This window comes from Promicromonospora thailandica (assembly GCF_024171955.1).
Classification (GTDB): domain Bacteria; phylum Actinomycetota; class Actinomycetes; order Actinomycetales; family Cellulomonadaceae; genus Promicromonospora; species Promicromonospora thailandica.
In genome coordinates this window covers 1-51205 of sequence record NZ_JAMTCS010000019.1, presented here as the reverse complement: position 1 = coordinate 51205, position 51205 = coordinate 1, and the positions used below count along the sequence as shown (strand labels likewise).

The 51205-nt window shown below is 73.4% G+C and carries 53 protein-coding genes, 3 tRNA genes and 1 riboswitch; of the genes, 25 read left to right on the top strand and 31 right to left on the bottom strand.

The annotated features are described in order from the left end of the window. The coding region (locus APR03_RS24470; RefSeq protein ID WP_253839964.1) for an HNH endonuclease at positions 1 to 1060 on the top strand (1060 nt) is incomplete at its 5' end. Here the strand turns inward: APR03_RS24470 and APR03_RS24465 are convergent. Continuing rightward, entirely contained in the window at positions 949 to 1491 is a 543-nt protein-coding gene (locus APR03_RS24465; RefSeq protein ID WP_253839962.1) for a VOC family protein, read from the bottom strand. The two genes, APR03_RS24470 and APR03_RS24465, sit on opposite strands and share 112 nt — an antisense overlap. An 85-nt stretch (positions 1492 to 1576) precedes the next feature. Here APR03_RS24465 and APR03_RS24460 point away from each other — a divergent pair, with 85 nt between their 5' ends. Further along, entirely contained in the window at positions 1577 to 2164 is a 588-nt protein-coding gene (locus APR03_RS24460) for a TetR/AcrR family transcriptional regulator (protein ID WP_253839960.1), read from the top strand. Between the two features lies 1 nt (position 2165). Here APR03_RS24460 and APR03_RS24455 read toward each other — a convergent pair whose 3' ends face one another. After that, positions 2166 to 3128, bottom strand: coding sequence for a zinc-binding dehydrogenase (locus tag APR03_RS24455; RefSeq protein ID WP_253839958.1), 963 nt, complete (start codon positions 3126 to 3128; stop codon positions 2166 to 2168). Positions 3129 to 3206: 78 nt separating this feature from the next. On the opposite strand from APR03_RS24455, the gene APR03_RS24450 reads away from it, so the two are divergent. From APR03_RS24450 to APR03_RS24440, 3 genes are read left to right on the top strand one after another with little or no spacing between them, the layout of a single operon-like run. Further along, on the top strand, positions 3207 to 3881 hold the full coding sequence (locus APR03_RS24450) for a TetR/AcrR family transcriptional regulator (RefSeq protein WP_253839955.1): 675 nt from the start codon (positions 3207 to 3209) through the stop codon (positions 3879 to 3881). 41 nt (positions 3882 to 3922) lie between these two features. Next, positions 3923 to 4690 (top strand): DUF899 family protein, encoded by a 768-nt coding sequence (locus APR03_RS24445; protein WP_253839952.1) that lies wholly within the window; start codon positions 3923 to 3925, stop codon positions 4688 to 4690. 37 nt (positions 4691 to 4727) lie between these two features. After that, positions 4728 to 5630, top strand: coding sequence for a bifunctional helix-turn-helix transcriptional regulator/GNAT family N-acetyltransferase (locus APR03_RS24440; protein ID WP_253839950.1), 903 nt, complete (start codon positions 4728 to 4730; stop codon positions 5628 to 5630). On the opposite strand, the gene APR03_RS24435 is transcribed toward APR03_RS24440, so the two are convergent. Then, entirely contained in the window at positions 5615 to 6775 is a 1161-nt protein-coding gene (locus APR03_RS24435; RefSeq protein WP_253839948.1) for an ROK family transcriptional regulator, read from the bottom strand. The genes APR03_RS24440 and APR03_RS24435 overlap by 16 nt on opposite strands. Positions 6776 to 6867: 92 nt before the next feature. On the opposite strand from APR03_RS24435, the gene APR03_RS24430 reads away from it, so the two are divergent. The 4 genes from APR03_RS24430 to APR03_RS24415 are packed head-to-tail and all read left to right on the top strand — an operon-like array spanning position 6868 to position 12732. After that, complete coding sequence (locus APR03_RS24430) at positions 6868 to 9600, top strand: hypothetical protein (RefSeq protein WP_253839946.1); 2733 nt, start codon at positions 6868 to 6870, stop codon at positions 9598 to 9600. Continuing rightward, positions 9597 to 10490, top strand: coding sequence for a carbohydrate ABC transporter permease (locus tag APR03_RS24425; protein WP_253839944.1), 894 nt, complete (start codon positions 9597 to 9599; stop codon positions 10488 to 10490). The genes APR03_RS24430 and APR03_RS24425 overlap by 4 nt, the downstream gene beginning before the upstream one ends. Positions 10491 to 10507: 17 nt before the next feature. Beyond that, entirely contained in the window at positions 10508 to 11383 is an 876-nt protein-coding gene (locus APR03_RS24420) for a carbohydrate ABC transporter permease (protein WP_253839942.1), read from the top strand. Positions 11384 to 11403: 20 nt separating this feature from the next. Further along, the gene (locus tag APR03_RS24415) at positions 11404 to 12732 is read left to right on the top strand and encodes an ABC transporter substrate-binding protein (RefSeq protein ID WP_253839940.1); all 1329 of its coding nucleotides are present in this window, start codon (positions 11404 to 11406) and stop codon (positions 12730 to 12732) included. On the opposite strand, the gene APR03_RS24410 is transcribed toward APR03_RS24415, so the two are convergent. Then, positions 12713 to 13927: an MFS transporter gene (locus tag APR03_RS24410; RefSeq protein WP_253839939.1), complete on the bottom strand. Its 1215-nt coding sequence runs from the start codon at positions 13925 to 13927 to the stop codon at positions 12713 to 12715. The two genes, APR03_RS24415 and APR03_RS24410, sit on opposite strands and share 20 nt — an antisense overlap. Before the next feature lie 58 nt (positions 13928 to 13985). Here APR03_RS24410 and APR03_RS24405 point away from each other — a divergent pair, with 58 nt between their 5' ends. From APR03_RS24405 to APR03_RS24390, 4 genes are all read left to right on the top strand, one after another. Beyond that, positions 13986 to 14531 (top strand): TetR/AcrR family transcriptional regulator, encoded by a 546-nt coding sequence (locus APR03_RS24405; RefSeq protein WP_253839938.1) that lies wholly within the window; start codon positions 13986 to 13988, stop codon positions 14529 to 14531. A 36-nt stretch (positions 14532 to 14567) separates the two neighbouring features. Beyond that, positions 14568 to 15692 carry an NAD(P)-binding domain-containing protein gene (locus tag APR03_RS24400; protein WP_253839937.1) on the top strand — a complete coding sequence of 375 codons (1125 nt, stop codon included), beginning with the start codon at positions 14568 to 14570 and terminating at the stop codon, positions 15690 to 15692. A 10-nt stretch (positions 15693 to 15702) separates the two neighbouring features. Continuing rightward, positions 15703 to 15766, top strand: a riboswitch (guanidine-III (ykkC-III) riboswitch). 10 nt (positions 15767 to 15776) lie between these two features. Beyond that, positions 15777 to 16091 (top strand): DMT family transporter, encoded by a 315-nt coding sequence (locus APR03_RS24395; protein ID WP_253839936.1) that lies wholly within the window; start codon positions 15777 to 15779, stop codon positions 16089 to 16091. Between the two features lie 37 nt (positions 16092 to 16128). Then, positions 16129 to 17025 (top strand): alpha/beta fold hydrolase, encoded by an 897-nt coding sequence (locus APR03_RS24390; protein ID WP_253839935.1) that lies wholly within the window; start codon positions 16129 to 16131, stop codon positions 17023 to 17025. Positions 17026 to 17034: 9 nt separating this feature from the next. Here APR03_RS24390 and APR03_RS24385 read toward each other — a convergent pair whose 3' ends face one another. The 13 genes from APR03_RS24385 to APR03_RS24325 all read right to left on the bottom strand — a co-directional run bounded on the left by APR03_RS24385 (position 17035) and on the right by APR03_RS24325 (position 28520). Then, complete coding sequence (locus APR03_RS24385) at positions 17035 to 17883, bottom strand: GntR family transcriptional regulator (RefSeq protein ID WP_253839934.1); 849 nt, start codon at positions 17881 to 17883, stop codon at positions 17035 to 17037. Beyond that, entirely contained in the window at positions 17880 to 18917 is a 1038-nt protein-coding gene (pdxA, locus tag APR03_RS24380) for a 4-hydroxythreonine-4-phosphate dehydrogenase PdxA (RefSeq protein WP_253839933.1), read from the bottom strand. Before pdxA ends, APR03_RS24385 begins: the two co-directional genes overlap by 4 nt. Before the next feature lie 4 nt (positions 18918 to 18921). Continuing rightward, a complete protein-coding gene (locus APR03_RS25400) occupies positions 18922 to 20091 on the bottom strand; it encodes a four-carbon acid sugar kinase family protein (protein ID WP_253839931.1) in 1170 nt (389 codons plus the stop codon). After that, positions 20088 to 21062 (bottom strand): 2-keto-3-deoxygluconate permease, encoded by a 975-nt coding sequence (locus APR03_RS24370; RefSeq protein ID WP_253839929.1) that lies wholly within the window; start codon positions 21060 to 21062, stop codon positions 20088 to 20090. The genes APR03_RS25400 and APR03_RS24370 overlap by 4 nt, the downstream gene beginning before the upstream one ends. Before the next feature lie 186 nt (positions 21063 to 21248). Then, positions 21249 to 22589: a TIGR01777 family oxidoreductase gene (locus tag APR03_RS24365; RefSeq protein ID WP_253839927.1), complete on the bottom strand. Its 1341-nt coding sequence runs from the start codon at positions 22587 to 22589 to the stop codon at positions 21249 to 21251. Beyond that, the gene (locus APR03_RS24360) at positions 22586 to 23455 is read right to left on the bottom strand and encodes a prenyltransferase (protein ID WP_253839925.1); all 870 of its coding nucleotides are present in this window, start codon (positions 23453 to 23455) and stop codon (positions 22586 to 22588) included. The genes APR03_RS24365 and APR03_RS24360 overlap by 4 nt, the downstream gene beginning before the upstream one ends. Continuing rightward, entirely contained in the window at positions 23445 to 23759 is a 315-nt protein-coding gene (locus APR03_RS24355) for a lycopene cyclase domain-containing protein (RefSeq protein WP_253839924.1), read from the bottom strand. Before APR03_RS24355 ends, APR03_RS24360 begins: the two co-directional genes overlap by 11 nt. Then, positions 23756 to 24082: a lycopene cyclase domain-containing protein gene (locus APR03_RS24350; RefSeq protein ID WP_253839923.1), complete on the bottom strand. Its 327-nt coding sequence runs from the start codon at positions 24080 to 24082 to the stop codon at positions 23756 to 23758. Before APR03_RS24350 ends, APR03_RS24355 begins: the two co-directional genes overlap by 4 nt. A gap of 2 nt (positions 24083 to 24084) precedes the next feature. Continuing rightward, positions 24085 to 25626, bottom strand: coding sequence for a phytoene desaturase family protein (gene crtI, locus APR03_RS24345; protein ID WP_253839922.1), 1542 nt, complete (start codon positions 25624 to 25626; stop codon positions 24085 to 24087). Continuing rightward, positions 25623 to 26507 carry a phytoene/squalene synthase family protein gene (locus APR03_RS24340; RefSeq protein WP_253839921.1) on the bottom strand — a complete coding sequence of 295 codons (885 nt, stop codon included), beginning with the start codon at positions 26505 to 26507 and terminating at the stop codon, positions 25623 to 25625. Before APR03_RS24340 ends, crtI begins: the two co-directional genes overlap by 4 nt. Continuing rightward, entirely contained in the window at positions 26504 to 27547 is a 1044-nt protein-coding gene (locus tag APR03_RS24335) for a polyprenyl synthetase family protein (protein WP_253839920.1), read from the bottom strand. The genes APR03_RS24340 and APR03_RS24335 overlap by 4 nt, the downstream gene beginning before the upstream one ends. Next, entirely contained in the window at positions 27544 to 28089 is a 546-nt protein-coding gene (gene idi, locus APR03_RS24330; protein ID WP_253839919.1) for an isopentenyl-diphosphate Delta-isomerase, read from the bottom strand. Before idi ends, APR03_RS24335 begins: the two co-directional genes overlap by 4 nt. Positions 28090 to 28142: 53 nt before the next feature. Next, a complete protein-coding gene (locus APR03_RS24325) occupies positions 28143 to 28520 on the bottom strand; it encodes a VOC family protein (RefSeq protein WP_253839918.1) in 378 nt (125 codons plus the stop codon). Positions 28521 to 28609: 89 nt separating this feature from the next. Between APR03_RS24325 and APR03_RS24320 the strand changes: the two genes are divergently transcribed. Next, on the top strand, positions 28610 to 29188 hold the full coding sequence (locus tag APR03_RS24320) for a DapH/DapD/GlmU-related protein (protein WP_253839917.1): 579 nt from the start codon (positions 28610 to 28612) through the stop codon (positions 29186 to 29188). A gap of 34 nt (positions 29189 to 29222) precedes the next feature. Here APR03_RS24320 and APR03_RS24315 read toward each other — a convergent pair whose 3' ends face one another. The 3 genes from APR03_RS24315 to APR03_RS24305 all read right to left on the bottom strand — a co-directional run bounded on the left by APR03_RS24315 (position 29223) and on the right by APR03_RS24305 (position 31711). Further along, on the bottom strand, positions 29223 to 30290 hold the full coding sequence (locus tag APR03_RS24315; protein WP_253839916.1) for a BUD32 family EKC/KEOPS complex subunit: 1068 nt from the start codon (positions 30288 to 30290) through the stop codon (positions 29223 to 29225). A 43-nt stretch (positions 30291 to 30333) separates the two neighbouring features. Next, positions 30334 to 31548, bottom strand: coding sequence for an MFS transporter (locus APR03_RS24310; protein ID WP_253839915.1), 1215 nt, complete (start codon positions 31546 to 31548; stop codon positions 30334 to 30336). 90 nt (positions 31549 to 31638) lie between these two features. Next, a tRNA-Asn gene (locus tag APR03_RS24305) sits at positions 31639 to 31711 on the bottom strand. 165 nt (positions 31712 to 31876) lie between these two features. Here APR03_RS24305 and APR03_RS24300 point away from each other — a divergent pair. After that, on the top strand, positions 31877 to 32542 hold the full coding sequence (locus APR03_RS24300) for a GAP family protein (RefSeq protein ID WP_253839914.1): 666 nt from the start codon (positions 31877 to 31879) through the stop codon (positions 32540 to 32542). Between the two features lie 2 nt (positions 32543 to 32544). Here APR03_RS24300 and APR03_RS24295 read toward each other — a convergent pair whose 3' ends face one another. Next, the gene (locus tag APR03_RS24295; protein WP_253839913.1) at positions 32545 to 33531 is read right to left on the bottom strand and encodes an aldo/keto reductase; all 987 of its coding nucleotides are present in this window, start codon (positions 33529 to 33531) and stop codon (positions 32545 to 32547) included. A 10-nt stretch (positions 33532 to 33541) separates the two neighbouring features. Beyond that, the gene (locus APR03_RS24290) at positions 33542 to 34099 is read right to left on the bottom strand and encodes a hypothetical protein (RefSeq protein WP_253839912.1); all 558 of its coding nucleotides are present in this window, start codon (positions 34097 to 34099) and stop codon (positions 33542 to 33544) included. Between the two features lie 124 nt (positions 34100 to 34223). Here APR03_RS24290 and APR03_RS25395 point away from each other — a divergent pair, with 124 nt between their 5' ends. Continuing rightward, entirely contained in the window at positions 34224 to 35348 is a 1125-nt protein-coding gene (locus APR03_RS25395; protein WP_253839911.1) for a M15 family metallopeptidase, read from the top strand. Between the two features lie 54 nt (positions 35349 to 35402). On the opposite strand, the gene APR03_RS24280 is transcribed toward APR03_RS25395, so the two are convergent. After that, positions 35403 to 35476: transfer RNA gene (locus tag APR03_RS24280), tRNA-Ile, on the bottom strand. A gap of 472 nt (positions 35477 to 35948) precedes the next feature. On the opposite strand from APR03_RS24280, the gene APR03_RS24275 reads away from it, so the two are divergent. Both APR03_RS24275 and APR03_RS24270 read left to right on the top strand, forming a co-directional pair. Next, the gene (locus tag APR03_RS24275; RefSeq protein WP_253839910.1) at positions 35949 to 36740 is read left to right on the top strand and encodes a DUF5819 family protein; all 792 of its coding nucleotides are present in this window, start codon (positions 35949 to 35951) and stop codon (positions 36738 to 36740) included. Further along, entirely contained in the window at positions 36737 to 37630 is an 894-nt protein-coding gene (locus tag APR03_RS24270) for an HTTM domain-containing protein (protein ID WP_253839909.1), read from the top strand. Before APR03_RS24275 ends, APR03_RS24270 begins: the two co-directional genes overlap by 4 nt. Here the strand turns inward: APR03_RS24270 and APR03_RS24265 are convergent. The 7 genes from APR03_RS24265 to APR03_RS24235 all read right to left on the bottom strand — a co-directional run bounded on the left by APR03_RS24265 (position 37582) and on the right by APR03_RS24235 (position 43899). Further along, positions 37582 to 38079 carry a DUF3145 domain-containing protein gene (locus tag APR03_RS24265; protein ID WP_253839908.1) on the bottom strand — a complete coding sequence of 166 codons (498 nt, stop codon included), beginning with the start codon at positions 38077 to 38079 and terminating at the stop codon, positions 37582 to 37584. The two genes, APR03_RS24270 and APR03_RS24265, sit on opposite strands and share 49 nt — an antisense overlap. A gap of 288 nt (positions 38080 to 38367) precedes the next feature. After that, complete coding sequence (gene def, locus APR03_RS24260) at positions 38368 to 38853, bottom strand: peptide deformylase (protein ID WP_253839906.1); 486 nt, start codon at positions 38851 to 38853, stop codon at positions 38368 to 38370. Positions 38854 to 38961: 108 nt separating this feature from the next. Continuing rightward, entirely contained in the window at positions 38962 to 40206 is a 1245-nt protein-coding gene (gene fabF / locus APR03_RS24255) for a beta-ketoacyl-ACP synthase II (protein WP_253839904.1), read from the bottom strand. A gap of 124 nt (positions 40207 to 40330) precedes the next feature. After that, positions 40331 to 40579, bottom strand: a complete 249-nt coding sequence (locus APR03_RS24250) for an acyl carrier protein (RefSeq protein WP_119143615.1) — start codon at positions 40577 to 40579, stop codon at positions 40331 to 40333. Positions 40580 to 40686: 107 nt separating this feature from the next. Beyond that, entirely contained in the window at positions 40687 to 41688 is a 1002-nt protein-coding gene (locus APR03_RS24245) for a beta-ketoacyl-ACP synthase III (protein ID WP_253839902.1), read from the bottom strand. Further along, positions 41688 to 42647, bottom strand: coding sequence for an ACP S-malonyltransferase (locus APR03_RS24240; protein ID WP_253839900.1), 960 nt, complete (start codon positions 42645 to 42647; stop codon positions 41688 to 41690). Before APR03_RS24240 ends, APR03_RS24245 begins: the two co-directional genes overlap by 1 nt. 118 nt (positions 42648 to 42765) lie before the next feature. Then, entirely contained in the window at positions 42766 to 43899 is a 1134-nt protein-coding gene (locus tag APR03_RS24235) for a PucR family transcriptional regulator (protein WP_253839966.1), read from the bottom strand. Positions 43900 to 44130: 231 nt separating this feature from the next. Here APR03_RS24235 and APR03_RS24230 point away from each other — a divergent pair, with 231 nt between their 5' ends. Then, positions 44131 to 44811 (top strand): hypothetical protein, encoded by a 681-nt coding sequence (locus APR03_RS24230; RefSeq protein ID WP_253839898.1) that lies wholly within the window; start codon positions 44131 to 44133, stop codon positions 44809 to 44811. 142 nt (positions 44812 to 44953) lie between these two features. On the opposite strand, the gene aceE is transcribed toward APR03_RS24230, so the two are convergent. Further along, a complete protein-coding gene (aceE, locus tag APR03_RS24225) occupies positions 44954 to 47704 on the bottom strand; it encodes a pyruvate dehydrogenase (acetyl-transferring), homodimeric type (RefSeq protein ID WP_253839896.1) in 2751 nt (916 codons plus the stop codon). A 436-nt stretch (positions 47705 to 48140) separates the two neighbouring features. On the opposite strand from aceE, the gene APR03_RS24220 reads away from it, so the two are divergent. From APR03_RS24220 to APR03_RS24195, 6 genes are all read left to right on the top strand, one after another. Then, complete coding sequence (locus APR03_RS24220) at positions 48141 to 48548, top strand: DUF3052 domain-containing protein (protein WP_253839894.1); 408 nt, start codon at positions 48141 to 48143, stop codon at positions 48546 to 48548. Beyond that, the gene (locus APR03_RS24215) at positions 48545 to 49003 is read left to right on the top strand and encodes a peroxiredoxin (RefSeq protein ID WP_253839892.1); all 459 of its coding nucleotides are present in this window, start codon (positions 48545 to 48547) and stop codon (positions 49001 to 49003) included. Before APR03_RS24220 ends, APR03_RS24215 begins: the two co-directional genes overlap by 4 nt. A gap of 64 nt (positions 49004 to 49067) precedes the next feature. Beyond that, a tRNA-Val gene (locus APR03_RS24210) sits at positions 49068 to 49141 on the top strand. A 157-nt stretch (positions 49142 to 49298) separates the two neighbouring features. Then, positions 49299 to 50579: a tyrosine-type recombinase/integrase gene (locus tag APR03_RS24205; protein ID WP_253839891.1), complete on the top strand. Its 1281-nt coding sequence runs from the start codon at positions 49299 to 49301 to the stop codon at positions 50577 to 50579. A gap of 33 nt (positions 50580 to 50612) precedes the next feature. Further along, positions 50613 to 50855, top strand: coding sequence for an excisionase family DNA-binding protein (locus tag APR03_RS24200; RefSeq protein WP_308216542.1), 243 nt, complete (start codon positions 50613 to 50615; stop codon positions 50853 to 50855). 112 nt (positions 50856 to 50967) lie between these two features. Further along, positions 50968 to 51205 (top strand): transposase (locus APR03_RS24195; protein WP_253839889.1); only part of this gene is annotated, 238 nt, incomplete at its 3' end.

Below are 51205 nucleotides of genomic sequence, written 5' to 3'. Positions count from 1 at the left end.
CCCGGACCTGATGGTGTACCTGACCGCTCTGGTGCCGATGGCTCAGGGTGTGCAGGCCTACGCCCAGCTGGACGCGCACGCCCGGGCGGCTAAGGCCGCGGGGGATGGGCGGGGTGTGGGGCAGATCATGGCCGACACCCTGGTGGAGCGGGTCACCGGGCGGGGCGAGGGTGGGGCGGGGGAGGTGCCGGTGACGGTGAACCTGCTGGTCTCGGACCAGACCCTGCTGGCCAGTGGTGCCGCGCCGGGGGTGCTGGTCGAGGGTGGCCCGCTGGGGGCGGGTGTGGTTCCGGGTCCGGTGGTGCGCAACCTGGTCGCGCACGGGATGGATGCGGGCGCGGCGTGGTTGCGGGGCATCTACGTCGACCCGCGGGGTCGGTTGGTGGCCACGACGTCCGCCGCCCGGTTCCATCCGCCGGGGTTGAGTGCGTTGTTGCGGGCCCGGGAGCAGGGCGTGTGTGCCACGGCGTGGTGTGACGCGCCGGTACGGCACCTGGATCATGTGACCCCGCACGCCCAGGGTGGCCCGACCGGTCTGGACAACGGGCAGGGCCTGTGTCAGCGGTGCAACCACGTCAAGCAGGCACCGGGCTGGTCCCAGAAGAGCGTCACGGTGCACGGGCGGCACGGGGTGGAGACCCTGGCCCCGACCGGGCACCGGTACCTGGCCGTGGCACCCCGACCACCCCAACCATTGCGGGCAGTAGACCTTGATGCTGCCACCGTCCCGACCCGGGCCGAGGGGGACACCGGCATGCCCGCTGGCGACGTCCAGGTGGATGGGGCATCGAGCACCGGCGCGGCGGCCGACGGTGAGGTGCCTGCGGTCGGTGAGCGGGTCCCGGGCTGGACGCCGGCGGTGGGGGTCACTGGTCCAGTGGTGGGCAGGGTGCCGCGTAGCCGGTACCAGATCGGGTGCCACACCCGGTCCGAGCGGGCCACGGTCGCCTACCGCCCCAGCCCGACACCCCGGAACACCGGACCGGCACCCCGGCCGCCCGGCCGGGCGCCCCGGCGCGCCCGCCGCGCCGACCTCACCTGGGCCCACCCCACCGGCTGACCCGGCAGGCGCCCGGCCGCGTACTGGTCTGCGTACTCCGCCCCGGGCGGGACCACGGTGATGACGTCGATCAGCACGCCGTCCGGCGCGCCCACGATGAAGTGCCGCTGACCGAACGCCTCCGTACGCAGCGACAACAGCTCGGGCAGGCCCGCCTCGCCGACGAGCCGGCGGTGCTCGGCGTCGACGTCGTCGACCTCGAAGTTCAGCAGCAACCCGCCCGTCATCGGGGTGCGGTAGCCCTCGGGGACGGTCGGGTGGGCGTGGTCGAGCAGGGCGAGCTCGTACTGCGGGGCGTCGCTCCGGCGCAGGCTCACGTACCAGTCGGCCTCGAACGTGACCTCGAATCCGAGGTGCGCCTGGTAGAAGGCGCGTGCGGCCGCGACGTCGCGCGTCGCGATCACGGGATAGAAGCTTCCGAGCGTCGTCATGGATCTCTCCCTCTCCGATGAGTTTCACATACCCAAGGTATGTGAACTAACATACCCCAGGTATGTGAGACCCGGGAGGGGCGTCGTGACCAGAGAAGAACAGCGAGCAGCGACCCGACGTGCGCTGCTGGCCGAGGGGCGGCGGAGGTTTGCCGCCGACGGCTATCACGACGTCGTCCTCGCCGACGTCGCCCGGGCGGTGGGCGTGACCAAGGGTGCCGCCTACCACCACTTCGAGGGCAAGGGCGGTCTCTTCCGCGCCGTGGTCGCCCAGGTGCAGCAGGAGCTGGGGGAGCGGGTCGCCCGGGCCGCCGACGCGCACCGCGACCCGTGGGACCAGCTGCGCGCCGGCTGCCACGCGTTCCTCGCCGCCGGACGCGATCCCGACGTGCGCCGCATCCTCCTGGTGGACGCGCCCGCCGTGCTCGGCTGGGACGAGTGGCGCGCCATGGACGAGGACTCCTCCGCCCGCCACCTGTCCGAGGTGCTCACGACGCTGGTCGAGGCCGGCGTCGTCCCCGACCAGCCCGTCGAACCGCTGGCCCGGCTGCTCTCCGGCGCGATGAACGAGGCGGCCCTGTGGCTCGCGCGCGACCCGGACCCGCAGGCGTCGGAACAGGCCGAGCGGGCGCTCGACGGCCTGCTCGACGGCCTGCGGGTCCGGGAGCGCTGAGTCAGGGCACCAGCACGATGCGGCCGAACACCTCGCCGTCGTCCATCCGCTGGTGCGCCTCGGCGGCCTTGTCCAGCGGCATCACGTCGTGGACGACCGCGTGGAGCTCGCCGCGCACCACGGCGGCCAGGTGGTCCGCGCGGACGGCGTTCCGGTCCGGCACGGGGACGGTGTCGAGGCTGAACGTCGCCAGCGACCGCGACTTCTGGAAGGACCGCAGCAGGCGCTCCCCGATGTCGGCGGTCGGCATCCCGGCCACGGCGCCGATGATGACCATGCGTCCGTTCGGTGCCAGCCGGTCGACGAACTCGGGCGTGTCCGGCCCGCCCACGACGTCGACGACCACGTCGTAGGCCGCCGGGGCGTCCGCGTCGCCCCGCCCGGCGCGGTCGAGCACGTGCGTGGCGCCCAGCGCGCGCAGACGCTCGCCCCGCTCGGCGGACGACGTCGTCACCGCCACCGCGCTCGCCCCGCCGCGGGCCGCCAGCTCCACCGCCGCGATGCCGAGGCTCCCCGCCGCGCCGCGCACCAGCACCGACTCCCCGGCGGCGAAGTGGGCGTGCGCCAGGCCGAAGTGCGACACCGGACCCGCGCTGCCGATCGTCGCCGCGTCGACCGGCGACAACCCCTCGGGCAGCGGCGTCACGTGGTGGGCGAGCGCGAGCACCTGTTCGGCGTACCCGCCGGTGCCGCCCGTGAACGCCCAGACCTGCCGGCCCACCCAGGAGCCGGCGACGCCCGCGCCGACCGCTGTCACCGTTCCCGCGACCTCGCTGCCGGGCACGAGGCCGACCTCGAATCCGTAGCCGGCGACCGTTCCCCGCCGGATCACGGCGTCGACCCCGGCCACGCCGATCGCCTCGGTGGTGATCAACAGCTGGCCCGGTCCGGGCTCGAGGTCGGGGAGGTCGGTCTGCGTCATGCCGCTGGGGTCGCCGAACTCTGTGATGGTCACTGCTCGCATGTCTGTCTCCGTGGTCGTTCCTGCCGTACGGTGGGGACGTTAACGGACGCATGCGTCCACTTCCCGGAAGTGAGAGAGATGACCGAGACGTTGCCCCAGAAGCTGCGCTCCGACGCGCAGGACAACCGCGACCGCATCGTGGAGGCGGCCCGCGAGCTCTTCGCCGAGCGCGGCCTCGAGGTCACGATGCGGCAGGTGGCGCGGCGTGCCGGCGTCGGGCCCGCGACGCTGTACCGCCGGTTCCCGGCGCGGCAGGTGCTGCTCGAGGCGGTCTTCGCGGACGAGGCGCGCGCCTGCCGGGCCATCGTCGAGGACGGCTGCGCGGACCCGGACCCGTGGCGCGGGTTCTGCTCGGTGATCGAGGGCGTGACCGTGCTCAACGTCGGCAACCAGGGGTTCGTGGACGCGTTCCTGGCGGGCGGCGTCGCGGGCGGCGACTACTTCGTCCGCCACCGCGCGGCGCTCATCACCCAGATGGCGGGCCTGGTGCGCCGCGCGCAGGCCGCCGGGAAGCTCCGCGCCGACTTCGTGATCGACGACCTGCTGCTCGTGCTCCTGGCCGGGCGCGGTCTCGCGGCGACGCCGGCGGCCCGGGGGATCGCCGCGGCCCGCCGCTTCGCCGCGCTGGCTGTCGAGGCGTTCCGGGCCTCCGGCGACAACGGGCCTCTGCCGGCCCGGGCCTCGGTCGCGGCCGCGCTGCTGGGTGAGGGGGCGCCCGCACCGATGAGTACGGCACCACCCCGGCGTCGGTAGGGGGAGGCGCCGACCGCGGTGCCCCGGACCTGGAGGAGCCGATGACCGAGACATCCGTGCCGAGGGGCCGCCCCGCCGTCGTCGACCGCGAGGCCTGGGAGGCTGCGCGCGACGAGCTGCTCGTGCGGGAGAAGGCGCACACGCGCGCCGGCGACGCGCTGGCGGCGGCCCGCCGCCGCCTGCCGATGGTGGAGGTCGACGGCGCCGCCGAGGTGGTGGGCGCCGACGGCCCCGTCCCGTTCCGGGACCTGTTCCAGGGGCGTGACGAGCTCGTGGTCTACCAGCACATGTGGCACGACGGCGAGCCCGCGAGCGGGCAGTGCCCGGGCTGCACCATCAACGCGTGGCACGTACAGCAGTCGGCTCCGTACCTCGCGGTGCGCGGTGTGTCGTTCGCGATGCTGACCGAGGGTCCGTGGCCGGAGGTCGAGCCGTTCCTGGACTTCATGGGCTACACGCAGCCCTGGTACTCGGTGCGCGGGCTGGACTGGCCGATCGGCGTCGACATGGGCCACCTTGCCTGCTTCCTGCGCGACGGTGACCGCGTCTACCTCACGTACCGCACCACGGGGCGCGGCAACGAGCCGGCCGCGGGCGTCTTCGGCCTGCTCGACCTGACGCCGTACGGCCGAGGTGAGGCGTGGGAGGACGTGCCGGCGGGCTGGCCGGAGGGCCGGGAGTCGTGCTGGTACTGGGCCTCGGACGCCGAGGGCAACGCCACCTGGGGTCCGACGCGCCGGCCCGTGCCGCAGTGGGGCCGGCCGGGCGCGACCCCGGTGGAGCCCGGAGCGCACCGGCACCACCACTGACTACCGCGCGGCCATATCTCTGACTAGAGTCAGAGATATGAGCCTCGTCGACACGGTTCGCCGCTTCAACCGCAGCTACACCCAGCGCATCGGCGCCCTCGAGGAGTCGTTCCTCGGCACGGGGCGTCCGCTCGGCGCCTCGCGCCTCTTGTTCGAGGTCGGACCGGGCGGCGCCACCGTCCGGGACCTGCGCGAACGGCTCGACCTGGACTCGGGCTACCTCACGCGGCTCCTGTCCCGGCTGGCCGACGACGGGCTCGTCGAGGTGCTGACCGACCCGGCCGACCGGCGTCGGCGGACCGTCACGCTCACCGCTGGCGGGCAGGCCGCGTACCAGGAGCTCGACGACCGGTCGGAGCGCACGGCGCGCGACCTCCTGGAGCCGCTGACAGAGCGGCAGCGCGCCCGTCTGGACGAGGCGCTCCGCACCGCCGACCTGCTGATCCGGGCGGCGACCGTGCACCTGCGCGTCGTCGATCCTCTCGACCGGGCGGCCACGGCGGCGCTCGGCGAGTACTACGCCGAGCTGGGCCGGCGCTTCCCCGGCGGCTTCGACCCCGGCGCCCCGGAGGGCGGCGCCGACGCCCTGCGTGCACCGCGTGGTGCGTTCCTGGTGGCCACCAGCGACGGCGTCCCGGTCGCGTGCGGGGGCGTGCGCCTGCTCGGCGACGCGACCGGGGAGATCAAGCGGATGTGGGTGCACCCGGGCTGGCGTGGTGCAGGGCTGGGTACCCGGCTGCTGCGCGCCCTGGAGGACGAGGCGCGCCGGCTCGGCTGCACCCGCGCGGTGCTGGACAGCAACCGGGTGCTGACCGAGGCCCTGGCGATGTACGGCCGGGCCGGCTACCGCGAGATCGAGCCGTACAGCCTGGACAACCCGTACGCGGACGCGTTCTTCGAGAAGCCGCTGCGCGGCGAGGGCGGCTACGACCGCCCGTAGTGGGTCACGAAGTCCTCGACGGCGCACGCCGCCGCCCCGCGCGCCCAGTCCACGAACCGCAGCGGGCGCAGCTCGATGGCGGAGCGCGCCGCCGAGCCGAAGGCGCGCTCCTCGAAGGCCTCGCGCACGTGGGGGTCCATGACGTCGTAGTCGCTGCCGATGGCCTCGCCGGTGATGAGGATGTGCTGGGCGCCGAGCAGGTTCGCGATGGTCGCGATGCCGGTGCCGATGGCGCTGCCGGCGTCGGCCAGCACGCGCACGGCGTCGGCCTGGCCGGAGCGGGCGAGCTCGGCGACCTCGCCGACGCTCCCGGCGTCCAGCCCCGCCGCCGCCACGCCGTCCAGGATGGCGGCGGACCCGGCGATCGCCTCGACGCACCCGCGGTTGCCGCAGTGGCACAGGGGCCCGTCCGGGTCGACTAGCACGTGCCCCACCTCGCCCGCGACGCCGAAGCTGCCGTGCACCACCTGGCCGTTGACCAGCAGCGCGCAGCCGATGCCGGTGCCGACGGTGACGAGCGCGAGGGAGCTCAGGCCCCGGCCCACGCCGTACCAGCGCTCGCCCGTGAGCAGCGCGCGCACGTCGTTCTCGACGGTGGTGGGTAGGCCGGTACGCCGGGCGACGAGCTCGCCGAGGGGCAGGTCGCGCCAGCCCAGGAACGGTGAGTAGGCGACGTGCCCGGTCGCGGCGTCGACGTCGCCGGACACCGCCAGGCCGACGCCGCCCACCTCGGGCCGGCCCGCCCGCAGGTGGTCCACCAGCTCCGCGACCTGCGCGACGACGGCGTCCGGCCGGAGGTCGGTCACCGGCAGGGTGAGCTCGTCGAGCACCTGGCAGCGCAGGTCGGCGACGACGCCGAACATCTGGTCGGCGGTGATCTTCACGCCGACCACCTGGTGCGCCCGCGCCCGGACGGTCACCATCGTCGCCGGCCGCCCGAGGGCGCCCTCGCTGGACGCCCGGTCGCCGGTCTCGTCCAGCAGTCCCGCCTCCAGCAGCGGCCGCACGGCGCGGGTGATCGCGCCCGGCGTCAGGCCGGTGTCGTTGGCCAGCGCGGTCCGTGAGGCGTCGCCGGACATGACGAGTCGCTGGAAGACGCGCGTGGCGGCCGGGCTGAGCGTCGGCGCCTGTGGTCTGGCGGGCATGGGCACGACCTTAGCCCGCGTAGTTAATTGACAGCAACAAGAAATGCCTGTTGAGTGTGCGGCAGCCAGAGCAACGTCGCCGAGGAGCCGCTATGTCAGTGCCTGTCCCGTCCGTCCCGCCGACCCGCAGGGCCCCGTGGCTCGCCGTCGGCCTGGTGCTCGCCCTCGCGGCCGGGGTGGGAGGGCCGGCGGCCCAGGCCGCGCCCGCCGCGCCCGCCATGCCCGCTCAGCCCGCTCTGCCCGCCGCCACCGTCGAGGCCGAGGCACCCCAGGTGGTGCTCGACGGCGCGAGCCGCTCCGGCTGCTCGTCCTGCTCCGGTGACGGCAAGGTGGGCAGCGTCAGCCCGACGGCGACGATCCTGCTGCCCGGCGTGCTCGCCCCCGAGGCGGGCACGTACGACGTGACGCTGCACTACCTGAGCGGCGACGACTCCCGCGCGCTGACGGTCACACCCGACGGCGGCGACACCGTGACGGTGCCCGTCGCCTCGACCGGCGGGTGGGACCGCGTCGGCACGACGACGGTAGCCCTGCCCCTGCACGCCGGCGAGAACCGGCTGACGTTCAGCGCGCCCGCCGGGTCCCTCGGGCCCGACCTGGACCTGGTCGAGGTGGCCGGCGCGACCGCGAAGGACTACACGCTCACCGACCCGCGCGCCGCCGACCCCGTGCCCGTGGACCCCACCCCGGCGCGGCCGGGTGGCGCGCGCGCCACGCTCCGCGGCGGGGACGTCGTGATCGACTACGCGCTCGGCAGCGGCACCGCCGACGCCCGCTGGGGCGGGCAGCGCGCCGTCACGGGCTTCTACAGCGGGGTGCGGCTGGGCGACCGGTTCGTCACCACCAAGCAGTACGACGGCGCCTGCCGGCTCACCGCCCGCGACACCGTCACCTGCGCCCGGCCGGGCCTGCCCACGCTGCGGCAGGTCTTCGCGTTCGACGGCGACCGCTCGTTCTCGGTGCGGCTCGACGTGACGGGCACGGACGGCCCGGTCACCACCTCGATGACGGTGCCGATCATGACCGACCGGCCCGGTTCGGTGGACCTCGGGCGCCGCGGCGACAACCGCATGGTGCTCGTCCCCGTCGACAACGACCACTGGGTGCGCTACGAGACCCCGGCGGTCGAGGACGTCACCCCCGCCCGGCGCAGCTTCGAGGTCAGCGCCTTCATCGACGACACCTCGCGCCGCGGGCTCGTCGTCGGCTCGCTGGACCGGGACACGTGGAAGTCGGGTGTCGTGGCCGACGGGAACCCGCGCGGCGGCCTGGACCGGCTGCAGGTCGCGGCCGGCCTGACCGACTGGGGCTACGACTACGGCGACGGCATGAACCGGTACCAGTTCAACCGTGAGCTGCGGCCCCACGCCGAGGTCAGCGGCGGCACGGTCCGCTCCCCGCGCGTGTTCGTGGGCCTGTACCCGGACTGGCGCGCGGGCATGGAGACCTTCGGCCGCGCGGCCGCGCAGGCCGCGGGCTCCCGCACCTGGGACGAGGGCACGCCGTTCGGCTTCAACAGCTGGGGCGGCCTGGGCGCCCGGGGCGGCGACGCCGACGTCATGGACGAGGTCTCGGAGTTCCTCGCCGAGGAGACGCCCGCGTTCCGCAACACCGAGTCGGCCAAGGGCCCCTACGTGGGCGTCGACTCCTACTGGGACAAGATGCTCGCGCCCGAGTACGCGTTCGAGGACCCGGACACCTCGTGGGCCGAGCTCGAGCGGTACGTCGCGGACGTCAAGGCCCGCGGCCAGGAGCCCGCGCTCTACTTCCAGCCGTTCGCCAACTTCTGGCGCGAGGGCCTGGACGAGCGCATCGGCGGCACCGCGCTGTGCGACACCTGCGAGAACCAGACCTACCGCGAGATGGCGCTGAAGGTGAACGGCGTGCCCGTCAACATCGACGGCGCCTGGGCCCTCGACCCGACCAACCCCGGCGTGCAGAACCGCGCCCGGATCGCGCTCGGCAAGTTCCGCGAGCTCGGCGTCCGCTACGTGAAGCTCGACTTCCTCACCCACGGCTACGTCGAGGCCGACGACTGGTACGACACGGGAGTCCACACCGGCCAGCAGGCCTTCCGCCAGGGCATGGCGCAGGTCATCGACGTCGCGGGCGAGGACATGTTCGTCGACCTGGCGATCTCGCCCCTGTTCGCCTCGGAGTTCGCGCACGCCCGCCGCATCTCGTGCGACGTGCACGGCGCCCTCAACAACTGGCACCCCGAGCAGCCCGACCGCTACCAGAAGAGCACCGAGTACCTGCTCAACTCCCTGACCTACGGCTGGTGGCTCGACGAGGTCTACGCCTTCAACGACGGCGACCACGTCCAGCTCGGCAACTACGAGTACGACGGCGACGCCAACGCCTACCTGCTGGACGACCCCTACCCGAGCATCTGGCCCGAGGGGCAGAACCGCGCACGGATCACCTCGGCCGCCATCACGGGCGTCTACCAGGTCAGCGAGGACCTCACCGCGACCGGCCACCCCGTCATCAAGCAGCGCGCCCGCGACCTGCTGCAGAACCCCGGCATCAACCACCTCGCCGAGATCGGGCGCTCCTTCGCGCCCGTGCAGGCCGGCCCGGACGCCTTCACCGCGTCCGACACGTTCGTGCTGCACGACGACGGGACCACCTACGTCGCGCTGTTCAACTACGGGTCCGCCCCGCGCCGCGCCGACCTCGCCCTGCGGGACCTCGGCCTGGGCGGCGGGCGGCACGACGTCACCGAGCTGTGGACCGGCCAGGAGAACCGGGCCGCCGGGCGGCTGCGCGCCGTCGTCCCGGGCGAGGACGTGCGCGTCTACGCGATCGGGAGCGGCCGATGAGTACCGCGGCCGTCGCCCGGCGACCCCGGAGCCAGCTCGGCCCCGCGCTGGTCATGATCGCCCCCGCTGCCCTCGGGTTCCTGGTCTTCTATCTCTACCCGACGCTGCGCGGCGCCTACCTGTCGCTCACCGAGTACAACGTGCTCGGCAGCCCCGTCTTCGTGGGCCTGCGGAACTACGTCGACATGGTGCAGGACGACGTCTTCTGGAACGCGGTCCGCGTGACGCTCCTGTACGTGGTGCTGAACATCGGGTTCCAGACCGTGCTCGCCGTCGGGCTCGCGGTGCTCATGCACCGCCTCACGAAGTCGGTGCTGATCCGCGGCAGCCTGCTGCTGCCGTACCTCATCGCCAACGTCGTCGTGGCCCTGCTCTGGTACTGGATGCTCGACTACAGCATCGGCATCGTCAACGCGGTGATCGACGCCGTCGGGCTGCCCCAGGTCGCCTTCTTCGGCGACGAGACCTGGACCGTCGCCACCATCGCCGGCGTCAACACCTGGCGCCACCTCGGCTACACCGCGCTCCTCGTGTTCGCCGGCCTGCAGATGATCCCCGCGAGCGTCTACGAGGCGGCCGCCGTCGACGGCGCGGGGGAGTGGCGCACCTTCTGGCGCATCACCCTGCCCCTGCTGCGACCCGTGCTCGTGCTGGTGCTGGTCATCACCGTCACCGGGGCCTTCCAGGTCTTCGACACGGTGGCCGTGACCACCGGCGGCGGGCCCGGCAACGCGTCGCGCGTGCTCCAGCTCTACATCTACGAGCAGGCCTTCGCCCGCGGCCACTTCGGCTACGCGTCCGCCATGTCCGTGGTCCTCTTCCTCATCCTCGCCGGGGCGGCGTTCGCGCAGATGCGGCTGCTGCGCGCCGGCGAGTCCGACCTCACCTGAACCGGACAGGAGACCTCATGAGACTCACCTGGGGCAGGGTGCTCGCCTGGGCCGTGCTGTGGTTCTTCGTGCTGGCCACCGTGCTGCCCTTCTACTGGATGCTGCGCACCGCCCTCTCGGACAACCACGCCCTCGCCGCGCAGTCCTTCTCGCTGCTGCCCGCCGACCTGACGCTCGGCCCGTTCGAGCGGGTGTTCGGCCTGGCCACACCCGAGGAGGCGCTCGCGGAGGGCGGGTCGGGTGCCTCGCTCGACTTCTGGCTCTACCTGCGCAACTCGCTCGTGGTCGCCACGGCCGTGACGGTGGGCCAGGTGCTCTTCTCGTCGATGGCGGCGTACGCCTTCGCGCGGCTGCGCTGGCCGGGGCGTGACGCCTGGTTCGCCGTCTTCCTCGGCGCCCTGCTGGTGCCGCCGATCTTCACGTCGCTGCCGAACTTCCTGACGGTGAAGTCGCTGGGCCTGCTCAACACGCTGCCCGGGATCATGCTGCCGAGCCTGTTCATGACCCCGTTCGCGATCTTCTTCATGCGGCAGTTCTTCCTCGGCATCCCCCGGGAGATCGACGAGGCGGCGATGATCGACGGCGCGAAGCCGTGGCGCATCTTCTTCCGCATCGTGCTGCCCATCTCGGCAGCGCCGGTCACGACGCTCGGGATCCTGACCTTCGTCACCACCTGGAACGACTACTTCTGGCCGCTGCTCGTGGGCCAGACGGAGCAGTCCAAGGTGCTCACCGTGGCCCTGGGCGTGTTCCGGTCACAGACCCCGCAGGGTGCGCCCGACTGGGCCGGGCTCATGGCCGCGTCCCTCGTCGCCGCCCTGCCCGTGATGGTCCTCTACGCCGTCTTCGGGCGCCGCGTCATCAACTCCATCGGTTTCTCCGGCATCAAGTAGCCGGGACAGAAAGGAACACCATGAAGCGCAGCATGCTCGCGGGCGCCGTCGCCCTCGCATCCCTGTCCCTGACCGCGTGCGCGGGCGGCTCGTCCGGCGCCGAGCCGGACGGGCAGATCGACTACTGGCTGTGGGACGCCAACCAGCAGCCCGCCTACCAGCAGTGCGCCGACGCCTTCCACGAGGCCAACCCGGACCTCACCGTGAAGATCACCCAGCGCGGCTGGGACGACTACTGGTCGGCGCTCACCACCGCGTTCTCGTCGGGCACCGGGCCCGACGTGTTCACCGACCACGTGTCCAAGTACCCCGAGCTCGTCGCGAACGGCCAGCTGCTGCCGCTGGACGAGCACGTGGCCGACGTCGACCTGGACCAGTACTCGCCCGGGCTCGCCGACCTGTGGGTGGCCCAGGACGGCAAGCGGTACGGCCTGCCCAAGGACTGGGACACCGTCGCCATCTTCTACAACCAGCAGATGGTCGAGGACGCCGGGCTCACCGCCGAGGACATGGAGCAGCTCGACTGGAACCCGGACGACGGCGGCAGCTACGAGGCGGCCATCGCCCGGCTCACCGTCGACGCGAACGGCGTGCGGGGCGACGAGCCCGGCTTCGACAAGGACGACGTGGCCGTCTACGGCCTGGGCATCCCCGGCGCCGGGTACGAGAACGGCCAGACCGAGTGGAGCATGTACACGGCCACCACCGGCTGGACGCACACCGACACGAACCCCTGGGGCACGCACTACAACTACGACGACCCCCGCTTCCAGGAGACGATCGCGTGGTGGTACTCCCTGGTCGAGAAGGGGTACATGCCGCCGCTGGAGACCACCGTCGGCGCCTCGGTGAACGACAACTTCGGCGCGGGCAAGGCCGCTCTCAACATCAGCGGCGACTGGATGCTCTCGACCTACTTCGGGTACGAGGGCGTGGACGTGGGCCTGGCGCCCACGCCGACCGGCCCGAACGGTCAGCGCGCGAGCATGTTCAACGGCCTGGCCGACTCCGTCTGGGCCGGCACGGACGACCCGGAGGCGGCGGCGCAGTGGGTCGAGTTCCTCGGGTCGACCGACTGCCAGGACCTGGTGGGCGCGGCCGGCGTCGTGTTCCCGGCGATCACCAGCTCGGCCGAGATCGCGACCGAGGCGTTCGCCGCGAAGGGCATCGACGTCACGCCCTTCACGACGCACGTCGAGGAGGGCACCACGTTCCTGTTCCCGGTGACCGACCACGCCTCGGACGTGCACGCGATCATGACCCCCGCGATGGACGAGGTGCTCGGCGGCAAGGCCGACGTCTCCTCCCTCACGGAGGCGAACGATCAGGTCAACGCTCTGTTCGAGTGACGGCGGTCCCGCGGCCCCGGAGCGCCGGCGACAGGAGCACGACCAGCAGGCCCGCGATCGGCACCACCAGCAGGCCCGTGCGCAGGCCGACCGAGTCGGCGACCAGCCCCACCAGCGGCGGGGAGAACAGGAACCCGAGCCGCAGGAGCCAGGACACCACGGTCAGTCCGGTGCCGGGGCGCAGGCCCGGCAGCTCGTCGGCCTCGTGCATCGCGGCGGGGATCAGCGTCGCGCTGCCGAGGCCGGCGGCGGCGAACCCGGCGATCGTGCCCGGCACCGTCGGCCAGGCGAGCGCGAGCCCCATGCCGAGCGCGATGACGACGCCGCCCGCGCAGGCCACCGCCCGCTGGCCGAACCGGTCCACGAGGCGGTCGCCGAGCAGGCGCCCCACGGTCTGCGAGCCGACGAGCGCCACGTAGGCCGTGGCGGCCAGGGCCGCGGGGGCGCCGAGGGAGCCGTGCAGGTAGAGGGTGGCCCAGGAGCTGCCGGCGTCCTCGACCAGGGCGCCGCCGATGGCGATGAGCACGAGCGACGCGAGGACCACGACGGTGCGGGTGCCGACCACGCCGAGGCGGGCACCGGTGGTGGCGGGGGCGCCGTCGTCGGCCTCGTCGTCGGGGCCGCGCAGGCGGAACCGGAAGGCGACCACCGCGACGACGGCGAAGATCGCGAGGGCGACGCCCAGGTGCACCTCGAGCGGCACCCGGAACGCGATGGCCGCCGCCGCCATGGAGCCGCCGAGCACGGCGCCGATGGACCACACGGCGTGGAAGCCGTTGATGATCGAGCGTCCGTAGCGGCGCTGGACGCGCAGGCCATGGGTGTTCTGGGCGACGTCGGTGATCGAGTCGGACACGCCGCCGAGGAACAGTGCCGCCACCAGGAGCGCGAACGTCGGGGACAGGCCCGCGCCCAGCGTGCCGAGACCGGTCAGGACCGTGCCGATCGCGGCCACGCGCGCCGACCCGAACCGGCGCACCACGAGGCCCGCCGCCAGGCCGGAGACGACCGCGCCCGTGGGGAACGCGGCGATGGCCAGGCCGTAGGACGCGTTGCCCAGGTCGAGCGCGGACTTGATCTCGGGCAGGCGCGGCACCAGGTTCGCGTAGAGGGCGCCGTTGGTGAGGAACATCGCGCCGACGGCGCCGCGGGCGCGCCGCACCGCGAGGTCCGGGCGGGAGGGGGGAAGAGCCATGTGTACGAGCGTACCCATGGAACGTACGAACGTACACATCGCCCGCTAGAGTGTGCGCATGACGGGACGCCGGTACGACCCCGACCGCAGGGACCGGATCATCGACGCCTGCCTCGACCTCGTCGCGGACGTCGGCGTGGCCGGCATCTCGCACCGCAAGGTCGCCGCGCGCGCCGACGTGCCGCTCGGGTCGATGACCTACCACTTCGCCGGCATGGACGAGCTGCTGCGCGAGGCGTTCGGCCGGTTCGCGCGGACCATCAGCGACGGGTTCGAGCAGCGCATGAGCGAGGCGACCGACCTGGAGGGCGCGCGAGCCGCCGTCGTCGCGATCATCACGCAGGACCTGTTCGGCACCCAGCGCGACCTGGTGCTCACCCACGAGCTGTACACGCTCGCCGCCCGCGAGCCCGCCTACCGCGAGCTGACCAACGCGTGGATGAGGCGGTCCAGGGACGCCCTGGAACGCCACTTCGACCCGGTCACCGCGCGGCTGCTCGACGCCCTCATCGAGGGGCTGACGATCCACCGCGCGCTGGACACCGAGGCTCCGCTGCCCGGCAGCGTCACCGAGGCTGTGCGGCGGATCACGATGCCCCGGTAGGCGGAACATCTGCCCGGCGCGGGCGTTGTGGCTGGTGTGAGCGATGTGCTGAACCGGGCCACCGTCGTCGTGATCGGCGCGGGGCAGGCCGGGCTGTCCGCGGCGTACCACCTCCAGCGGCGTGGGTTCGTGAGCGCGGTCGAGCAGCCCGACGCCGACCGCACCTACGTCGTGCTCGACGCCAACCCCGCGCCCGGCGGCGCCTGGCAGCACCGCTGGGAGTCGCTGCGCATGGCCACCGTCAACGGCATCTTCGACCTGCCCGGCCTCACGCAGCCCGCGGTCGACGCGTCCGAGGCCAGCCGCGACGCCGTACCCCGGTACTTCGCGGGGTACGAGCGGGCGTTCGACCTGCCCGTCCTGCGGCCCGTCCACGTCGTCGCGGTGCGTAAGGCGGACGACGACCCCGACGGCGACCTCGTCGTCACCACCGACCGCGGGTCATGGACCACGCGGTTCGTGATCAACGCGACGGGGACCTGGACCAACCCGGTGCTGCCCCGCTACCCGGGGCACGGCACGTTCGTCGGCCGCCAGCTGCACACGCACGACTACGTGCGCGCCGAGGACTTCGCCGGGCGGCGCGTCGCCGTCGTCGGCGGTGGCATCTCGGCCGTCCAGCTCCTGGAGGAGATCTCGCGCGTCGCGACCACGCGCTGGTACACGCGCCGCGAGCCGGTGTTCCGCGACGGCGAGTTCACGCCCGAGACGGCAGGGCGCGAGACCATCGCCAAGGTGCTGGCCGACGTCGCCGCGGGGCGGCCCACCGGCAGCGTGGTCTCCTACACCGGCCTGATCTGGACGCCCTACGCGCTCGCTGCCAAGGCCCGTGGCGCCCTGGACCGGCGGCCCATGTTCACCGCGATCGAGCCGATGGGGGTGCGCGAGGCGGACGGGTCGTTCACGCCCGTCGACGTCATCCTCTGGGCGACCGGCTTCAAGGCCGACCTGGCGCACCTGGACCCGCTGGGCCTGCGCAACGACCTGGGTGGCATCGCCATGGAGGGCACGCAGGTGGCCGCCGAGCCGCGCGTGCACCTCGTCGGCATCGGCCCGTCACAGTCCACGGTCGGCGCCAACCGCGCGGGACGCGAGGCCGTGACGGCGCTGCTGCGCCGGCTCCGCGCCGGGGGTGAACTTCTCGCCGGGGCCGACGCGTGACACCATGGCGGCAGAGCCCGACGGGGCTCCCGGACGAGGGGTGCCGTACCCGGTGCGCGACAAGACGGCATCGAAGGAGCTGTCATGTCCTGGATCATCCTCGTCCTGTCCGGTCTGCTGGAGGCCGTGTGGGCCACCGCGCTGAGCCGCTCGGAGGGCCTGAGCAACCTCTGGCCCAGCGTGACCTTCGGCGTCGCCCTCGTGGCCAGCATGGGCGGGCTCGCGTTCGCCATGCGTGACCTGCCGGTGGGCACCGCCTACGCGGTGTGGGTCGGCATCGGCGCGGCCGCGACCGTCGTCTGGGCGATGGCGACCGGCGCCGAGCCGTTCTCCGTCGTCCGCCTGCTGCTCATCGCAGGCCTGGTGGGCTGCGTGATCGGGCTCAAGCTGACCCACTGACGGGCGACCGACGCGCACCGCCGCGAGAATGGGTGGGATGACCCACCTCGACACCTGGACGCCCACCACCATCGCCCGCAACGGCGACGTCGAGCTCGCCTACGACCGCATCGGCCACGGCGGGGACGTGCCCCTGCTGCTCATGATGGGCCTGGCCATCTCACGCTTCTGGTGGCCGGACGGCCTCTGCCGGGCGCTCGCGGACGAGGGGTTCGACGTCGTGCGGTACGACCAGCGGGACACGGGGGAGTCGACCCGCTTCGGCGTGCCCCGCCGGCGCGGGCCGTGGAGCGGCCTGGTCAGCGGCGAGCCCGTGCCCTACACGGCCGAGGACGTCGTGGACGACGCCGCCGCCGTGCTCGACGCCGCCGGGATCGACCGCGCGGTGGTGCTCGGGCACTCGCTCGGCGGCGTCGTGGCCCAGCGGTTCGCGCTGCGCCACCCGCGGCGCACGCTCGGGCTGGTGTCGTGCGACTCCCTGCCCAGCGACGCGCTGGGGCCCGCGGCCGTGCGCTACCTGCGGCCCGGCCTGGGCCTGCGGCTGGCGACGCGGCGGTACCCCGGTGACCGCGAGGGTGACGTCGCCGCGTCCCTCGCCGTCGCCAAGGGCATGGCCTCCCCGGCCACCCCGTGCGACGAGGACGCGGCCCGGGCGCGGATCGAGCGGGGTCTCGACCGGGGTCCGCGGGACACGCGGGGCCTCGGTCGGCAGGTCCGCGCCCGGTGGCACGGGCCGCGGCTGCGGCACGTCACCGCGCCGACCCTGGTGCTGCACGGCGCGGACGACCCGCTGATCCGCACGTCGGCGGCCCGGGCGACCGCCCGCCAGGTGCGGGGCGCCACGCTGATGATCCTGCCGGACGTCGGCCACGACCTCCCGCCCGTGACCTGGCGGACCCTGGCCCGCGAGGCCCGGCGGCTCGTCCCGGCCTGACCGGCCGCCTCAGTCCGCGTCGCCGAGCTCCCGGGCCAGGTCCAGCATCTCGCGGCCCAGTGCGTCGAGGCGGGCGCGGAGCCCGGCGGTGCCGGCGGGCGTGGGCGGTGCCGCCGGTCCTGGCTCGTCCGGCTCCCGGAGCACCGCGATGTCGAACACCACGCGGTCGGCGCGGTGCCAGGTGCGGAACACCTCGACGGGCCGTCCCGCCCCGTCGGTGCTGGTGCCCTCGAGCAGGAGCACGGGCGCCCCGACGGCGACCCGGAGCAGCTCGGCGGTCTCGGTGTCGGCGCCGACGGCGCGGACCTGCCGCTGGCCCGCCACGATCCGGGTGCCGAACCGGTGCCGGATCGTGGCGTGCAGGGAGGTGTCGGTGAGCTCGTCGGCGGTGAGGTCCGCGAGGTCGGCGGGCAGCCAGGTCTCGATGACGGCGAGCGGCTCGCCCCCGGTGCCGCGCAGCCGGCGCAGCCGGAGCACGGTGTCGGTGCCGAGCGCCCGGGTCGCCTCGGACGCCGGCTCGGGGCCGAGCTCGAGCACCTGGGTGTCGACGTGCACGCCGCCGTCCTCGACCTGGGTGGACAGGCCCGGGACGCGCTGCACGAGGCGGTGCAGCTCGCCGCGCTCGCGCACCGTGGTGCCGCGCCCGCGGCGCCGCTCCACGAGGCCCTCCTGCTCCAGCGCGGCCAGCGCCTGCCGCACCACCGAGCGGGAGACGCCGTAGCGCTCCTGCAGCTCGGCCTCGGTGGGCACCTGGGCGCCGGGCGCGAGCGCGCGGCCCAGGATCTGGGCGCGCAGCTCGCTCGCGAGGCGCCGGTGCAGGGGCGTGCCGTCGGGGCCGGGCAGCGTCGCGGGGCTCACGGCCGGCTCGCGGCCTTCTGCGCCGTCTGCCAGACGTGGTCCCAGCCGGGGGCGAGCTCGGCGGCCCGCTCGATCGCGAGCACCAGGCTCGCCTCGCGGGCGATGCCCTGCCCGGCGATGTCGAAGGCCGTGCCGTGGTCCACGGACACGCGGACCACGGGCAGGCCCACGGTGATGTTCACGCCGTCGTCGCCGTAGACCGCCTTGAACGGGGCGTGGCCCTGGTCGTGGTAGCAGGCGACGACCATGTTCCACTTCCCCTTGACCGCGGCGGGGATCAGCGCGTCGGCCGGCAGCGGGCCGTGCGCGTTGATGCCCCGGGCCCGGGCGGCCTCGACCGCGGGGGCCAGGACGTCGGCGTCCTCGTCGCCGAACAGCCGGTTCTCGCCGGCGTGCGGGTTGAGCCCGGCCAGGCCGATGGGCTCGTCGGGGCGGCCGAGCGCGGCGGTGAAGGCGCCCGCCAGGTCGAGCACGTCGCGCGTGCGCTCGGGCGTGACGTCGTCGATGGCCTGCCGCAGCGAGACGTGCGTGGTGAGGTGGAAGAAGTACAGGTCGCCGGCGGACAGCACGAGGCTGAAGTTCTGCACCCCGAACTCGTGCGCGAGCAGCTCGGTGTGCCCGGGCCACCGGTGGCCGCCCGCGTGCATCGCGGCCTTGTTCAGCGGCGGGGTGACGATGCCGTCCACGAGGCCCTCGCGCGCCAGCCGGCAGGCCTCGACGACGAACCGGTACGCGCCGTCGCCGGCCGCGGGGCTGATCTCCCCGAGCGGGACGTCGCCGAGCGACGGGCCGTCCTGGATCAGCTCGATGGTGCCCGGCGTGTTGGTGGCCTCGGCCGGCGACGCGATCACCCGGACGGCGGCCGGGTCGCCGCCGGTCGCGGAGACGGCGCGGCGCATCGCGTCCGCGTCGCCCACGACCACGGGCACGCAGCGCTGTCGCAGGTCGTCGTGGCCGAGCAGCGCCTTGGCGGTGATCTCGGGCCCGATGCCTGCGACGTCGCCGAGGGTCACGGCGAGGGTGGGGATGCTCAAGGGTCTACCTCCTGGTGGGAACAGTACGACGTAGGTGGGCGAGGACGTCGACGACGGTCCGGTCGGTGCCGAAGCCGCCGGCCTTGGTCACGACGACGGTGCCGTCGGCCGGTCCGCCGACGAGCCGGCCCAGCGGCACGCCCTCGGCGACGGATCCGGTGACCCGCACGCTGCGGGCGCCGAGCCGGGCCAGGACGGCGCGTGCGCCGTCGCCGCCCAGGAGGACGAGGGCGTCGGGGCGGGTCCGCGCGACGACGTCGGCCACGGTGTCCGCGAGGGTGCTCGCCGCGCGCTCGGCCTGCTCCCGGCCGGTGGCGCCGGGTACGGGCGCCGGGGTGCGGGCGAGGGTGGTGCGCGCGTCCGGCCCGGCGCGCACCAGCTCGTCCACCTGCCGCAGCGAGACCTCGTGGAGCGAGCTGAGCACCACGACCACGCGCTCGGCCACGGCGTCGTCCGGCTCGGGTCGCTCGGTGGTGCCGCCCCAGCGCGGGGCGAGCGCCGCCGCGAGCCCGGCCGAGCCGACGGGCACGGCCAGCGGTCCGAGCAGCGCGAGCGCCTCGGCCAGGTGGTCCAGGTCCGCGTCGTCGACGGCGTCCACGACCACCACGTCGCTGTCGCGTCCGGCGTCGGCGAGGCGCACGGCGAGCTCCTTGGCGCCGTCCGCGCCGTCGATGCGGTCCGGGACGCGGACGGCGCCGGGCAGGAGCCGGGTCAGGTCGCTGTCGCGCACGGGTGTGACGGGGTCGCGCCCGGCCGCCGACTCCGCGACGGGCGTGCCGTCGACGCGGAGCACGCCGTCGCGCACGGTCCGGCCGAGCGCGGGGTAGCCCGGGCAGACGACGGCGAACGCCGCCGGGTGCTCGGTGCGCCAGGCGTCGAGCGCCCCGGCGACCTGTCCCGGCACGCTGCCGCGCATCGTCGAGTCGATCTTGAGGTAGAGCCGTCCGGCTCCGGCGTCGGCCAGCGTGCGGACGGCGGCCGCGGTGGCGTGTGCGGCGGCGGCGTCGTCCTGCGGGCGGGCGTCGGTGACGAGCGCGAGCGCGGCGCGCTCGCCCGCGGGCGGCTCGCTGCCGAGCACGAGGTGGCTGGGCCACCCGGCGCGAGCGAACTGCACCACGCAGTCGCCCGCGCCGGTGAGGTCGTCGGCGACGACGCCGACGGTGTCGCCGCTCACGCGGTACCGCGGGCCGGCGCCGGCTGCGGCTCGGCGTCCTCGGCCGGGGTGAGGCCGCCCTGCCGCTTGAGCACGAACGTGGCCAGGAGCGGCGCGAGGATCGCGCTGACCAGCACGGCGGAGGCGACCTGGGCCGTCGCGACCGCGACGTACGGCTCGAAGGTCGGGTCCACGCCGCCGATGATGGCCGGGGTGGCCACGGCGTTGCCCGCCGTGGTCGCGGCGGCGATCGCGATGCCGGACCGGGCGCCGCGGCGCAGGATGAGCCGGTAGCCCGACCAGGTCAGGGCGGCGGTCAGCAGCACGGCGACGATGCCGACCAGGATGCCGCTCGCGCCGCCGGTCACGACGTCGCGCAGGTCGATGCCGGTGCCGAGCGCGAACGCGAAGAACGGGATGACGATGTTCGGTACGGGGCGCATGACCTCGGTCCAGCGCGGGTCGAGGTTGCCGACCACGAAGCCCAGCACGAGCGGGACGACGGCGGCCAGGAACGCCGTCAGGGGGATGTCGGCCAGCCCGGACGCGCCGAGGAACAGCATCGAGATGAAGGGACCGTCGTTGAGCGCCGAGGCCATGTAGGCGCCCCGGTCGCGCTCGTCGCCGTACTTGCCGGTGAAGGCCAGCCAGAGGCCGCCGTTGCTGTTGTCGATGGTGGCCATGAGCGCCAGGATCGACACGCCGAGGAAGCCCTCGATGCCGAACAGGTGGCCCGCGAGCGCGACGAGCGCCGCCGGGACCAGGGACTTGGTGAGCAGCAGCGTGCCGGTCGTGGCCAGCACCGGGCCGGAGGTGCGGGCGGTGATCTGCATGCCCGTGGCGAAGATCAGCACCGCGATCAGGGGCAGGGCGGAATCCTTGAACAGGGCGGTCGTGAAGGAGCCCAGCTCCAGGAAGCCCGGGAAGAACGTGCCGACGACGGAGCCGAGCACGAGGGGCACGAGCATGAGCCCGCCCGGGATCCTGTTCATCCAGTCGTACAGGGGGACGGCTGACCTGGGTGAGTGCCCGGCATCCATGGCGAACCTCTCGTTCGGGGACTGCGCGACGACCGCGCATTTGTCATGACAAGAAAGTACGGACGAAGTTACGCCAGTGTGCGGGCACGGGCAAGCCCCGCCCGGGCGGTCCCGAGGCGGTGCGGGTGATGATCCAGGTCAGGAAGGTTCCGGGCGGCCCAGCAGATGACGCAGCGCGGGCTCCAGCATGGGGTGGCGGAACCGGTGGCCGGCCGCGAGCAGCGCCGCGGGGTAGACACGCTGGCTGGCGCGCGCGAGCTCGTCGGCGCCCTCCTGGCCCAGCAGCAGGCGCGGCCCGAGGTCCGGGACCGGCAGCAGGGCGGGCCGCCGCAGCACGCGGGCGAGGGTCGCGGCGTAGGCGTCGTTGCGCACGGGGTGGGGCGCGACGGCGGCCACGGGCCCCGACAGGGTCGGGTCGTAGAGCGCGCGGTGGTAGACGTCGACCAGGTCGTCGATGCCGATCCAGGACTGCCAGGCCCGCCCGGACCCGAGCCGCCCGCCGAGGCCGGCCGCGAACAGGGGCCGGAACAGGCGCAGCGTGCCGCCCCGCGGGGACTGCACGAGGCCGGTGCGCACGCTGACGACGCGCAGCCCGGCGTCCGCGGCGCGGGCGGCGGCAGCCTCCCAGTCGGCCACCACGTCGGCGAGGAAACCGTCTCCCCGGGGGCTGGCCTCGGTGAGCTCCTCGTCGCCGCGCTCGGGCCCGTAGAACCCGATCGCCGAGGCGCTCACGAACACCCGGGGCCCGTCCGGGGTGCGGCCGGCGAGCTCGGCGAGCGCCCGGGTGGGGCCGATCCGGGAGTCGCGGACGGCGGCCCGGTGGGCGGGCGTGAACCGGCCCGCGATCGGCTCACCCGCCAGGTGCACCACCGCGTCGACGCCGCGCAGCAGGTCCTCCGCGGGCGACCTCGGGTCCCAGCGGCGCTCGTCCGGTCCGTGCGGGGTGCCGCGCACGAGGCGGACCACGCGGTGGCCGGCCGTGGTCAGGAAGGGCGCCAGGGCGCTGCCCACCAGGCCGCGGCTGCCGGTCATCGCGACCACCAGGGGGCGGTCGCCCGCGGCCCGGGCCGTGGCCTGCGCGGCGAGGTCGAGGCAGAGCTGCCGGTGCCGGTAGGCGAACATCGGGCGGACCAGCGCCTCGGGCACGGTGGTGTCGAGCGTGTCGGTGACGCGGGTGCGCACGCCCTCGTCGAACAGCTCGTGGGTGTGGTGCCAGCGCACACCCCAGCGCAGGGGTGCGGAGACGAGCTCGTCCGCGAACCGCTCGGGCGGCTGCGCGCCGGTGTGCCGGGCCACCCAGCGCAGGCCGAGCGGGAAGCCGAGCACGGCGTCGCCGTGGTCGAGCGACGGCGACTCCCGCAGCACGCGCACCGGGAGCCAGGGCGGTGTGAGCCGCACGATCGCGCCGGGGCGCTCGTGCCAGGCGAACACCTCGGGCCGGGGGTGGCCCACCACGCCGGAGAAGGTCAGCCGGGTCATGCGAAGATCCCCTCGCGCATCGCGTGCAGGATGAGGATCAGCGTCACGGCCGTGCCCACCGCGTAGTTGACCCACAGGAAGTGCCGCCAGCCGCCGTTCGCGCGCGCCGAGTCCTCGTCGGACACCCGGGCGTAGGGCAGCGCGAGCGCCAGGTAGGGCAGCACGAGCAGGCCGGCGAACCCCTCCGGGGCGCCGAGGGTCGCGACCAGCACCCCCGCGGCGCACCAGGCCAGCAGCGCGAGGCGCACCGTGCGGGCCGCGCCGAGCGCCGTCGCCACCGACGCGATGCCCGCGGCACGGTCGGGCACCACGTCCTGCACCGCCCCGAAGGCGTGGCTCGCCATGCCCCACAGCAGGAACGCGCCGAGCACGGCCCAGGTGCGGGCGGACGGCGCGGCCTGGGCCAGCGCGAGCCCGTAGACCGCCGGGCTCACGAAGTGCACGCTGGAGGTCAGCGAGTCGAGCACCGGCACCTCCTTGAACCGGAACGGCGGCGCCGAGTAGGCCAGCACCGCGAACAGGCTCACGGCCAGCACCGCCCAGGACCACGGCGGGCCGAGCGCCACGAGGGCGACGACGAACGGCACGCACGCCACCAGCGACGCGACCAGCACGGTGCGGTGCCGGCGCGGCGGCAGCAGCGCGCCCTCCACGCCGCCCTTGCGGGGGTTGGCCAGGTCGGACGCGTAGTCGAAGACGTCGTTCACGCCGTACAGCGCGAGGTTGTACGGCACGAGGAAGAACACCGTACCGACCACGAGGGTGACGTCGACCCGCCCCGTCGTCAGCAGGTACGCCGCGGCGAACGGGTAGGCCGTGTTGATCCAGCTCAGCGGGCGTGAGGCACGCGCGAGGTCAGCGAGCACGCTCACCCCCGAGCAGCGACCAGAGCGCGGGCAGCAGCAGCACCGCGGCCAGCGGGTAGGAGAAGTCCTCGACGGGGGCCAGGCCGACGCGCAGGCCCGACACGTGCGCGTCGGCGTAGGAGAACAGGCCGGCGGCGATCATCACGTTGTCGAACACGGCGGTCAGCACCAGCAGCGCACCCGTGGCGAGCGCGAGCGCCCGCCACCCGACGGCGGGGGCCGCGCCCCGGCGGGTGGCCGCGACGGCCACGGCGACAGCGGCCGCCACGGCGAGGAACACCGCGGCGAGCAGCAGGTAGGTCATCGGACACGCTCCGTCCGGGTCAGCAGGCGCTGGGCGCCCAGGGCGAGCACCATCGTCAGCTCGCACAGGAACAGCAGGAACACGAGCTCCTCCAGGGGCAGCTCCGGGGCCAGCATGACGCCCGTCTGGTACGGCCCCGTACCGTGCAGGAACACGCCCAGCGCGATCCCGGTCAGGTCCCACGCCAGGAAGAAGGCGGTGCCCAGGGCCAGCACCACGGCCGCGCGGGCAGGGGAGTGCCAGCAGAACAGGCGGAACCGGCGGTCCACGGCCAGCACGCAGACCGCCGACACCAGCAGCACCGCGAGATAGACGACGCTCACGCTCACGAGGCCTCCCGCAGCGGGCCCGCGCTCACGTCGCCACGCAGCCGCTTGACCACCAGCTCGGCGCTGATCAGGCACATCGGCAACCCGATACCCGGGATCGTCGTCGCCCCCGCGTACAGCAGACCCGCCACGCGCGAGGACGCGTTCGGACCCCGGAACATCGCGCTCTGCCGCAGCGTGTGCCCCGGGCCGAGCGCGCCACCACGGAACGCCCCGAAGTCACGCTCGAAGTCGGCCGGGCCGATCGTGCGCCGCAGCACCACGCGCTCGGCGAGGTCCGGCGTGCCCGTCCAGGCCGCGATCTGGTCGATCGCCTGGTCGACGACACGCTCCACGCCCGCGTCCCCCGACCCGTTCAGGCCACCCGAGCCGATCCCGGTGTCCGCCGGGGCGGGCACCAGCACGAACAGGTTCTCGTGCCCCGGCGGCGCGACGTCGTCCGTCGCGCTCGGGCGGCACACGTACAGCGACGCCGGCGACGGCACCGTCGGCTCGTCGCCGAAGATCGCCTCGAACCCCTCCTGCCAGTCGCGGGCGAACAGCAGCGTGTGGTGCGCCAGCGCGGGCAGCTCGCCCCGCACCCCGAGCAGCGCCAGCACCGCCCCCGGGCCCGGGTCGCGTCGCCGCCACCAGCGCTCGCTGCGGCTGCGGTGGGCGGGGCCGAGCAGCTGCTGCTCGGTGACGTGCAGGTCGGCGGTCGACACGACGACGTCGGCCGCCAGGTGGTACGTCCCGCCCGTCGCGTCGGTGACGTCCACACCGGTGGCGGCGCCGTCGGCCACCGTGATCCGCCGCACCCGCTGCCCCGTGAGCAGCTTGGCGCCCTCGCGCTCCGCGAGGCGCGCCACGGCGTCGATCACCGCGCCGAACCCGCCGCGCGGGTACAGCACACCCTGCGTCACGTCGAGATGGCTCATCAGGTGGTACATGCTGGGCGCCGCGCTCGGCGACGTGCCCAGGAACACCGCCGGGTAGCCCAGCACACGGCGCACCCGGTCGTCCGTGGTGTGCCGCCCGATGAAGTGGTCCAGCGACTCCGCGAGCAGCCGCGCCAGGCGCGGCGCCCGGCCCACCACGTCCCGGTCGAGCAGCGGCCGCAGCGACGCGTACGTCGCGTACAGGAACCGCTCGGTCGCGATGCGGTACGTCTCGCCCGCCGAGTCGAGATAGGCCCCCAGCCGCGGCGCCGACGCCGGGTCGAGCGCCAGCAGCGCCTCGCGCGCGCCGTCCGCGGGCAGGTCGAACGGCTCGCCGTCGCCCTCGAAGAAGACGCGGTAGGACGGGTCCAGGCGCACCAGGTCCAGCTCGTCCCGCGCCGTCGTGCCCAGCAGCGCGAAGAAGTGCTCGAAGACCTCCGGCATGAGGTACCACGACGGCCCCGTGTCGAACCGGAAACCGTTCCGCTCCCACCGGCCCGCCCGGCCGCCGAGCTCGTCCCGCGCCTCCAGCAACGTCACCGAGTCGCCCTCCCGCGCCAGCAGGGCCGCGGTCGCCAGACCCGAGATGCCGCCACCCACGACGACCACCCGGCGGCTCACGCGCGCACCCCCCGCGGGGCGCCGGCCAGCGCCGTCGCCACGATCCGCAGCTTGACCGCCGTCGGCACCGAGACCCGCTGCGCGCGCAACCGCTCCGCGGGCGTCCGCCGCAGCCGCTCGTTCAGCGCACCGAACAGGCCCGCGGCGAGCGCCGTCGCCCGCCGCGGTCCCGGGGGCAGCAGCGGCAGGACGGCGCGCGCCGCTGCGAGGTCGGCGTCGATCTCGGCCACCACGTCCGCCTTGCACCGCTCGTCGAACCCGCCCGGCCGCGCGCCCGGGAAGTACGTACGGCCCAGCCGGCTCTCGTCGTCACCCAGGTCCCGCAGGAAGTTGATCTTCTGGAAGGCGGCACCGAGCCGCCGGGCGCCCTCCTCGAGGCGCTCGCGGTCGGCGGCTGCCACGACGGTGCCGTGCAGGAACGCCTTGAGGCACATGAGGCCCACGACCTCGGCCGAGCCGTGCACGTAGGCGCGGTACTCGCCGTCGGTGAGCCCGGTCAGGGGTTCGAGGTCGCGGCGCATCGAGGCGAAGAAGGGCCGCACCAGGGTCTCGTCGATGCCGACGGTCCGGGCGGTGGCGGCGAAGGCGTGCACCACGATGTTGGCGCTGAACCCGCACCGCAGGGCCGCGTAGGTCTCGGTCTCGAGCGCGTCGAGGGCGCCGCGGCAGTCGGCCACGGCGAGCCCGGCCTCCTGCGCGGGGCCGTCGACCACCTCGTCGGCCACCCGGACCAGGGCGTAGACGTCCTTGATCATGCCCCGGGCGGTGGGCGGCAGCAGGCGGGTGGCCAGGCTGAACGACGTCGAGTACGCGGTCAGCACGTGGGCGGACGCGGTGTGGGCCGTGTCCGAGTAGAGGGCGAGCGACGACGACGGCCTCATGACTCACGCTCCGTGAGCCGGCGGGCCAGGTCCGTGAGGTGCGCGCGGAGCGCCGGGGGCAGGGTGGTCCGCTCGATGAGGGCGCTGACCTCGCGCCGCCGGGTGCCGATGGTCTCCACCATGGCGTCCAGGGCACCGCTCGCGACGAGGGCGGCCCGCAGGGCTCCGGCGTCGTCGTCGTCGAGGTCGGGGGCGCCCCACAGGTGGCGGACGGCGGTCCACGCCGGGTGGCCCTCCGCGAAGGCGACGAGCAGGGTCCGCTTGCCCTCGCGCAGGTCGCCGGTGGTGCTCTTGCCGGTGCGGGCGGGGTCGCCGAAGACGCCGAGCACGTCGTCCCGGAGCTGGTACAGGACGCCCAGCGCCGTGCCGACCCGTTCGAGGTCGGCGGCGGCGTCGGGGCCCGCGCCCGCGAGCGCCGCGCCGGCGCGCAGCGGGGCGGCGAACGAGTAGCCGCCCGTCTTGTCCTCCATCATGCGCAGCAGCCGTTCGGGTGACGCGGGGGCGGTGCCCAGCCCGAAGGCGACGTCGGCGTGCTCGCCGGCCGCCGCGCGGTACAGGCACTCGTCGACGAGCTCGACGAGCTGGCCGTGCGCGTCGCTGCGGACCCGGGCGAGCAGCGTGTACGTGGCGCTGAGCAGCAGGTCGCCGCCGAGCACGCCGGAGGCCTCGCCCCAGGCGGTGGCCGCGCGCCGCGGCAGGCCCGCCGCCCGGGCGTCCTGGGCGAACTCGCCGGTGAGGTTGGGGCGGCCGCGCCGGCTGAGGTCGCGGTCGATCACGTCGTCGTGCAGCAGGAGGGCCGTGTGCAGCAGCTCGAACGCGGCCGCGGCGAGGGTGGCGTCCTCGGGGTGGGGGTCGCCGAACGCGCGGTGCGCGTCGAGCAGCAGGCGGGGTCGCAGGCGTTTGCCGCCCTCGATGGACCGCGCGAGGCGCCGCCAGAGCAGCGCGTAGTGGTCCGCGGACGCCGCGGCGCGCCGGATCCTGTCCTCGAACAGCTCGGACAGGACGACGTCGACGGCGTCGCGGGCAAGTGTCTCGGTCATCGGGGCGCCTCCTCGCGTGCCGATGCGTACAGGGGCATCTGGGGTGCCTGCTCCACGAACCAGGGCGAGAAGGCCCAGGGCGTGGCGCGCAGGGCGCGGCCGAGGTCGGCGGGGTCCGCCCAGCGGACGTCCATGACCTCGTCCGGGTTGGGCCGTGGCTCGTGGTCGGTGACCGCGAGGTAGACGGGGCACACCTCGTTCTCCACGATGCCGGAGGCGTCGGTGGCCCGGTACCGGAAGTCCGGCAGCACGACCCGGACCTCGCGGACGGTCAGGCCGAGCTCGTCCTGCGCGCGCCGGTCGATGGCCTGCTCGAACGGCTCGTCGGGCTGCGGGTGTCCGCAGAACGAGTTGGTCCAGACCCCCGGCCAGGTGAGCTTGCCCAGGGCGCGCCGGGTGACCAGCACGCGGCCGGCGGCGTCGAGCACGTGGCACGAGAAGGCCAGGTGCAGGGGTGTATGGGCGGAGTGCACGAGGTGCTTGGGCTCCGCCCCGATGGGATTGCGGTCCTCGTCCAGCAGGACGGCCCGTTCGGTGACCACGTGTTCTCCTCTGTCGATTTACTAGCCAGGCTATATTCAAGCACAGGAAGTTACTAGAGTGGTTCGAGGCGGCGGCGCAGCAGGCAGAACTCGTTGCCCTCGGGGTCGGCCAGCACGTGCCAGGACTCCTTGCCCGTCTGGCCGACGTCCACCGGGCGCGCCCCGAGCGCCAGGAGCCGGTCGAGCTCGGCGTCCTGGTCGCGGTCGACGGCGTTCACGTCGATGTGCAGCCGCAGCAGGCCGCTGCGCGGCAGGTCGTCGCGGCTCAGGACCAGCGTCGGCTGCGCGCCACCGAACCCCTCGCGCGGCCCGATCTCGATGTCGTCGCCCTCGCGACCGAGCTCGGTGTAGTCCAGGACCTCGCACCAGAACCGCGCCAGCGTCTCGGGGTCGCGGCACTTGAGGATGAGCTCGCTGATCCGGCTCGCCATCTCGACCTGCTCTCGGTGGTGCCGAGCGGGTCTCCGTCGACCCGCGGGGGACCTCTGCGACGTTACCGAGGGTGTGGCACAGTCGCCCGGTGACCGACGACCGCTACCTGCGCATTCATGACCCGGAGCTCCTGGCGAACGGCGAGCGCGTGCTCGGGCCCGAGTTCCGCGCGATGCACGAGCGCGTGCTCCGCGTGACGGAGCTGACCTCGCGCCTCAACGTCCTGCCGTTCGACGACGAGGCAGGAAAGGCCGCCCTGTTCGAGCAGATCCTCGGTCGGCCCCTGCCGGCGGGCGTCACCATCTACCCACCCTTCTACACCGACCACGGCCTGCGGCTGGAACTGGCCGAACGGGTCTTCGTCAATCAGGGATGCACGTTCCTCGACCACGCGGGCATCCGGCTGGGCCGCGGTGTCATGGTGGGTCCGAGGGCCACATTCGTCACGACGGGCCACCCGGTCGACCCCGAGGAGCGCAGGCACTACCTCACGGGTGCGCCGATCGACGTCGGCGAGAACGCCTGGATCGGCGCGGGAGCCACGATCCTGCCCGGCGTCAGCATCGGTCGCGACGCCGTCGTCGCAGCAGGGGCGGTCGTGGCGGACGACGTGCCGCCCGCGAGCCTGGTCGCCGGGCCCAAGGCGACGGTGCTACGCCGCTGGTGACGTCACCGGCGTCGCGCGCGGGGCCGGGCCGGGGTCAGGCCGGGCGGGTGGCGAGCCGGCGAATCGCCCCGGCCGGGTACGGCGTGGTCCGCGACTCCCGCTGGAACCGGCGGTAGAAGTCGCCCGTGGCCGCGGCGACCAGGGCGTGGCGGAGCAGGAGGTCCGCGACACCGGCCGGCACGCCCGCCGGTGAGACGCCCTGGGCGCACTTCTGCACGAACTCGCGGCGCGCCTCCGGGTCGTACCCGCGCAGGGCGACCGTCAGCCAGGTGACCAGGTGCGTGGCCGCGTAGGCGCGGTCGTAGTCCCGGTGCTCGTCGAGGAACCTCACCTCGTCCGGCGCGAGCTCGAAGCGGTCGGAGACCGCGAGGCCGTAGTCCGCGAGGTAGAGCCGGGAGCCGTCCGTGAGGATGTTCTCGAAGTGCGCGTCGAGGTGCAGCAGGCCGCGGGCGTTCATGGCGTCGATGCCCGCACCGAGCTCGGCGTCCACCATGGCGCAGGCGCTCTCGGCTTTCCCGGCCTCGACCTGCCGCCACAACCAGTCGTGCAGGGTGTGCGGGATGTACTCGAGGAACAGCACGAGGCTCGCCGAGGATCGCTCGACCGCCTCGATCCGCCGGCGGACCGCCTCCCCGCCGCCCCAGTACGCGACGGCACGGTCCACGTCGGCCAGCTCCTCGGGCAGGGGGTGACCCGCGTCGGGCAGGACGCGCCAGTGGTAGGTCAGCGGGAAGCCCTCGTGGTCGCCCGCGAGCACCCAGTCCGTGGTCATGGTGTGCACCGCCAGCTCCCGCCAGGCGCCGAACCCCGGCCCGCCGATGAGCCCGACGCCGTAGTGGCAGAACATGGGCAGCCCGAACAGGTTGGCCGTCGAGAGCCAGTTCTCCGGCCGCCGCTCAAGATCGGTGAGGCGCACCTGCTTGACGAAGACGGCCGTGCCCCCGACGTCGAGCAGGCGAGTGGCCCCGCCGATGCCGGCGCCGAGGGGCGCACCCGTGGCCAGCAGCTCCTGCAGGGCGTCGTCGCTGTACCCACCGAGCGCCGTGGAGACGGCGCCGTGGGCGGCCACGCGGGCACCGTGGGACATGTCGGGGCTCTGCACTGCTGTCTCCTGACGTGGTGGGATCTGCAGCATGCCTGAGGCCCTAGCGATCGAGCTCGTCCTCGACGAACGCAGGCCTCGCCAGGGTGATCGCCGGCACGGTAGCCACGAGGGCGACCGCGACCAGGAACAGCAGCGGCGAGGTCCACCCGCCGGTCACGTCGTGCAGCAGCCCGACGAGCAGCGGACCGAGCGCGCCGAGCGCGTACGCAACGCCCTGGGCGAAGCCGCTGAGCGAGACCGTGCCGCCGGGGGTGCGCGTGCGCGAGTTGATGAGCACGAGGCTGGCGGGGAACAGGATCGACCCCGAGCCGATGAGCAGGACCCACAGCAGGGTGAGCGGTTCGGGGGCGAGCAGCAGCCCGAGGTAGCCGAGCACGAAGCTCGCGATACCGACGGCGATCAGCCCCCCGACGTTGCGCAACCGCTCGGCGAGCAGGGGTGCGACGAGGGCGCCGGGCACGCTGATGAGACCGGTCACCGCGAGCAGCACCCCGGCCTCGGTCGGCGTCGATCCTGCGACGTCGCCGAGGATCTCGGGCAGCCAGGCGAAGACCGCGTAGGTGCAGATCGTGCTGGTCGAGAACACGGCGGTGATCGACAACGCCGCGCGGGACCGCCACAGGCGCGTGGCGCGGGCAGGCCGTGGTGGCTCGACGGCGTCGGCGAGCCGTCGGCGGCGCTCCCGCGCGATGACCAGGAGCCACGGGACGAGCGCGACGACCGAGGTCACGGACCAGATCCCGAGCGAGAACCGCCAGCCGACCTGCTCGGCCAGCGGCGCCGCGAGGGCGGCCGGCACGGCGGTGCTCACACCGACGATGCAGGAGTACACCGCGGTCAGCAGAGCGATCCTGTCCGGGAAGTAGCGCCGGACGATGGACGGCAGCAGTACGTTGCCGATGCCCGTGCCGGCGAACGCGACGACGCTGCCGACGAGCAGCACGACGACTCCCGGCGCGAACGAGCGAACGAGGTGACCGGCGGTCATGAGCACCAGTGCGAGCACGATGCCGCCGTCGAGACCGGTGCCGCGGGCGATGCGCGGCGCAACGAACCCGGATGTCGCGAACAGGATGGGTGGCAAGGTACCGAGCAACCCGACGCCGATGTTCGAGATGGGGATGTCCGTGCGGATGGCATCAAGGATCGGCGAAATGGCCGCAACAGCCTGGCGGAGGGTGAAGGCGACGAGAACGATGCCGAGCAGCGCGGCCGTGCGCCCAGCCCAGATCGGAAGGTGCAGACCGTCGGGCATCCGGCGACTCTAGTGCAGGCACACCTGCGCTGAGCACACAGCAAGGCCCTGAACTCCCAGGTGGACTGGGTGTTCAGGGCCTCATTCCGGCTCCCGCGGTTGGACTTGAACCAACGACCGTCCGATTAACAGTCGGATGCTCTGCCAGCTGAGCTACGCGGGATCGCGTTCGCCCGTCCCGTGCACCGGGTGGGCGACCGGTGAAAACTCTAACAGGTTCTGGCGGGTTGTCCTGACGCTTATGCGAGGTCAGCCGCAGCGGCGTCGATCACACCCGCGAACGGCTCCCGCCGGGTGCGCCGGGCCGCCTGCTGCGATGATCGGCAGCATGACCGACGTCGTCGGCGACCTGCTCCCGTACGCCGTGGGCGTCGCGCTCAGCCCGGTGCCGCTGATCGCGGTCTTCCTGCTGCTGGGCGCACCCGCAGGGCGCGCGGCCGGCGCGCTGTTCGTGCTGGCGCGGGTGGTCACGCTCGCCGTGGTGGTGGTGCTCGCCGCCGCGCTGGCCGACCTGCTGCCGGAGTCGCGCGGGCCGTCGCTCGCCGGGGCGGTGCTGCGCATCCTGCTGGGTGCCGCGCTCATGGTCTGGGCCGTGGTGCAGGTGGTCCGGCCGGACGGAGCGCGGGCGGACAGCGACAAGCCGGGGTGGATGGCGTCCATGGGCAAGGCATCGCCCGCGGGCGCCGCCCGGATCGGGGTTCTCCTGTCCGCCGCCAACCTCAAGGAGCTGGCGCTCGGGCTCGGCGCGGGCCTCACCGTGGCGAGCGAGGACCTCGCGCCCGGCGCCGTCGTGGGGGTCGCCGTCGCCTACGCGGTGCTGGCCTGCCTGGGCACGATCGTCGCCGTGGCCGCGTTCTGGCTCGCGGAGGACCGGGTCAGCCGCCCCCTGGACCGGGCGCGGGTCTGGCTCGTGCGCAACAGCGCCGTGCTCGTCGCGATCGTGCTGCTCGTGATCGGCGCCGTGCTGGCCGGGGGCGGCGTCCGCGACCTGTGAGCTCAGCGCCCCACGAGCCCCATCCCGTGCTCGTTGTAGCGGGCGCCCTGGACACCCACCCGCGCGGCGAGGCCGTTCAGGTCGGCGACGTCGTCCGCGGAGAGCGCGACCGCCGTCGACCCGAGGTTCTCCTCGACGCGCTCGAGGCGACGCGTGCCCGGGATCGGCACGATCCACGGTCGCTGCGCCAGCGGCCACGCGAGCGCCACCTGTCCCGGCGTCGCACCCTGCCGCTCGGCGAGGGCGCGCACGTGGTCCACGAGTGCCTGGTTGGCGGCGCGGTTCTGGGCCTCGAACCGGGGCATGGTGGCGCGCAGGTCGCCGTCGGCGAACGTCGCCGACGCGTCGAGCGCACCGGTCAGGAAGCCGCGCCCCAGCGGGCTGAACGGCACGAACCCGATGCCGAGCTCCGCGAGCGTGGGCAGCACCTCGGGTTCGGGGTCGCGCGTCCACAGCGAGTACTCGCTCTGCACGGCCGTGACGGGGTGCACCGCGTGGGCACGGCGGATGGTCTCGGCGCCCGCCTCCGAGAGGCCGAGGTGGCGTACCTTCCCGGCCTCCACGAGCTCCTTCACGGCGCCGGCGACGTCCTCGACGGGCACCTCCGGGTCCACGCGGTGCTGGTAGAACAGGTCGATGACGTCGGTGCGCAGCCGGCGCAGGGCGGCGTCGGCCACCTCGCGGATGTGCTCCGGCCGGCTGTCCAGGCCCACGGACGTGCCGCCCTCGATGCGCCAGCCGAACTTGGTGGCGATCACCACCTGGTCGCGCACCGGCTCCAGGGCCTCGCCCACGAGCTCCTCGTTGACGTACGGGCCGTAGACCTCCGCAGTGTCGACGAGCGTGACCCCGCGCTCGACCGCGCCCCGCAGCACCGCGATCATCTCCTCGCGCGTGCCGGGGTTGGGGCCGTAGCCCTGGGACATGCCCATGGCGCCGAGCCCGACGGCAGAGACCTCGAGACCCTGGCCGAGCGTACGAGTGTGCATGGCAGCCTCCTCAGGGCAGACCGGCCGCGTTGCGCACCCGCGCCTCGGCGGCGTCGACGGCGTTCGCGACCTCGGGGTCGGTGAGGTCGACGTCGCTGCCGCCGATCACCTGGGAGAAGAGCTCGCCGTCCACCCGGCGCCGCACGGCGACGCGCGCGGACCGGCCGCCGGGCAGCCGCACGGGCTCGGCGAGCACCACGGACCACTGCACACGCTCGCGCAGCACCTGCGGCAGCGCGGAGCGGCGCCCGTCGAGCATCAGCGGCGTCGGCTCGTCGCCGTCGACCCAGTGCACGCGCACCACGTTGGACTCGGTGTCGTAGGTCGCGCGGTCCACGTCGGCCCACTCCCGCTGCACGACGACGGACGGCGCGCCTCGCGACTCCACCTCGCCTCGGGCGGCGGCCGCCTCGGGCGCGGACACCAGGAGCAGCTCCGCGCGCGTCGCGAACGCCCAGGCCTCACCCGAGGACGAGACCAGCGGTGCCTGGGCCAGCACCGTGTCCGTGCGGTGCGCGCGAACGGTGCGCCGGACGGCCGTCGTCGGCCGCTGCGAGAAGAAACCCATGGCCCCCACGGTAGCGGCCGCGCCGGAGCCCGGCCGCGCCGGGGCCGGGCCCGCCCGAAAGGTGCCAGAGTTCACCCTCTGGCGGCTCGGCGCCGGGGGGCTCGGTGCCGTAGGTTCTGGCCGTGTGACCTCGACTGAGACCGCTCCGCCCGTCGGCCCCTCCGCACCAGGAACAGGCAGCACGGCCCGGGAGCGGCGCGAGGCCAAGGCCCGCCGCCGGCGCACGGTGCGGCTGAGCGTGGCGGTCACGGTCGTGGCCGTCCTGACGCTCGGCGGGGGAGCGTCCGCCTGGTACGTCCTGTCCTCCGCCGACGACCTCGCCGACCAGACCGCGGCGGCCAGGCAGCTGCTGACGGCGTCCGACGGCAAGGTGGAGGACTCGTCCACCCGTGTGGCGCTCACGGCGCAGATCGACGCCGCCGACGCGTTCCTGGCCGAACCGCTCCTGACCCGTGTGCTCACCGGGAACGAGGAGACGGCGGAGGCGCTGACGGCGGCCACCGACGACGTGCGCACCGCGATGGTGGAGTTCGCGCGCACGCAGGTGGAGCAGGCCCGCGCGGGGCTCGGTGCGGCCGAGGCACGTGCGCTCAAGTACTACGAGGCCACGGAGGGCCTGGGCGCCGACGAGGGGGTCCGCGCGCGGCTGCAGGGCGCCATCGACTCGACCGCGAACGCCGGCACGGCGGCCGACCAGAGCCTGGCCGGCACGGACCTCGCCGCGCTGGAGCGGGCCGCACGCGACCTGAGCACGAGCCGTTCGGTGATCACGCTGGCGACCGACACGCTCGCGGAGGCGCAGGACGCGGTCACATGCCCCGAGGACGACCAGACCTGGCACCCGGACAGCGGCAAGGTGCCCGAGTCCGACCTGGCCCCGATCCCGTGGGACCCCGGGTTCCGCATCCGTGCGGACGTCCTCGAGAGCTTCGTCGCGCTCGACGCCGCCTACCAGGCCGAGTTCGGCGTGCACCTCACCATCAACTCGGCCTACCGCACGTACGAGGAGCAGACGGAGCTGTACGACCCGTCGTCGCCGATCGCCGCGGCCCCCGGCTGCTCGAACCACGGCCTCGGCCTGGCCGTCGACATCGGCGGCGGCGTGCAGACCTTCGACACCCCGCAGTACACCTGGCTCAAGCAGAACGCGGGCGCGCACGGCTGGACGCACCCGGACTTCGCCGAGCCGGACGGCCGCGTGCCCGAGCCGTGGCACTGGGAGTCGGAGCTCGCCCGCCCGGAGTCCTGACCGGGGCCGTGACAGCGCGGAGGCCCGGAATCCAGCGGATTCCGGGCCTTCGTGTGCCCCGTGCAGGACTTGAACCCGCGACCGAGAGATTATGAGTCTCCTGCTCTGACCAGCTGAGCTAACGGGGCCCGCGGCAGCGCGCCGCTGGAGGATCTTACTGCGTGCGCGGGCCGATCCCCGTGCGTGACGGGGACGCGCCGGTCGGGAGTCGCTGGAGGTTGTGCGCACAGGCCGGCCGTGCAAGCTCACGGGGACGGCGTCGGCGGCAGCGGAACATGCCGCGGCTGCACCCGGATCCCGAGCCGCCATCTCCGCATGGCGACCGACTGCAGCGTCCGGCCGAGGATCCGTGCCGCATCGTCTGCGCTGTGACTTCTGACGACCGCGTCATCGTCGGGCGTCCAGGCCTGACGGCGTACGCCGTACCTGGAGCTCGGCGCCTCCCAGGCGACGATCTTCGAAGCCGCGGCCGCCTTGCGTGGGAGTGCAAGCGCGCCCTCGTAGTAGCACCAGCTAGCCAGGGCTTGTGCCGACTCTCCGGGGTCGCGGCGAGCGATGCTTTCTGGCCCGGGCGCCCCGGCGTCTGGCACCCTGTGCGCGGTGAGCACTGCGCGCGAGGGGCCGGACTCCGGGGCGCCCGCCGTCTCCCGGCGCCTGCGGGCCGCCGGGCTCGTGGCCTGGGCGGTCCTTGCCGCTCACCTCGTCGCGACCGTGCTGTGGACGGCGCCCGGACGGCTCACGGGGCACGACGAGCCGCTGTCCGACCAGCCCGTCACCACGCCCGCCCACCGCGTGCTGCGAGCCTGGATGACGCCCGTCTTCGACCAGGGCTGGTCGCTCTTCGCGCCGGAACCTCTGCACGTCGACTACGTGCTGCGGGTGCGCGGGGTCTGGGCGAGCGGACCCGGCGGCGCCCTGGAGCCGGGACCGTGGACCGACGCGACGGCCGTCGAGACCCGCGCCCTGATGGGCCACGTGCTCCCGGCCGCCACCGAACGGCCCGCCCGCCGCCTGGCCGCGGAGGTGCGCGCGGCGTACCTCGCGCTGCCCGACGACGCCCGCGTCCTGGCGCTGGGCTCCACGGGGGGCAGTCGTGCGGACCTGACCGACGCAGGGGCGCCGGCCGCCGTCGTCGACCGCTACCTGGCCGCGGACCGTGCACTGACCGCCTACGCGACCCAGGTGGTCAGCGCGGAGCGGGCCGCGCCGGACGACGGCGATCCCGTCTACGTCCAGGCCGCCGTGGTGCGCCGCGAGGTCGCGCCGCCCGGCGCGCCGGCCCCGCCGCCCGACGAGCTGACCCTCGGCGCCCGCGCCCCCCTGCGGCTGCCCGGGCAGGACGACGCGGCCTTCGCCGCCACCTGGGCGCGGCTCGGGGGCCGGGCGCCGTGACCCGTCTGCTCGACGCCGGCGTGCGCTGGATGACCCGGGAGCGGCACGCGACCTACGGCCTCGCGCTGACGCGCATCCTGCTGGGCCTGGGCACCGGCGCCTACGTGGCGGCGAACCTCGCGGACCGCGCGGCCCTGTGGGGCGACGGCGCCCGCTGGACGACGCCGGCCGGCGGGCAGCCGCTCCCCGACCTCCCGCTCACCGTGCTCTGCCTCGGCGTGCTGGTGGTCGCCGCGCTGGTCACGGTGGGCTGGCGGGCGCGGTGGACGGTGCCCCTGCTCCTGCTCGGCTGGTCCGTGCTGACGGCGGTCAACCCCCTGGTGGCCGACCAGGGGCTGAACCTCGCCCGGATCCTGCTGCTGTACCTCTGCCTCGCCGACACGTCCGCGCGCTGGTCGCTCGACGCCCGCCGACGGGGGAGGGGTGTGCCGGGGCCGGTGCGCACCCTCGCGCACAACACCGCCGTGCTCGCGGTGGGCGCCCAGGTCTGCCTGGTGTACGTGCTGTCGGGCCTGTTCAAGCTCGAGGGGGCCGCCTGGCGCGACGGCACGGCGGTGCACTACCCCCTGGCGCTGCCGCAGTTCCGGCCGTGGCCGCTCCTGGCCGACCTCGTCGTGGGCCAGGGCTGGCTGGTGGCCACGGCCACGTGGGGCACGCTGGCGCTGCAGGTCGCGTTCCCGATCCTGGTGCTGCACCGGCGGCTGCGCACGGCCGCGGTCGGCGGGGCGCTGCTCATGCACGCGGCCATCGCCGTGGTCCTGGGCCTGCCGTTCTTCTCGCTGTTCATGATGGCGGGCGACTGCGTGTTCCTGCGGGACACGGCGGTCGCCCGCCGGGTGGCTCAGCCGACCTGGTGGAGCCAGCGCACCGGGGCGCCCAGGCCGGCGTAGCGGAAGGGCTCCAGCTCGTCGTCCCACGCCGCGCCCAGGGCGAGGTCGAGGGCCTCGCGCATGGCGCGCGGGTCGGCGAGCTCCAGGGCGGCGCGGACACGGTCCTCGGGGACCACCACGTTGCCGTGCACGTCGGTCATGGCGTGGAAGATGCCGAGGTCGGGGGTGTGCGACCAGCGGGCGCCGTCGGCCCCGTTGCTCGCGTCCTCGGTGACCTCGTAGCGCAGGTGCGCCCAACCGCGCAGGGCGGACGCGAGCTTGGCGCCCGTGCCCTGCGGCCCCTGCCACGAGTACTCGGCGCGGTACAGGCCACGCCCTGCGGGCTGCGCGGTCCAGTCCATGGATACGCGCACGCCAAGGACGTTCCCTGCGGCCCACTCGATGTGGGGGCACAGGGCACGTGGCGCGGAGTGCACGAACAGCACACCCCGCGTGATGACACCGGCCATGTCTTCCTCCCTGGATCGAGGTACGTCTTCCCCTACGTCCTCACCAGGGCGGTGACGCTGTGGCCGGTTGCACAGCAGTGCTTCGGACCACATCCTGCCCGATCCCTCGGTGACATGCGAGGCGAACTGACACGCATGTCGCCGAAAAGATCACTTCGTACGACGAGTTCGTGCGGCACATTCTTGCCTAAAGGGACGTATCGCCACTAGTGGTCGTACGAATCTGGGCATGATTCATCCCACAGGGGGTGAACGTACGAAATCGCCCGCTGATCCCTCACGGGCCGGTCAGAGCCGGGCGCGCAGCTCCCGCATCGCGGCCCGGCGCGTCTCCTTCTGCAGCCGGTCGAGGTAGACCATGCCGTCGAGGTGGTCGCACTCGTGCTGCAGGCAGCGCGCCATGAGGCCGGTGCCCTCCACGGTGAGCGGGTTGCCGTCCAGGTCGATGCCCTCGACGCGGGCGTAGTTGGCGCGGACGGTGGGGTACCAGAGGCCGGGGACCGACAGGCAGCCCTCGCCGCCCTCCTGCAGCTCCTCGCCCAGCTCGACGATGCGCGGGTTGAGCACGTAGCCGATGTCGCCCTCGATGTTCCACGAGAAGGCGCGCAGCGAGACGCCGATCTGGTTGGCGGCCAGGCCGGCGCGCCCTTCGTCGTCCACCGTCTCGACGAGGTCCGCGACGAGGCCGCGGACGCGGTCGTCGATGGTCGTCACGGTGTCGCACGGGGTACGTAGCACGGGGTCGGGAACCACTCGGATCTCACGCATTGCCATGGTGACATTCTCCCATGTCAGCACCGGGGAGCGCCGTCGGCACACCCCCGGACGTGTCGGACGCTCAGATCACCTGGGTGACCTGAGCGTCCGACACGTGCCCGTGGATCAGGCGTTCTGGATCAGGAGGGCGACGTTGTGGCCGCCGAAGCCGAACGAGTTGTTGATCGCGGCGATGTCGCCGCCCGGCAGCTTCGCCGGCTCGTCCCGCACCAGGGGCACCTGGAGCTCGGGGTCGGGGTTGTCCACGTTGATGGTCGGCGGGGCGAGGCGCTCGGCCACGGCCTTGACCGCGAACAGCGACTCGATGGCGCCGGCACCGCCCAGCAGGTGGCCGGTCATCGACTTGGTGGCCGAGAGCTGCACGTGGTCGGCGTCCGACCCGAAGAGCTTGCGGATCGAGGCGGTCTCGGTGAGGTCGCCCACCTTGGTGGAGGTGGCGTGCGCGTTCACGTGCACGACGTCGGCGGGCGTCACCCCGGCGTCCTCCAGCGCGGCGCGCATGGCCGCGACCTGGCCCGTGCCCTCGGGGTCGGGCGAGGTGATGTGGTAGGCGTCCGACGAGAGGCCGACGCCGCTGATCTTCGCGTAGACGCGCGCGCCGCGGGCGGCCGCGTGCTCGGCGCTCTCCAGCACCAGGACGGCGGCGCCCTCGCCCAGCACGAAGCCGTCGCGGTCGACGTCGTAGGGCCGCGAGGCGCGCTCCGGCTCGTCGTTGCGCAGCGACAGCGTGCGCGACGCCGCGAACCCGCCGAGCGGCATCGGGTGGATCGAGGCCTCGGTGCCGCCGGCGACGACGACGTCGGCCCGGCCCGTGCGGATCATCTCCACGGCGTACCCGACGGCCTCGGCGCCCGAGGCGCAGGCCGAGACGAGCGCGTGGGTGCCCGCGCGGGCACCGAACTCGAGGGAGACGTACGCCGAGGGCGAGTTCGGCATGAGCATGGGGACCGTCATGGGCAGCATGCGGCGCGCGCCGCGCTCCCGCATGGTGTCCCAGCTGTCCAGGATGGTCTGGATACCGCCGATGCCCGACGACACCACGGCGCCGAGCCGCTCGCCGGGGACCTCGGGGGTGCCCGCGTCGGCCCACGCCTCGCGCGCAGCGACGACCGCGTACTGCGCGGACGGGTCCATGCGCTTGGTCTCGGGGCGCGACAGCACCTCGGCCGGGTCGACCTTGATGGTGGCGGCGAACGTGACGGGCAGGCCGTACTTCTCCGCCCAGTCGTTGTCGAGGGTGTGCGCCCCCGAGACGCCGGCGAGGGCGGCCTCCCACGTGGATGCCACGTCCCCGCCGAGCGGGGTGGTGGCGCCGAGGCCGGTGACGACGACTTCGCGTGCGGAGGTCATGGTGATGCTCCCGAGGATGGTGGGACGAAGGGGGCAGGTGCTGCGGGGTGCGCTGTCTCGTGGGCAGCGCGTGCCCGGCGGCGCCGCGGAGCCGGGTGGGCCCGCGGCGGCCGCCGGGGGCGGATCAGGCCTGGGCGCTCTTGATGAAGCTCACGGCGTCGCCGACGGTGGCGAGGTTCTTGACCTCCTCGTCCGGGATGCGAACCCCGAACTTGTCCTCGGCGTGCGTGACGATGGTCATCATCGACAGGGAGTCGATGTCGAGGTCGTCGGTGAAGGACTTCTCGAGCAGGACGTCGGCCGTGTCGAGGCCCGTCTCCTCGGCGACGATCTCGGCGAGGCCCGTGAGGATCTCCTGGTCCGTGTTGGCCATGGGACTTCCTTATCTTTCGTAACGGTCACCGGCGCCGTCGGGCACCGGAGTCTTGCTGGTCAGATCTTGGCGCATCCGGCGACCGGAATGCACAACGGGCACCCTCGTCAGGGAAGGACCACGACCTGCGCGGCGTAGACGAGGCCCGCGCCGAACCCGATCTGGAGTGCGAGGTCGCCGGACTTCGCCTGCCCCTCGGACAGGAGCCGCTCGGCGGCCAGCGGGATGGACGCCGCCGACGTGTTGCCGGTCTCGGCGATGTCGCGCGCGATCACCACCGACTCGGGCAGCCCGAGCTGCTTCTTCATCTGGTCGATGATGCGCATGTTGGCCTGGTGCGGGATGAAGACCTGGATGTCCTCGGCGGTGACGCCCGCCTCGGCCATGGCCTTCTCGGCGACCGGCGCCATCTGGAAGCTCGCCCACTTGAACACCGTGGGGCCGTCCTGGCGCAGCGTGGGCCAGCCGAGCGAGGGGTCCTCGCGCAGCTCGGTCCACGAGTGCGTCTGCCGGATCGCGGTGGCCTTGGAGCCGTCCGAGCCCCACACCGTCGGGCCGATGCCCGGGGTGTCGGACGGGCCGACGATCGCGGCGCCCGCGCCGTCGCCCAGCAGGAACGAGATGGAGCGGTCGGTCGGGTCGATGATCTCGCTGAGCTTCTCGGCGCCGATCACCAGCACGTGGCGGGCCAGGCCCGCGCGCACCAGGGCGTCCGCCTGGCCGATGCCGTACGCGTAGCCCGCGCAGGCGGCCGAGACGTCGTAGGCCGCGGCCGGTGTCGCGCCGAGGCGCTCCGCCAGGATGGCGGCGCCCGACGGCGTCATGTGCATGTGGGTGATGGTCGACAGGATGACGGCGTCGATGTCCGCGCCGGTCAGGCCCGCGGCCTCCAGCGCCCGCACCGAGGCGGTCTCCGCCAGGTCGAGCACGTCCTTGTCCGCGCCGGCGCGGCGACGCGTGATGATGCCGGTGCGCTGCCGGATCCACTCGTCGGAGGAGTCGATCGGACCAGCGATGTCGTCGTTCGTGACGACGAGCTCGCCGCGCTCCGCGCCGATCGCGAGGATCCGCGAGAACTGCGTGGGCTGTGCCTGCTGCAGGGTGGCCATCAGGCGGCTCCCGCCGTGCTGTGGGCCGCGACGAGCGCGCGGGCCGCGTCCAGGTCGGCCGGCGTCTTGACCGCCACGGTCTCGACGCCCTTGAGGCCGCGCTTGGCCAGGCCCGTGAGCACACCGCCCGGGGCGAGCTCCAGCAGGCCCGTCACACCGCGCTCCGCGAGGGCCGTCATGATGAGGTCCCAGCGCACCGGCGCCGTGACCTGGCCCGCGAGGTTGCGCAGCACGTCGGCGCCCGTGCCGTGGCCGTGGGTACCACCCGTGTAGGCCGTGCCGTCGAGGTCGGCCAGGAACGGCAGCGTCGGGTCCGCGGCGTCCCAGCCGAGGGCCACCGGCTCGAACTCGGCGCGGGCCGCGTCCATGAACGGGGTGTGGAAGGCGCCCGCCACCTGCAGCGGGATCACCCGGGCCCGGGTGGGCGGGTTCTCCGCGAGCTTGGCGAGGTTCTCCAGCGCGCCGGCGGCGACCGTCTGGCCCGCGCCGTTGACGTTGGCGGGCCACAGGCCCGCGGCCTCGATCGCGGCGAGCACCTCGTCCGGGTCGCCGCCCACGACGGCGCTCATGCCGGACGGCGCCGCGGCCGCCGCGGTGGCCATCGCCCGGGCGCGGCGCGCGACCAGGCCGGCCGCGCCGTCGTCGGTCAGGGCGCCCGCCACGGCCGCGGCCGACAGCTCGCCGACGGAGTGGCCCGCGGTGACGTCGACGACGTCGGCTGCCTCGCGGCCGTCCAGGACGGCGCGCAGGGCGAGCAGGGAGGTGGTGACGATCAGCGGCTGCGCCACGGCGGTGTCGCGGATCGTGTCCGCGTCCGACGTGGTGCCGTGCGCCACGAGGTCGAGGCCGGCGGCCTCGGACGCCGCGGCGAGGCGTTGTTCGGTGCCGGGCAGCTCGAGCCAGTCGCTGAGCATCCCGGGGGTCTGTGAGCCCTGTCCAGGGCAGACGACGGCGAGCACGCGTCCACTCTGCCAACCCGGACAGCGCTTGCGACGTCGCGACCCGTACCAACCTGGTCGGGGGGCCTTGTGGACAACCTACAAGGCGCCGGGACGGGTGAAGAGTTAGGGCCTGAGGTCAGCCGCGCCCGAGCTGGCCGAGGGCCAGCGCCACCTGCAGCACGAACGACTCGCGCGCGTCCAGCGGGTCCCAGCCGGTGATCTCCGAGACCTTGCGCAGCCGGTAGCGCACCGTGTTGGGGTGAACGTACAGATGGCGTGCGGCGGCCTCCAGAGACCGGCCCGTGCCCAGGTACGCCGACAGCGTCTCCAGCACGGCGCCCCCGGCGTCCTGCAACGGGGTGAACGCCTGGGCGATGAGCGTGGCGCGCGCCGTGTAGTCGCCGGTCAGGACCCGCTCGGGGAGCAGGTCGTCGGCCATGACCGGACGCGGCGCCTGGGGCCAGGCCGGGGCGGCCGTGAGGCCGGCGAGCGCCGACCGGGCCGACCGGGGCGCGTCGGTGAGGCTGGGCACCTGGGTGCCGATGACCACGGGGCCCGAGCCGAACCGGCTCATGAGCGACGTCGCGGCGGCGACGAGGTCGCCCTCGCCGCCGAGCACGAGCACGAGGCGGTCGCCGTGGATGCCGACGAGGGCGTCGCCGGCGGCGCGGCGGGCCACCCGGCGGATCTCGGCGGTGCGGATCTCGTCCAGCTCGGGGGTGGCGTGGCCCACGACGACGAGGGCGTTGCCGCGGCCGCTCCAGCCGAGGGCGGAGATGCGGGAGCGCAGCGAGTCGTCGCCGTCGCCGCGCACGAGGGCGTCGACGACGAGCGCCTCGAGGCGGGCGTCCCAGGCGCCGCGCCACTCGGCGGCGCGGGCGTAGACCTCGGCGGCGGAGAAGGCGACCTCGCGGGAGTAGCGCAGCACCGCCTCGCGCAGGTCGCGCTCGCCGCCGGGGGCGGCGATCCGGTCGGAGTGCGTCTCGACGACGTCGACCACCACGCGCACGAGCTGCAGGGTGTGCTGCAGGGAGATCGAGCGGGTGAGCTCGGTGGGGGCCGCGGCGAAGATCTCGCTGACGCCGTGCGGCGGCCGGTCGGGGTCGGTGAACCACGAGGTGAAGGCGTTGATGCCCGCCTGGGCGACGAGTCCGACGTAGGAGCGGTCCTCGGCGGGCAGCTCGCGGTACCAGTTCAGGTCCTCGTCGAGCCGGCGCATGGCGGCGGCGGTGAGCAGGCCGCTGGCCTCGCGGACCCGCTGCAGGTTCATCGGGAAGCCGGCGGGGTCGGTGCCGACCTCGGCTCCCGTCTCCTGTGTCGGGTCCGCGGGTCGCTCCACGGACGGTCCGGCCCCCTGGTCGTTCTTGGGGGCGCTGGTGCGCGCCCGTCGCGTTGCTGGCACCGGGGCAGCATACGAGTCCGAGTTGTGGGGAGTCCACAAACGGACTTCTCAGACAGCGTCGGCCCAGTGAGCGGGTGAGGAAAACTGTAGGGTCGAGGCATGGCCCTGATGCAACGGCTCCGCCGCCTCATCCGTCGGCCCCTGTCTGCGTCCACGGTCGGTGCGCGCCGGCCGTCGCCGTCGGCGCCCCGACGAGGGGACGCGGGGCACGAGGACGCCCTGCGCGCCCAGCTGACCGACGATCCCAACAACGAGGAGGCGTTCAGCGCCCTGGCGGAGATCGTCCGTCGCCGGGCCGCGGAGGACCCGACGCTGGAGGACCCGCTGCGGGACTCCGACGAGATCCCGGAGTCGAAGCAGCAGGAGGCTGACCTCGCGGTCTGGGCCCTCGCCGAGGAGCTCGCCGGGCACCCGCGCGGCTGGTACCCGCTGATCGAGCTGGGCCGGCTGTCGCTGGCGGACGACCCGGAGGGCGCCGTCCGGCGGTTCACGACGGCCGCGGAGCGGGACCCGGACGGGAACGCGTTGGTCGAGGGACTGGCGATCCTGCGGGAGGCGGGCATGCCCGTCGAGGCCCTGGGTCTGGGCGTGGGGCACTGGCGGGTGCGGGAGCACCCGCCGGAGGTGGGCAGGCACCTGGTGCTGGCCGCGCTGGAGGCCGACCGCGTGCACGAGGCGAAGCAGCACCTGCGCGCACTGGAGACGCACCCCGACGCGCGGGCGACGGCCCGCCTCCGCGACGAGCTGGCGAAGCGCATCGCGGAGGCGGGCCCGGCATAACCGTCTGCCCCGCCTGTCCCCGTGGCCCGAGCCATCGTTCCGCCGACCACGCCATCGTTCCGCCGACCAAGCCATTGGGCCCAGAACTCAGCTGAGTTCTGGGCCCAATGGCTTGGTCGGGGCGGGATTGGTCGGGCAGGGACTAGCTGTCGCCGCCCGCCACGCCCGACGTGCCGGCGTTGACGTCCAGGAGGCGGTACTTCTCCACGGCCTTGGCCACGACGTCGGCCGGGACCTCGCCGCGCCGCGCGAGCGACTGCAGGGTCTTGACCACCATCGACGGGCCGTCGATGAGGAAGTGCCGGCGCGCGGCGGCGCGGGTGTCGGAGAAGCCGAAGCCGTCCGCACCGAGCACCGCGTAGTCGCCGGGCACCCACGCGCGGATCTGGTCGGGCACCAGGTGGTCGTAGTCGCTGGTGGCGACGAACGGGCCCTGCGCGCCGGACAGCTTCTCCGTGACGTACGGGGTGCGCACGGGCGCCGCCGGGTCCACGAGCGCGTCGTGCTCGGAGGCCAGCGCGTCGCGGCGCAGCTCGTTCCAGCTCGTCACCGACCACACGTCGGCCGAGACGCCCCAGTCCTCCTTGAGGAGCTGCTGCGCCTCGAGCGCCCACGGCACGCCCACGCCGGAGGCGAGGAGCTGGGCCTTGGGGCCGTCCGCGTCGGACACCGAGATGCGGTGGAGGCCGCGCTTGATGCCCTCGACGTCGACGTCCTCCGGCTCGGCCGGCTGGACCATCGGCTCGTTGTACACCGTGAGGTAGTACATGACGTCCTGGTCGCGGCCGTCGGAGCCGTCGCCGTACATGCGCTCGATGCCGTCGCGCACGATGTGCCGGATCTCGTAGCCGTACGCCGGGTCGTACTGCACGACGGCGGTGTTCGTCCCCGCGATGAGCGGCGAGTGCCCGTCGGCGTGCTGCAGGCCCTCACCGGTCAGCGTGGTGCGGCCGGCGGTGGCGCCGATGATGAAGCCGCGCGTCATCTGGTCGCCGGCGGCCCAGAACTGGTCGCCCGTGCGCTGGAAGCCGAACATCGAGTAGAAGATGTAGACCGGGATCATCGGCTCGCCGTGCGTGGCGTACGCCGTGCCCACCGCCTGGAAGGCGGCGGCGGAACCGGCCTCGTTGATGCCGGTGTGCATGATCTGGCCGGACTCGGACTCCTTGTAGCTCAGCATGAGCTCGCGGTCCACGGCGAGGTAGTTCTGGCCGAGCGTGTTGAAGATCTTGGCGCTCGGGAAGATGGAGTCGAGGCCGAACGTGCGGGCCTCGTCCGGGATGATCGGCACGATGCGGTGACCGAAGTCCTTGGCCTTGAACAGGTCCTTGAGCAGGCGGACGAACGCCATGGTCGAGGCGACCTGCTGCGTGCCGGAACCCTTCTTCAGCAGCTCGTAGGACTTGTCCTCGGGCAGCGTGAGCGTCGTCCGCGCCTTCGTGCGGCGCTCCGGCACGAACCCGCCGAGCTGACGGCGGCGCTCCAGCATGTACTGGATCTCCGGCGCGTCGGCGCCCGGGTGGTAGTACGGCGGCAGGTACGGGTCCTTCTCGAGCTCCTCGTCGGAGATCGGGATGTGCAGCGAGTCGCGCAGCGTCTTGAGGTCGTCGCCCTTGAGCTTCTTCATCTGGTGGGTCGCGTTGCGGCCCGCGAAGCCCGCGCCCAGGCCGTAGCCCTTGACGGTGTGCGCCAGGATGACGGTCGGCTGGCCCGTGTGCGCCCGCGCCGCCGAGTAGGCCGCGTAGAGCTTGCGGTAGTCGTGGCCGCCGCGCTTCATGTTCCAGATGTCCTCGTCGGTCATGTTCTCGACGAGCGCCTTGGTGCGCGGGTCGCGACCGAAGAAGTGCTCGCGGATGAACGCGCCCGACTCGGCGCGGTAGGTCTGGTAGTCGCCGTCCGGCGTGACGTTCATCAGGTTGACCAGGGCGCGGTCCTTGTCGGCGTTGAGCAGGGCGTCCCACTCGCGGCCCCAGACGACCTTGATGACGTTCCAGCCGGCGCCCTTGAACTGGGCCTCCAGCTCCTGGATGATCTTGCCGTTGCCGCGCACCGGGCCGTCGAGACGCTGCAGGTTGCAGTTGACGACGAACGTCAGGTTGTCGAGCTGCTGCTGCGCCGCGAGCTGCAGCATGCCGCGGCTCTCGGGCTCGTCCATCTCGCCGTCGCCGAGGAACGCCCAGACGTCCTGCTGGCTGGTGTCCTTGATGCCGCGGTTGTGCAGGTACTGGTTGGTCCAGGCCTGGTAGATCGCCGACGCCGGGCCGAGGCCCATGCTCACGGTCGGGAACTCCCAGAAGTCCTGCATGAGGCGCGGGTGCGGGTAGGACGGCAGGCCGCCGCCCGGGTGGGACAGCTCCTGGCGGAAGCCGTCGAGCTGGTCGGCGCTCAGGCGGCCCTCGAGGTACCCGCGCGCGTAGACGCCGGGGGAGGCGTGGCCCTGGAAGTAGATCTGGTCGCCGCCGCCCGGGTGGTCCTTGCCCCGGAAGAAGTGGTTCAGGCCCACCTCGTACAGCGTGGCCACGGAGGCGTAGGAGGAGATGTGCCCGCCGACGCTCAGGCCCTCGCGCTGGGCGCGGGTCACCATGACCGCCGCGTTCCAGCGGATCCACGAGCGGTAGCGGCGCTCCATGGCCTCGTCGCCCGGGAAGTACGGCTCCTCGTGCACACCGATGGTGTTCACGTACGGGGTCGCCATCGACGCGGGGATGCTCACGTTGCGCTCGCGCGCGCGGCGCAGCAGGTTGAGCATGACGTACCGGGCGCGGGGTCCGCCCTTCTCGTCGATCAGCCCGTCGAAGGACTCGACCCACTCCTCGGTCTCGGCCGGGTCGATGTCGGGTACGGCGCTGAGCAGACCGTTGATCAGCGGTCCGGTCTCGTCAAACGAAGCCACCAGCAACCTCTCTCGGTGTGTCGCGCGGCGTGGTCGCGGTTCGCGCTCCCCGCCGCCTCGTCAGAACCCGTCGCGTCGGCGGCAGCGTCACCACAGCTGGGGTTGCGGCTGTGCACGCCCACGCACAGGTGGTCAGAGCCATTCTGTCCCCTCTCAGCGTGCGCTCACACCATAGGGCGGTCAAGAGTGCGTGATCTGCGTTACGTCCGTAGAGGTTCACACCAGTATTGATACGCGGTATCGCAATGATGAGACTCAGTGCATGACCTGTCCGTTGCCAACTCATCGCGAGATCAAAACGACGCGACGCGCCCAGGTTGCGAGGCATGGCCGGGGTGCGTGCACTACCTTTGGCGACGGAGAGCCCGACGAGGGGCTGACAGAACACGTGACGCGCCGGGTTTCCGGTGCGACAGAGAGAGGGACGATCAACCAAGTGAGCACGGACACCCAGGGCGCGGGCCGCCTCGGTTTCGAGGCCGGCCAGGTGGTGCAGGAGTTCGGCTGGGGCGACGACGTCGACGAAGCCCTGCGGGCCGACATCGAGGAGATCATCGGTGGTGAGCTGGAGGACGAGGACTACGGCGACGTCACCGACGGCGTCATCCTCTGGTGGCGGGAGGACGACGGCGACCTCACCGACGCACTGGTCGACGTCCTGACCGTGCTGGACGACGGCGGGCTGATCTGGATCCTCACGCCCAAGCCGGGCCGCCCGGGAGAGGTGGGCCACGGCGACATCCAGGAGGCCGCGACGACCGCCGGCCTGCAGACCACCAGCACGTTCGCCATCGCCGAGGACTGGTCGGCGACGCGCCTGGGCTACCGCGGCCGCGGCAAGTGACCGTGCCGTCGCCGGGTGACCCCGCGCCCGACTTCACGCTCCCGGACACGCACGGCACCCCGACCACCCTGTCGGACCTGCGCGGGGCGCCGGTGCTCGTCGTCTTCGTGCCGTTCGCGTTCTCGGGCACGTGCACCGGCGAGCTCTGCGAGCTGCGCGACAACATCGAGGACTTCGAGACCGCCGGGGTGCGGCTGCTCGTCATCTCCACAGACGCGGTGTTCACGCTCAAGGCGTGGCAGGCCGCGGAGGGCTACCAGTTCGACCTGCTCTCGGACTTCTGGCCCCACGGCGCCGTCGCGCGCGACTACGGGGTCTTCGACGAGGGCTCGGGCATCGCCCTGCGCGGCTCGTTCCTGATCGACGGCGACGGCATCGTGCGCTGGAGCGTGGTGAACCCCCGCGGGCAGGCGAGGGACCTGGACGAGTACCGGCGCGCGCTCGCCGAGATCTGATCCGGGGCGGACCCGAAAACAGGGACGATGTGCGGCGCGGGCCAGGTATTGTGGACCGCTGCCGGGGCTCGTAGCTCAGCTGGTTAGAGCGCCACGTTTACACCGTGGATGTCGGGGGTTCGAATCCCTCCGGGCCCACTCGCTGCAGAAATGCAGCCTGACCTGGGTCGACGCTTCCTCCCCTCCTGGACAGCAGTAGACACTTCTGGACTCCTGTGGGCATTCGAATGCCCACCTAATGCCCACGGCTGCTGGCGCCCGTTGCCCACCTCGCTCTGTGAGGGGGTCGGTCTCCATGGCAGGTAAGTCAGGTCACCGGGCGTTCGGCAACATCGAGACTCGCCGCAACACACGGACCAAGAAGGTCTCGGGCTACCGCGCGCGGTACCTCGGGCCAGATGGTCAGACGCACCCGCGTTCCTTCGGGGACAAGCTCGCCGCAGAAGCCTGGCTCGTCGAAGAGAAGCGGCTCATCGATCGCGACGAGTGGAGTCCACCGAAGTCGCGCGGTTCCGTGGTAGGCCGATTGACGCTGAGCGAGTGGGCGCGGGAGTACATCGAGTCGCGCACGCTCGCGCCGTCGACGTACCGCAACTACACCCGAAACCTCCGCGTCTACATCGAGCCCACGATCGGCAAGAAGTACGTCGACGAGATCACGGTCACGGACGTCACGGTGTGGCACACCAAGCTGAAGGCCGAGGCGCGAGCGCGAGCGAAGAAGGCCGAGCGCGCGGATCGGACCGGGGCAGGTGAAGCCGCCCAGGTCTACAAGTTCCTCTCCGGTGTCTTCAAGGGAGCAGTCGAGGCTGGCCTCATCGGGATCTCGCCGGCGCGTGTCGTCGGAGCCGGCCGCTACAAGCGGCGTCGCCGGGTGATTCTGACCCCCGGCGAAGTGCGGGCACTGGCTGAGGCGCTCCCCGAGAACCTGCGTGCACTGGCAGATCTGCTCAACTGGACCGGCATGCGCATCGGCGAGGCCCGAGCGCTCCGCCGGTGCGACGTCGACCTACGAGATCCGCGGAATGCTTCGGTCAGCGTGGAGCAGAACGTCTCGCAGGGCGGCAAGGGCATCAATGCAGTGGTCGGCCCGGTGAAGTCGGACGCTGGGTATCGGACCATCGCGATCGCGGAAGACCTGGTGCCGATACTTGCCGCGCACATCGATCGCTTCGCCCAGTCTGGACGGGACGGCCTGGTCTTCCCGGGCCAGAAGGGCGGTGTCCTACCGGAGGGGACGTGGCGCGACAACTGGATCAGAGCACGCAACAAGGCGGGCTTGCCGGGCGTGAAGACCCACGACCTTCGGCACACGAGCCTCACTCTTGCCGCACGGGCGGGAGCGACGACTGCCGAGCTGATGTACCGCGCCGGCCACTCAGAACCGCGCGTAGCGATGGACTATCAGCACGCTGCCGCGGAACGTGACCGGATGATCGCCGAGCGCATGTCTGCGGAGGCACGGAAGGACGAACTGGCAGAACGGCGTCTGCGACGGAACCCAGCCTTGCTGGGGCCTGACGAGCGCCGCACCGATCGATCGGAGCCGCCCGCGGACAGCATCGGACACCTGTGATCTGACAGGTTCGTCTGATGATGGAGAAGCATCATGAAACCGCATGCCGGAAGAAACAGCCCACGTCCCTCGCCATCAAGCATGGCCGGGCGAAGCCCGAAGGGAAACATGGTCAGCCTGACAGTCGCCGCAGAGACGCTTGGCATCTCTACCAAGACCGTGCGGCGTCGTATCGCCGACGGCACCGTGCGTGGTTACCGAGTCGGTCGGCTGATACGGCTTGACCTCGACGAGGTCCGTGAAGCTCTGGCGGTGGTGATCCCGTCAGCTGGGTAGCCGTGGCCCTAGGGCCTGTTTCAGAAGTGGCGTCTGACCTGGGGTTTCGGCATGCTGCGGGGTCGTGGTGGATGTTGCGGGGCGGCATGATCTGAGTGATGAGGCGTGGGCGGTGGTCGAGCCGTTGCTGCCGGTCGCCGCGTGCGGGCGCCCCGCACGGTTCCTGCGCCGGCAGATCGACGGGATCCGGTACCGGACCCGCGTGGGGTGCCCGTGGCGGGACGTGCACGACCGGTACGGGCCGTGGTCGAGCCTGTACCGGGTGTTCCGCCGCTACCAGCGCGACGGGGTCTGGGACCAGGTCCTGGACGCGTTGCGGACCCTGGCTGATGCGGGTGGGCAGATCTGCT

Excerpts from the sequence above, each read along its gene's own strand:
- APR03_RS24290 (WP_253839912.1), bottom strand. The coding sequence starts at position 34,099 with ATGGGTTTCTTCTCGCAGCGGCCGACGACGGCCGTCCGGCGCACCGTT.
- fabF (WP_253839904.1), bottom strand. The coding sequence starts at position 40,206 with ATGACCTCCGCACGCGAAGTCGTCGTCACCGGCCTCGGCGCCACCACC.
- APR03_RS24390 (WP_253839935.1), top strand. The coding sequence starts at position 16,129 with ATGACCCACCTCGACACCTGGACGCCCACCACCATCGCCCGCAACGGC.
- APR03_RS24250 (WP_119143615.1), bottom strand. The coding sequence starts at position 40,579 with ATGGCCAACACGGACCAGGAGATCCTCACGGGCCTCGCCGAGATCGTC.
- APR03_RS24300 (WP_253839914.1), top strand. The coding sequence starts at position 31,877 with ATGACCGACGTCGTCGGCGACCTGCTCCCGTACGCCGTGGGCGTCGCG.
- APR03_RS24205 (WP_253839891.1), top strand. The coding sequence starts at position 49,299 with ATGGCAGGTAAGTCAGGTCACCGGGCGTTCGGCAACATCGAGACTCGC.
- APR03_RS24265 (WP_253839908.1), bottom strand. The coding sequence starts at position 38,079 with ATGGCCGGTGTCATCACGCGGGGTGTGCTGTTCGTGCACTCCGCGCCA.
- APR03_RS24245 (WP_253839902.1), bottom strand. The coding sequence starts at position 41,688 with ATGGCCACCCTGCAGCAGGCACAGCCCACGCAGTTCTCGCGGATCCTC.
- APR03_RS24310 (WP_253839915.1), bottom strand. The coding sequence starts at position 31,548 with ATGCCCGACGGTCTGCACCTTCCGATCTGGGCTGGGCGCACGGCCGCG.
- APR03_RS24445 (WP_253839952.1), top strand. The coding sequence starts at position 3,923 with ATGACCGAGACATCCGTGCCGAGGGGCCGCCCCGCCGTCGTCGACCGC.
- APR03_RS24415 (WP_253839940.1), top strand. The coding sequence starts at position 11,404 with ATGAAGCGCAGCATGCTCGCGGGCGCCGTCGCCCTCGCATCCCTGTCC.
- def (WP_253839906.1), bottom strand. The coding sequence starts at position 38,853 with ATGGCAATGCGTGAGATCCGAGTGGTTCCCGACCCCGTGCTACGTACC.
- APR03_RS24200 (WP_308216542.1), top strand. The coding sequence starts at position 50,613 with ATGAAACCGCATGCCGGAAGAAACAGCCCACGTCCCTCGCCATCAAGC.
- APR03_RS24355 (WP_253839924.1), bottom strand. The coding sequence starts at position 23,759 with ATGACCTACCTGCTGCTCGCCGCGGTGTTCCTCGCCGTGGCGGCCGCT.
- APR03_RS24230 (WP_253839898.1), top strand. The coding sequence starts at position 44,131 with ATGGCCCTGATGCAACGGCTCCGCCGCCTCATCCGTCGGCCCCTGTCT.
- APR03_RS24335 (WP_253839920.1), bottom strand. The coding sequence starts at position 27,547 with ATGACCGAGACACTTGCCCGCGACGCCGTCGACGTCGTCCTGTCCGAG.
- APR03_RS24370 (WP_253839929.1), bottom strand. The coding sequence starts at position 21,062 with ATGAACAGGATCCCGGGCGGGCTCATGCTCGTGCCCCTCGTGCTCGGC.
- APR03_RS24455 (WP_253839958.1), bottom strand. The coding sequence starts at position 3,128 with ATGCGAGCAGTGACCATCACAGAGTTCGGCGACCCCAGCGGCATGACG.
- APR03_RS24405 (WP_253839938.1), top strand. The coding sequence starts at position 13,986 with ATGACGGGACGCCGGTACGACCCCGACCGCAGGGACCGGATCATCGAC.
- APR03_RS24365 (WP_253839927.1), bottom strand. The coding sequence starts at position 22,589 with ATGACCCGGCTGACCTTCTCCGGCGTGGTGGGCCACCCCCGGCCCGAG.
- APR03_RS24440 (WP_253839950.1), top strand. The coding sequence starts at position 4,728 with ATGAGCCTCGTCGACACGGTTCGCCGCTTCAACCGCAGCTACACCCAG.
- APR03_RS24235 (WP_253839966.1), bottom strand. The coding sequence starts at position 43,899 with ATGAACCTGCAGCGGGTCCGCGAGGCCAGCGGCCTGCTCACCGCCGCC.
- APR03_RS24340 (WP_253839921.1), bottom strand. The coding sequence starts at position 26,507 with ATGAGGCCGTCGTCGTCGCTCGCCCTCTACTCGGACACGGCCCACACC.
- APR03_RS24410 (WP_253839939.1), bottom strand. The coding sequence starts at position 13,927 with ATGGCTCTTCCCCCCTCCCGCCCGGACCTCGCGGTGCGGCGCGCCCGC.
- APR03_RS24430 (WP_253839946.1), top strand. The coding sequence starts at position 6,868 with ATGTCAGTGCCTGTCCCGTCCGTCCCGCCGACCCGCAGGGCCCCGTGG.
- APR03_RS24465 (WP_253839962.1), bottom strand. The coding sequence starts at position 1,491 with ATGACGACGCTCGGAAGCTTCTATCCCGTGATCGCGACGCGCGACGTC.
- APR03_RS24395 (WP_253839936.1), top strand. The coding sequence starts at position 15,777 with ATGTCCTGGATCATCCTCGTCCTGTCCGGTCTGCTGGAGGCCGTGTGG.
- APR03_RS24420 (WP_253839942.1), top strand. The coding sequence starts at position 10,508 with ATGAGACTCACCTGGGGCAGGGTGCTCGCCTGGGCCGTGCTGTGGTTC.
- APR03_RS24325 (WP_253839918.1), bottom strand. The coding sequence starts at position 28,520 with ATGGCGAGCCGGATCAGCGAGCTCATCCTCAAGTGCCGCGACCCCGAG.
- APR03_RS24450 (WP_253839955.1), top strand. The coding sequence starts at position 3,207 with ATGACCGAGACGTTGCCCCAGAAGCTGCGCTCCGACGCGCAGGACAAC.
- APR03_RS24435 (WP_253839948.1), bottom strand. The coding sequence starts at position 6,775 with ATGCCCGCCAGACCACAGGCGCCGACGCTCAGCCCGGCCGCCACGCGC.
- APR03_RS24295 (WP_253839913.1), bottom strand. The coding sequence starts at position 33,531 with ATGCACACTCGTACGCTCGGCCAGGGTCTCGAGGTCTCTGCCGTCGGG.
- APR03_RS24425 (WP_253839944.1), top strand. The coding sequence starts at position 9,597 with ATGAGTACCGCGGCCGTCGCCCGGCGACCCCGGAGCCAGCTCGGCCCC.